Source organism: Bacteroides sp. ET225, assembly GCF_024733745.1.
Lineage (GTDB): Bacteria > Bacteroidota > Bacteroidia > Bacteroidales > Bacteroidaceae > Phocaeicola > Phocaeicola excrementipullorum.
Window position 1 is genome coordinate 1 of sequence record NZ_JANRHN010000027.1, and the last position, 44,503, is coordinate 44,503.

General features: G+C 51.8%; 38 protein-coding genes. 30 read left to right on the forward strand and 8 right to left on the reverse strand.

Translation table 11 applies throughout. The annotated features are described in order from the left end of the window. From NW212_RS11335 to NW212_RS11355, 5 genes are all read left to right on the forward strand, one after another. Positions 1 to 486 (forward strand): restriction endonuclease subunit S (locus NW212_RS11335; RefSeq protein ID WP_258338753.1); only part of this gene is annotated, 486 nt, incomplete at its 5' end. Between the two features lie 12 nt (positions 487 to 498). Then, positions 499 to 3,726 (forward strand): type I restriction endonuclease subunit R, encoded by a 3,228-nt coding sequence (locus NW212_RS11340; RefSeq protein WP_258338754.1) that lies wholly within the window; start codon positions 499 to 501, stop codon positions 3,724 to 3,726. Positions 3,727 to 3,762: 36 nt separating this feature from the next. Then, entirely contained in the window at positions 3,763 to 3,957 is a 195-nt protein-coding gene (locus tag NW212_RS11345; protein ID WP_258338755.1) for a metallophosphoesterase, read from the forward strand. A 270-nt stretch (positions 3,958 to 4,227) separates the two neighbouring features. Next, positions 4,228 to 4,809, forward strand: a complete 582-nt coding sequence (locus NW212_RS11350) for a DUF6621 family protein (RefSeq protein WP_258338756.1) — start codon at positions 4,228 to 4,230, stop codon at positions 4,807 to 4,809. Between the two features lie 11 nt (positions 4,810 to 4,820). Continuing rightward, positions 4,821 to 5,717: a LysR substrate-binding domain-containing protein gene (locus NW212_RS11355; RefSeq protein WP_258338757.1), complete on the forward strand. Its 897-nt coding sequence runs from the start codon at positions 4,821 to 4,823 to the stop codon at positions 5,715 to 5,717. A 6-nt stretch (positions 5,718 to 5,723) separates the two neighbouring features. Here the strand turns inward: NW212_RS11355 and NW212_RS11360 are convergent, their stop codons facing one another. Genes NW212_RS11360 through NW212_RS11370 form a run of 3 tightly spaced genes read right to left on the reverse strand, consistent with a single transcriptional unit; the run spans position 5,724 to position 10,756 of the window. Further along, positions 5,724 to 7,004, reverse strand: coding sequence for an MFS transporter (locus NW212_RS11360; RefSeq protein WP_258338758.1), 1,281 nt, complete (start codon positions 7,002 to 7,004; stop codon positions 5,724 to 5,726). A 4-nt stretch (positions 7,005 to 7,008) separates the two neighbouring features. Continuing rightward, the gene (locus NW212_RS11365) at positions 7,009 to 8,319 is read right to left on the reverse strand and encodes a SpoIID/LytB domain-containing protein (RefSeq protein WP_258338759.1); all 1,311 of its coding nucleotides are present in this window, start codon (positions 8,317 to 8,319) and stop codon (positions 7,009 to 7,011) included. A gap of 4 nt (positions 8,320 to 8,323) precedes the next feature. Beyond that, on the reverse strand, positions 8,324 to 10,756 hold the full coding sequence (locus NW212_RS11370; RefSeq protein WP_258338760.1) for a DUF4922 domain-containing protein: 2,433 nt from the start codon (positions 10,754 to 10,756) through the stop codon (positions 8,324 to 8,326). A 250-nt stretch (positions 10,757 to 11,006) separates the two neighbouring features. Between NW212_RS11370 and rlmN the strand changes: the two genes are divergently transcribed. The 8 genes from rlmN to NW212_RS11410 are packed head-to-tail and all read left to right on the forward strand — an operon-like array spanning position 11,007 to position 18,672. Beyond that, entirely contained in the window at positions 11,007 to 12,041 is a 1,035-nt protein-coding gene (gene rlmN, locus NW212_RS11375) for a 23S rRNA (adenine(2503)-C(2))-methyltransferase RlmN (protein ID WP_258338761.1), read from the forward strand. A 15-nt stretch (positions 12,042 to 12,056) separates the two neighbouring features. Beyond that, complete coding sequence (pdxA, locus tag NW212_RS11380) at positions 12,057 to 13,154, forward strand: 4-hydroxythreonine-4-phosphate dehydrogenase PdxA (RefSeq protein WP_258338762.1); 1,098 nt, start codon at positions 12,057 to 12,059, stop codon at positions 13,152 to 13,154. 1 nt (position 13,155) lies between these two features. After that, complete coding sequence (locus NW212_RS11385) at positions 13,156 to 13,860, forward strand: NDP-sugar synthase (protein WP_258338763.1); 705 nt, start codon at positions 13,156 to 13,158, stop codon at positions 13,858 to 13,860. Positions 13,861 to 13,910: 50 nt separating this feature from the next. Next, complete coding sequence (locus NW212_RS11390; protein ID WP_258338764.1) at positions 13,911 to 14,780, forward strand: hypothetical protein; 870 nt, start codon at positions 13,911 to 13,913, stop codon at positions 14,778 to 14,780. Between the two features lie 2 nt (positions 14,781 to 14,782). Continuing rightward, on the forward strand, positions 14,783 to 15,733 hold the full coding sequence (locus NW212_RS11395; protein ID WP_375337987.1) for a CDP-alcohol phosphatidyltransferase family protein: 951 nt from the start codon (positions 14,783 to 14,785) through the stop codon (positions 15,731 to 15,733). Further along, on the forward strand, positions 15,730 to 16,752 hold the full coding sequence (locus tag NW212_RS11400; protein ID WP_258338765.1) for a lysylphosphatidylglycerol synthase transmembrane domain-containing protein: 1,023 nt from the start codon (positions 15,730 to 15,732) through the stop codon (positions 16,750 to 16,752). The genes NW212_RS11395 and NW212_RS11400 overlap by 4 nt, the downstream gene beginning before the upstream one ends. Further along, a complete protein-coding gene (locus NW212_RS11405) occupies positions 16,733 to 17,461 on the forward strand; it encodes an HAD family hydrolase (RefSeq protein ID WP_258338766.1) in 729 nt (242 codons plus the stop codon). The genes NW212_RS11400 and NW212_RS11405 overlap by 20 nt, the downstream gene beginning before the upstream one ends. 11 nt (positions 17,462 to 17,472) lie before the next feature. Beyond that, on the forward strand, positions 17,473 to 18,672 hold the full coding sequence (locus tag NW212_RS11410) for a sugar MFS transporter (protein ID WP_258338767.1): 1,200 nt from the start codon (positions 17,473 to 17,475) through the stop codon (positions 18,670 to 18,672). A 221-nt stretch (positions 18,673 to 18,893) separates the two neighbouring features. Here the strand turns inward: NW212_RS11410 and NW212_RS11415 are convergent, their stop codons facing one another. Next, complete coding sequence (locus tag NW212_RS11415) at positions 18,894 to 19,463, reverse strand: Spy/CpxP family protein refolding chaperone (protein ID WP_258338768.1); 570 nt, start codon at positions 19,461 to 19,463, stop codon at positions 18,894 to 18,896. Positions 19,464 to 19,627: 164 nt separating this feature from the next. Between NW212_RS11415 and NW212_RS11420 the strand changes: the two genes are divergently transcribed. The 14 genes from NW212_RS11420 (at position 19,628) to NW212_RS11485 (ending at position 33,529) form a co-directional block, all read left to right on the forward strand. Continuing rightward, positions 19,628 to 20,470, forward strand: a complete 843-nt coding sequence (locus NW212_RS11420; RefSeq protein ID WP_258338769.1) for an AraC family transcriptional regulator — start codon at positions 19,628 to 19,630, stop codon at positions 20,468 to 20,470. A gap of 99 nt (positions 20,471 to 20,569) precedes the next feature. After that, entirely contained in the window at positions 20,570 to 21,241 is a 672-nt protein-coding gene (locus NW212_RS11425) for a dihydrofolate reductase family protein (RefSeq protein ID WP_258338770.1), read from the forward strand. 19 nt (positions 21,242 to 21,260) lie between these two features. After that, a complete protein-coding gene (locus NW212_RS11430; protein WP_258338771.1) occupies positions 21,261 to 22,334 on the forward strand; it encodes an alpha/beta hydrolase in 1,074 nt (357 codons plus the stop codon). An 88-nt stretch (positions 22,335 to 22,422) separates the two neighbouring features. Further along, the gene (gene bla, locus NW212_RS11435; protein ID WP_258338772.1) at positions 22,423 to 23,313 is read left to right on the forward strand and encodes a class A beta-lactamase, subclass A2; all 891 of its coding nucleotides are present in this window, start codon (positions 22,423 to 22,425) and stop codon (positions 23,311 to 23,313) included. Positions 23,314 to 23,466: 153 nt separating this feature from the next. Continuing rightward, positions 23,467 to 24,654 (forward strand): N-acetyltransferase, encoded by a 1,188-nt coding sequence (locus NW212_RS11440; RefSeq protein ID WP_258338773.1) that lies wholly within the window; start codon positions 23,467 to 23,469, stop codon positions 24,652 to 24,654. A gap of 85 nt (positions 24,655 to 24,739) precedes the next feature. Beyond that, the gene (locus NW212_RS11445) at positions 24,740 to 25,963 is read left to right on the forward strand and encodes a beta-ketoacyl synthase (protein ID WP_258338774.1); all 1,224 of its coding nucleotides are present in this window, start codon (positions 24,740 to 24,742) and stop codon (positions 25,961 to 25,963) included. 238 nt (positions 25,964 to 26,201) lie between these two features. Next, complete coding sequence (locus NW212_RS11450) at positions 26,202 to 26,447, forward strand: acyl carrier protein (RefSeq protein WP_258338775.1); 246 nt, start codon at positions 26,202 to 26,204, stop codon at positions 26,445 to 26,447. After that, positions 26,444 to 26,872, forward strand: coding sequence for a beta-hydroxyacyl-ACP dehydratase (locus tag NW212_RS11455; RefSeq protein WP_258338776.1), 429 nt, complete (start codon positions 26,444 to 26,446; stop codon positions 26,870 to 26,872). The genes NW212_RS11450 and NW212_RS11455 overlap by 4 nt, the downstream gene beginning before the upstream one ends. Further along, positions 26,869 to 27,240, forward strand: coding sequence for a beta-hydroxyacyl-ACP dehydratase (locus NW212_RS11460; RefSeq protein WP_258338777.1), 372 nt, complete (start codon positions 26,869 to 26,871; stop codon positions 27,238 to 27,240). Before NW212_RS11455 ends, NW212_RS11460 begins: the two co-directional genes overlap by 4 nt. A 25-nt stretch (positions 27,241 to 27,265) precedes the next feature. After that, positions 27,266 to 28,744: an NAD(P)/FAD-dependent oxidoreductase gene (locus tag NW212_RS11465; protein WP_258338778.1), complete on the forward strand. Its 1,479-nt coding sequence runs from the start codon at positions 27,266 to 27,268 to the stop codon at positions 28,742 to 28,744. Between the two features lie 22 nt (positions 28,745 to 28,766). Beyond that, positions 28,767 to 29,495, forward strand: coding sequence for a 3-oxoacyl-ACP reductase FabG (gene fabG, locus NW212_RS11470; protein ID WP_258338779.1), 729 nt, complete (start codon positions 28,767 to 28,769; stop codon positions 29,493 to 29,495). Continuing rightward, a complete protein-coding gene (locus NW212_RS11475; protein ID WP_258338780.1) occupies positions 29,492 to 29,926 on the forward strand; it encodes a thioesterase family protein in 435 nt (144 codons plus the stop codon). The genes fabG and NW212_RS11475 overlap by 4 nt, the downstream gene beginning before the upstream one ends. Before the next feature lie 17 nt (positions 29,927 to 29,943). Continuing rightward, complete coding sequence (locus tag NW212_RS11480) at positions 29,944 to 30,927, forward strand: CDP-alcohol phosphatidyltransferase family protein (protein ID WP_258338781.1); 984 nt, start codon at positions 29,944 to 29,946, stop codon at positions 30,925 to 30,927. Between the two features lie 46 nt (positions 30,928 to 30,973). After that, positions 30,974 to 33,529 carry a DUF5686 and carboxypeptidase-like regulatory domain-containing protein gene (locus NW212_RS11485; protein ID WP_258338782.1) on the forward strand — a complete coding sequence of 852 codons (2,556 nt, stop codon included), beginning with the start codon at positions 30,974 to 30,976 and terminating at the stop codon, positions 33,527 to 33,529. A gap of 105 nt (positions 33,530 to 33,634) precedes the next feature. Here NW212_RS11485 and NW212_RS11490 read toward each other — a convergent pair whose 3' ends face one another. From NW212_RS11490 to NW212_RS11505, 4 genes are all read right to left on the reverse strand, one after another. Next, positions 33,635 to 35,278 (reverse strand): RluA family pseudouridine synthase, encoded by a 1,644-nt coding sequence (locus NW212_RS11490; protein WP_258338783.1) that lies wholly within the window; start codon positions 35,276 to 35,278, stop codon positions 33,635 to 33,637. Between the two features lie 12 nt (positions 35,279 to 35,290). Next, positions 35,291 to 36,115, reverse strand: coding sequence for a 4-(cytidine 5'-diphospho)-2-C-methyl-D-erythritol kinase (gene ispE / locus NW212_RS11495; protein ID WP_258338784.1), 825 nt, complete (start codon positions 36,113 to 36,115; stop codon positions 35,291 to 35,293). Between the two features lie 345 nt (positions 36,116 to 36,460). Further along, on the reverse strand, positions 36,461 to 37,768 hold the full coding sequence (locus NW212_RS11500) for a PAS domain-containing sensor histidine kinase (protein WP_258338785.1): 1,308 nt from the start codon (positions 37,766 to 37,768) through the stop codon (positions 36,461 to 36,463). After that, positions 37,758 to 39,122 carry a sigma-54 dependent transcriptional regulator gene (locus NW212_RS11505; RefSeq protein WP_258338786.1) on the reverse strand — a complete coding sequence of 455 codons (1,365 nt, stop codon included), beginning with the start codon at positions 39,120 to 39,122 and terminating at the stop codon, positions 37,758 to 37,760. Before NW212_RS11505 ends, NW212_RS11500 begins: the two co-directional genes overlap by 11 nt. 241 nt (positions 39,123 to 39,363) lie before the next feature. On the opposite strand from NW212_RS11505, the gene NW212_RS11510 reads away from it, so the two are divergent. From NW212_RS11510 to NW212_RS11520, 3 genes are all read left to right on the forward strand, one after another. Then, positions 39,364 to 40,716: a TolC family protein gene (locus NW212_RS11510; RefSeq protein WP_258338787.1), complete on the forward strand. Its 1,353-nt coding sequence runs from the start codon at positions 39,364 to 39,366 to the stop codon at positions 40,714 to 40,716. A gap of 33 nt (positions 40,717 to 40,749) precedes the next feature. Next, entirely contained in the window at positions 40,750 to 42,000 is a 1,251-nt protein-coding gene (locus tag NW212_RS11515; protein ID WP_258338788.1) for an efflux RND transporter periplasmic adaptor subunit, read from the forward strand. Between the two features lie 128 nt (positions 42,001 to 42,128). Further along, positions 42,129 to 44,480, forward strand: a complete 2,352-nt coding sequence (locus tag NW212_RS11520; protein WP_258338789.1) for an FtsX-like permease family protein — start codon at positions 42,129 to 42,131, stop codon at positions 44,478 to 44,480. Positions 44,481 to 44,503: the final 23 nt, after the last annotated feature.

Here is a 44,503-nt window from a genome sequence, read left to right on the forward strand (position 1 = left end):
TATATTAAATTATCTCAAGGTATTGCGAATACTAAGGTTTTTCAAAGCCCCAAACAAGTTGCATTAAATTCAAAATCTGATAAGATAGTCAGAACAGGACAATTCGGTTACAATCGCGCAACGACAAGGAATGGAGAAAAAATATCCATAGCTTATAGATTAGGGGCAGACTGTACCGTTTCATCAGCATACTGTGTATTTAAAATAACACATGAAGAAATTTTAGACCCATATTTTTTATGGATGTGGGTAGCTCGTCCTGAATTTGATAGATATGCACGTTATATGTCTAAGGGCAGTGCGCATGAATTCTTTGAATTTGAGGAAATGTGTCGAGTTAAAATACCTCTTCCTCCCATTGAAGTTCAGCAGGCCATTGTCAATATCTACAAGTGTGCCAATGAGGCCAAGAGGATAGCCGAAGAAGCCGACCGGCTTTCGCGCGAAGTGTGTCCGGCTTTGCTTCAACACGTCATACATTCTTAAATCGCAGCGATTATGGCAGGCAAAGGGAAATATTATGAAAGCCAGTTTGAGGAAGCGACCATCGAACTCCTCCGCGAGTCGCATTGGCAATATACGTTTGGCGATGACATTCACCGGAAATATACCGACCCGCTTATTGAAGAAGACCTGCGGACATTTCTTGCCGCTCAGTACAAAGATAAAAAACTGACCGCTTCCGAGGTGGACGGCATTGTTGCCAATCTGCGGAACACTGGCGGCCAGAACGATTATTATGCCCTGCAAAACACCTTCCTGCTCTATCGGGATGGATACGATTTTACTTACAGCGACGGACGGGGCAATCCGTTCCGCTTGCAATACATCGACTTCGAGCATCCCGACCATAATATTTTCCGTTGCGTCAACCAATTTGTCATGGAACAAGGCCGTGAGAACCGCCGGCCCGACATCCTGCTTTTCGTCAACGGCATACCAGTCTGCATCATCGAGCTGAAAAATCCGACCAAGCAGAATGCCACCATACGCGATGCCCACACGCAGATTTGTACCCGCTATATGCGGGATATACCAGCCTTGCTGAAATATTGTGCACTGGCAGTTATCAGCGACGGAGCAAAGAACGAATTGGGAACGACCTACACGCCATTCGAGTTTTTCTATGAATGGAAGAAAATCGATAATGAGGACAAAGCGGGAAAAGGACTGGACACGCTGCGTACATTGATTCGCGGGGCACTCTCACCCGAACGCATCTTGGAGATTTTGAGGGACTATATCTATTTCCCTGACCCGTCAAAAGAAGACGACACGACTGAGATTGTATGCCGCTATCCGCAATTCTTTGCAACGCGCAAGTTGCGGGACCATATCCTCAGCCATTTGCGTTCTGTTGGTGGCGATGGTAAGGGCGGTACTTATTTCGGCGCTACTGGGTGTGGGAAGACTTATACGATGTTGTTCCTCGCCCGCCAGTTAGTACTTCGTTGCAGAAAGCAGTTGGGCAGTCCCACCATTCTCATCATTGTTGACCGGGAAGATTTGGAGACACAAAGTGGAAAACAGTTCTGCCGCTCGAAGCGCTTCCTTGAGGATGAGGCCGTCAAAGTGTTTGAAACCCGAAAAGAATTAGCTGAAGAGATGAGCACCCGGCAAACGGGAGGAGTCTATATCACTACGATACAGAAGTTCGCCGAGTCCACCGGACTGCTGACAGAACGTTCAAACGTCATCTGCATGAGCGACGAGGCACATCGCTCACAAAATAATCTCGGTTCAAAACTTTCCATTCAGGCCGATGGCGAAGCCGACAAAATAGGTGCACGGATTACATATGGATTCGCCAAATACCTCCGAGACGCATTACCCAACGCGACATACGTCGGCTTCACTGGGACACCTATCGATGAGACCATCCATGTGTTCGGGGATATCGTCGATCAATATACGATGAAGGAATCGGAGGATGACGGTATCACCGTCCCCATCAAATACGATCCCCGCCTGGCACGTGTTTTCCTGAACAAGGAGCAAGCCGACAAGGTAGAGGAATACTATCGACTCTGTGCGGACGAAGGGGCTACTCCTGAAGATATTGCCAAGAGTAAAGCCGCCATGTCGAGTATGGAAGTGATAATCGGCGATGAAGATGTGCTGCGCCGGGTGGCCAAGGATATTATCGACGACTACAAGCGCCGAACAGAGACAACCGACCGTCTGCAAAAGGCGATGATTACCTGCGCCGACCGCACAATTGCCTTCCGATTGTATAAAATCATGCGGGAGCTACAACCTGACTGGTTCGAGAAGAAAAAGGCTTTGAATGAACTTGTATTAACGGCAGATGAAAAGGACAAACTCAATGACATCGCTTTTATCAATATGGTCATGACCCGCGACAAGGACGATGAAAAGGAGTTATACAATTTGCTTGGAGACAAGGAATATCGCAAATTTCTTGATGCCGAGTTCAAATCAGAGAAATCCAATTTTCATATCTCCATCAATGTTGATATGTGGATTACAGGATTCGATGTGCCTTGCCTGACCATGCTTTACAACGACAAACCGCTGTCGAAACACACGTTGATACAGACCATATCGCGAGTGAACCGCCGATATGGAACCAAGGAATTTGGCTTTATCATCGACTATATCGGTATTCGTGAGGAGATGAAGAAGGCTATGAAAAAATACGGCGGAGATGTCGGGCCACAAGAAGATTTGGAAGCAGCTCATGAAGTGTTGAAAAACGAGTTGCAATTGCTGCAAGAGAGATTGTCGGGTCTGGTGTTTGACCGTTTTTTCGGAAATAACGACCTTGCACGTCTTCAGTTCATTCAAGAAGCAGCCGAATATATCCTTGCCAACAGCGTGGAACGGAAAGGAGAAGTGTCATTCCTCAAACTTTTCAAGGAACATGTCAAAAGACTCCGCTCGGCCTACAACATCTGCAATCCGGCTGGAATCCTGACTGATGAAGAGGTGACATGGAGCCAATGTTTTATGGGAATATGTTCATACGTCAACAAAATGACCGCCACCGAGCACGATACGGAAAGTATGAACCGACATGTGGAACAGATGGTTCAGGAGGCTATCCTCACCAGTGGTGTGGAGCGGGTTATGAACGAAGGTGTTGAAGAAAACATTTTCAGCGACTCGTTCACCAAAGAGGTGGAAGAGATAAAGATGCCGTTCACAAAGTTCCAGATTCTCTGCAAACTTGTAGCCAAAGCGATCAGAGCATACAGTCGGACAAACAAGATACAGGCCGAACATTTTCAGAAGATGCTCGAAGACACAATCGATGCTTATAATACGCGAGATAACCTGACATTCACCAATGATGTGACCCAGAATGTTGTAAATGATGTTTATGACATTGTTTCATACAAAATCAACGGACTTTCTAACAAACTGATGGGTATCCTGAAAGAACTTAAAACAGACAGTGAAAAGTTCAAGGTATTGGGCATCACATTCGAAGAAAAGGCATTCTTTGATGTACTTGTTGAAGTCCGTGACAAACATGGCTTTGAGTATGCAGATGACCGTTGCATCGAGTTGGCTAAGAAAATCAAAGCACTGATAGACGACACTGCCATTTATGCAGATTGGCTGAATAACGATAACCTCAAAAGCAAACTTGCCAGCCAACTTACTTACCTTCTTTACAAGGAGGGCTACCCACCCCAGTGGGACGAAGAAGTCTTCCAGAAAGTATTGGAGCAGGTGGAGAATTATAAGAAATATGAATAGGAACATTTTTATATCACTAAATAAGACAAGCATATTATGATGTTACGTATCTTACATTTGTCGGACTTGCATCTCGTAAAAGAGAACCCAGCAATGGATGCCTTATTAATGTATCTCAACCGAAGTATGGATGAAATACAAAAAGACGGTGGTATAGATCTTGTTATTTTTACCGGAGATCTCATTGACAAAGGTGGAGCTAGTTTCGGGGATATTAAGAAACTGTTTTGAATTTATCGTGTGCTGATTTGGGATGAGTTTTTGAGGCATTTCCGTTTGTGTGATGAGGAAGATAGCGGGCTATCTGACGAAGAACAGAAGCGGAAAAGACCAAAAAATAGCCCAAAGCACACACGAAAACGAACACATCAAGCCAAGAAAAACTTTTTGGAGAAATTCAAAACAGTTTCTAAGGAGCGGTGCGTGTTTGCGTGGGTTTGCAAAGCAGATTTGCCCATCTTCATAAATAATTGTATCTTTATCCGCTCAAAAATGCGATATATGGAAAAAATAACTTTTGCCCCGAATGTCCTTTTGATAGACGCTGCCTGCCTGAATCGTGTAGGAAATGATATGGCGCGCCATTTTGCGCCGTTGGTGAATCGTGAACTTCCGAAAGCGGATTTGTCACTGCTGCTTGAATGCCTGGCTTTGGATGCCGGAGTGCAGCCCGGAGAAAATGAGATACAGGTCATATTTATTTATGACGGAAGCACCAGGCGGATGAACTTCTGTGAACCGTCGGATTTAGGCAAGGAATTGCATGATGTGGCTTTCAAAAGCCGGTTGGGAGAGTTCTCCATCTATAGTTTCCAGCCTTCAGGCATGGCCTCGCGTGAAGATTTGTTCATCGAGTCGCTCCGGATTATCGGCGAGTCGAAAGAAGCGCAGTGTGTTGGGGTTGTTCCCGATGAACCAGCTTATGGAAGCAAGGCAGCCGATGAGGTCAGCAAGTGGGAGAAGAAAGATAAAGCAACGCTGTTCGGCATGAATCCGCCGTCGCAGCTTTCTGCCAGATGGCAGTTTGAGATGCTGGGATACGCTGTGCTTCAGTCGCTGGGCATCCGTGCTGATGAACTTTAAGCGGGAGAGTCATGTCTGATTTCCGATTGAAGGCATTCTATAGTGTGGCGAAGAATCTGAGCTTCACCAAGGCTTCGCAGGAACTGTTTGTCAGCCAGCCGGCCGTGACCAGGCATGTGCATGAACTGGAAAGCATGTATCAGGTGCGTCTGTTTGACCGGAAGGGAAATACAATCTCTTTGACCGAGGCTGGGCGTGTGCTCATGGAGCATTGCGAACGGATTCTTGCCGAGTACCGCAAGCTTGAGTACGATATGCATCAGCTTAACAACGAGTGTGCCGGGGAGTTGAGGCTGGGGGCAAGCACTACCATTTCGCGTTATGTGCTTCCGCCCGTGCTGGCAAGGTTTACAGAACGGTATCCGAAAATAAATGTGTCGCTTATCGACATGAATTCCCGCCATATAGAGAATGCCCTTCAGGAAAACAGCATTGATGTCGGGATGGTGGAAGGAGTGTTCCGCGTTCCTAATCTCCGTTACGAGCCGTTCCTGTGTGATGAGCTGGCTCCTGTGGCATGTTGTTCGGGCAAGTGGAATGTTCCTGAGGAACTGTCGCTGGAGGAATTTGTCCGTATGCCTTTGGTATTGCGTGAGCGCGGTTCGGGAACGCTTGACGCCATTGAAATGGCTTTGTCGGAAAAAGGACTGAAACTTTCGTCACTGAACGTGCGTATGTATTTGGGCAGCACGGAGAGCATCAAGTCGTTTCTGCGTTACAGTGACTGCATGGGGATCGTTTCGGTGTTTGCTGTCGACCGTGAGCTTCGTTCGGGAGAGTTCCGGGTTGTCGATGTGGACGGCCTCCGCTTCAAACGCCATTTCTGTTTCGTTTCCGCCCAAGGGCAAGAAGCGGATACCGCTCTCAACTTCATTCAGTTTGTAAAGGATATGGTGAAGAACGTTTGAATGTTTTCATTTCTTTCCGAATTCCGGGTCAATCTTCAGCAAGGCGGTTACACCGAAAGTGGCGAGCGTGCAGGCCATAATCCAGACAAAGAAAAGCCGGTATCCTAAAGTTTCTTGCATCCATCCGGCAATCATGCCCGGAAGCATCATGCCCAGTGCCATGAAGGCCGTGCAAATGGCATAGTGGGAAGTCTTGTGATTCCCGTCTTTTGAAAAATAAATCAAATAAAGCATGTAGGCGGTGAATCCGAATCCGTAGCCGAACTGTTCGATGAATATGCAGCTGTTGATGATCCACAGGCTGGAAGGAAGGGCATAGCTCATGTATACATAAACGATGTCGGGGAGGGAAATGGCCCATACCATCGGCCATAGCCAGCGTTTCAGTCCGTGTCGGGACACGGCTATTCCTCCAAGTATCCCGCCTAAAGTCAGTCCGATGACCCCGAGTGTTCCTTGCGAAAATCCTATCTGTGCGGTAGTCATTCCCAGTCCTCCTTTTTCGGGCGGATCAAGCAGGAAGGGGATTCCCATCTTGGCCAGCTGCGCTTCGGGCAGCCGGTAGAGCAGCATGAAAAGAATGGCTGCCAGAGCCTGTTTCTTGCGGAAAAAGGATGCGATTGTTTCGGCGAATCCGTACAGAATGTTCCGCGCCCGTATTCCGGCCTGTGCCGGGCAGTCGTCTGCCGGGCGGGGAAGAAGAAACGAGTGGTAGAGCCACAGAGCCAGAATCATGCCGGAAAGGATAAAGAATGTGATGCTCCATGCATAGTCGATTCTTCCGCTTGTCTTTTCAAGAAATCCAGCCAGCATGATCAGAAGCCCTTGGCCTGCTATCGTGGCAAAACGGTAGAACGTGCTGCGGATGCCCACGAACAATGCTTGCTGATGGCTGGTCAGACCGAGCATGTAGAATCCGTCGGCGGCGATGTCGTGTGTGGCGGAGCTGAAAGCGATAAGCCAGAATACGGCCAATGTGAGCTGGAAGAAACGGTCGGTCGGGATGGTGAAGGCGATTCCCGCCAGTCCGGCCCCTAGCAATAGCTGCATGCTGACAATCCACCAGCGTTTGGTTTTGAGCAAATCGACGAACGGGCTCCAAAGCGGCTTGACAACCCATGGCAGGTTGAGCCAGCTGGTATAGAGGGCTATGTCCGTATTGGAAATTCCCATGCGTTTGTACATCACCAGCGAGAGAATCATTGCGGCTACATACGGAAGTCCTTCGGCAAAATAGAGGGTAGGCACCCATGCCCAGGGAGAAATGCTCTTTATGCGTGCTTTCATGTTTTCAATACAGTTTTCTGATGTCCGCCCCCTTGTAGTAATGGAGCAGGATTTCGTTATAGTTGTAGCCTTTTTCGCCCATTACGGCAGCTCCTATCTGGCAGAGTCCGACTCCGTGGCCCCATCCGGCGCCGGTCAGTTCGAACCATTCGGGAACGCCTTCCTTTTCCGGTCCCTTGTCGACAACGAATGCCGAACTGAACAGATGCGTTTCAGAAAGGACACGCCGGATCTCCAATTCTTTTCCGATGACCAGCGTCTTGTTTGTCCCGACAATTTTCAGTTTGCTGATTCTTCCGGACTTTCCCCGCTCTGCCGGTATCAGGTCGATGATGCATCCGTAGTCGCATTTCGTGTTCCGGCGGATCAGAGAAGCCAGTTCTTCTTGCGTGTAGCGCACTTTCCACCGGTAGAAATTGTCGGTTTGCTGGTCGTAGTTGTTCAGTATCTGTGCGATGATCCTGCTGTCATGCGTGTTGCAGAACGCTTCGGGAGTGCTTCTGATCCAGTGTTCCGCTTCCTTTTCATCGGTAAGGTCGGGCAGGTGTGATTCTTTTTCCGTGTCGCGCACGGCCGTGAGATAAGGATACGACTTGTCTTCCCAGCAATAGTTGAATTCTTCGCTTGCTCCTCCGCAGCATTTTGAAAACCGGGAGTCGCAGATAGCGTGCTTGTACATGAGCACCTGTCCGCGGGTTGCTTTCACGGCTTCGGCCACACTGCGGTTTGAAGCGCGGGTAATTCCCTGGTACCGTTGGCAGTGGTCGTCCGCACATACGTCAAAGATCGTATGGTCTTCACGGTCGTACCACCGGATATATTCCGTATCGGTCTTGATGAACGAGAAAAAGCCGTCGTGCTTCTTGCTGAGCGATTTCCGCTTCTCTATCTGTGCCAGCAGCCAGCTCCGTGATATTACGGCGTGGGCTTTCAGAAACTCCAGGGCGGAAGCAGCGTTCATTTCCGACGAGATGACGCTGGTCAGATACTCTTCTGCCGGCACCTGGTTGATTGCAGTTATTTTGCCTTCGTCAACTGTCAGCCGGAGCGATCCGAGAAACGTTTGCGTTTCCTGCTGTTCCCAATGGAAGTTGATGCCGATGGTGACATCATACAAAGAGAATGAGGCATTCTCCTCCAATGGCGTGAATGTCAGTTCCTGATAAAGGTTTCCGTTCCACAGTATGCCTCCTTCGTCGAAACTTACCTTTTGTTGCCCTTCTACGGTTTCTCCTTTGGCTATGTATTTGGCGTTCAGCGTGAAGTTTATTTCGAGGGCATTGACGATGCCTACATTTATTTCCGGTTCTTTCATAAGCTTAAAGTGATACCTCCTGATAGATTTTCAGAAGGTCTTCTTCTGTAATTTTTTCATAATCTTCTTTTCTTGCGGCAACGACGATGCCTGCCATGTCCAGGGCCCCCGGGCTGATGAGAAGTTGGGCTTCTCCTTCGGCATAGTAGTATTGCGGGCGGTGGACGGAGCGTGGAAAATAAGCGGTGACAAACCCATGCTGTTCGTCTTTCCATGCAAACAGGTTGTAGCGGGGTTCTGTTTCGCCCTCGTGTACGGGGAGTGTCCGCAGATAGTCTGATATCAGTCTGCTGCTGGAATTTGTTCCCTTGTCTGTCACGAAAGCGCGAACCGGACATATATATCCGTTTATCGCGTAGGAAATGCACGAGCTGCCGTCTTCCAGACGCTCGTATCCGCATTGGGTGGCTCCGGAAAGCAGTCTGTTCCACTGGCGGATGAAAGGCACATCCTTTTGACGGACTGCCTGAAAGTGGAAGTGGTCGGGTGCCGAAGCGCCGCATCCGGCTCCATTATAGAATACGGTATATCCCTTTTCGAAATGTTTCTCCAGCCAGTCTGTCAGTCTTCCGGGAAGCTGGCGCGATTCTTTTCCTGCAAGTGTCTGCCATTCGTGGCACTCGCTTGAGAGCGTGAGGTGCCCCGGAAGGATGGGGTACGGATTGACCCGGAGGCTGAAGGCTTCGTCCAGTTCGATGCGGATGCTGTCCTGTAGCTCCGGCTTGTTGCTGATGCAGAGAAAGCACGGGCGCGCGTTGACCGATGCCCGGTCTGTTTTTGCGAAGGAGGACACGGCTCTTGCCGGGTTGAACTGTACCTGGATGTCGTTTCCGTTCAGGCTGAAATGGCGCACGTGTATGCGGCTGAGCGCTTCATGGTTGTTCCGCGCCAGTTCCCATTTGTCGAACTGGGAGGCGAAAAACGTTTCTCCCGACACATTGCTTGCAGGGTAGAGATATGACATCGGTCGTGACACCTTGTCTTTCCTGCGGCGGATTTCAAGCGTGCGCAGGCTGTCCTTGTAGCTGTTGTTCCGGTTGACCTTGTCGATGCTCAGGTTGGCGTCGGAGTTTCCTTCCCACCGCCTGCAGAGGTAAAGCACATCATAGATGCGTCCGATGCGGTAGTCGCGTGAAAAGGCCAGCCCCAATGCGTAGTCTTCTCCGTAGCTGGTGTTTGGCACCCGTATCTGTCGGAGCAGGGGAGTGTAGAAAGCGCGCGGCGCTCCCAGACCGTTGATGCGGAGCGCATTGTTGTGTCCGTTCGTGTCGGTCCATTCCTGATGGTCAATGATTCCCGGAGGCAGGGTTTCCAGATTGAAGTCTGTCATCCGGTAAGAGCCGATGACCATTGCGCAACGCTCTTTGTAGAACTTGTCGACAATGCGCTGCAAGGTGTCCGGTCCGCTGTACAGGTCGTCGCTGTCCAGTTGCACGGCAAAGCGTCCGCATTGCGGATGATTGGCGGCCATGTTCCAGCATCCGCCGATTCCGAGGTCGTGGCGTGAGGGGATCAGGTGAATCACCCTCGGGTCGCCGGCAAACTCGTCAATGCATCCGGAGGTCCCGTCGGTCGAATGATTGTCGACGATGATGACGTTGTAGCGGAAGGTTGTTTTCTGGCCGAGTGCCGAGCGTATGGCGTCTTTTATGGTTCTTTCCCTGTTTCGTACCGGAATGATGACTGACGCTTCGCATGCAAAGTCTTCTTCTTCCGGAGCTATCAGCTTTCCGGCTGGCGGCAGATAGGCCCTTATGTTTTTCAGATAATAGGTGAAAGCCGTTTCGCGTTCCAGTTGGACAGCCCTGTTTCTGGGATCTACATAGTCGAACTGTTTTTCGCCCGACTTTCTGGCGTCATCTTCTGCGCGGGTATAGAGATATTCGCTGATATGGGTAAGCTCGCCTTGTTCAGACAATGCCAGCCGCAAGGCATACAGGGCCGAGTACTGATATTCGGGCTGGGAGAGAATACGGTCTGATGCCTTTGCAAGCGCATCGGTTTTGAAGAGCATCAGCGGGCCGAAGTCGAAATCATCGCGAACGCTCCCCGGCTGGTAGTCGATGACGGGATGAGGCTGCCTCTCTCCGTTGAGAATCTGGTAATGGTCGGCATAGACCATCACGCTTTCCGGCGCGCTCAGGTAGTCGCACATCCGTTCGAGTGCCTGCTCGCCCAGTTCGAGCGGCTGCAGTGCCGTATATAATAAGGTATAGGGCGTTTTTGCATGGAGGGCTATCTGGCGTATGGTCCCGGTTTGTTCAAACGAATCCAGCGGGAGCGTCCGGCACTGAGGGCAGGCAGCTTCGGCCGCTTCCTTTTGCCCCGTAAGTAGGTATATCTGGTCTATATAGGGGTGCGACAATAAACTGTTCAGAAGTTTATTGAATTGGTTGTCAGTATGATAGAAAAGAAAACAAGTAATCGTTTTTTTCATGTTAAATACATTTTATACAGACAAAGATAGGGAATTATCTTATTTTTCTCTAACTTTGTACGCTAATTATATGAAATTGAATGTCTGCATTTGCAGGGCCTTCCCAAGGTGCTGAAAAGATAACGGCTCATTTTAATTAAGATAACGGCTCATTTTAATCAAGATGACGGCTTGTTTTGATGAAGATGACGGCTTGTTTTTTTGGCCGGAAATGCAGATGTTCATATACGTGAATTAAAACAGAACGACTATGGCAAAGACTCCTCTGTTAGGGAGAACGTTGGATGAATTGAAAGAGATTGTGCTCGGTTTGGGCATGCCCAAATTTACGGCCGGTCAGATAGCGTCGTGGATGTATGGAAAGAAGGTTTCTTCGATTGACGAAATGACCAATCTCTCGTTGAAGAACCGCGAACTGCTGAAAGCGTCTTATGAAATCGGATGCAGCGCTCCTGTTCACGAGATGCGTTCGGCCGACGGGACGGTGAAGTACTTGTTCTCTGTTTCGGAGGGGAATTTTGTGGAAACGGTTTACATACCCGAAGACGAAAGGGCCACCTTGTGCGTTTCTTCGCAGGTGGGATGCAAGATGAACTGCAAGTTCTGCATGACTGGAAAGCAGGGGTTTGCGCAAGATTTGACCGCCGCCCAGATTCTGAACCAGATTTATTCCGTGCCCGAGCGCGACACGCTGACAAACATCGTGTTTATGGGCATGGGCGAACCTTTTGACAATCTCGACGAGGTGCTCCGCGCCTTGGATGTGCTTACGTCGGACTATGGATACGGATGGAGTCCGAAACGGATTACGGTGTCGTCGGTCGGCCTGCGCAAGGGGCTTCGGCGTTTTCTTGATTTGAGCGACTGCCACCTGGCCATCAGCCTCCATTCGCCGTTCCCGGCGCAAAGAAAAGAACTGATGCCTGCGGAAAAGGCTTATCCGATTGCCGAGATTGTTGAAGAGCTGCGCCGCTACGACTTCAGCAAGCAGCGCCGCCTTTCGTTCGAATACATCATGTTCAAGGGAGTGAACGACAGCATGGTCTATGCGAAAGAGCTGGTGAAGCTTCTCCGCGGACTGGACTGCCGGATCAACCTGATCCGTTTCCACGCCATTCCGGGTGCAGACCTTGAAGGGAGCGAACCGGAAACGATGCTGGCTTTCCGCGACTATCTGACGGGGCACGGGATTTTTTCCACGATCCGGGCTTCCAGAGGGGAAGACATATTTGCCGCCTGCGGAATGCTTTCTACGGCAAAGCGGCAGAACATTGACTCAGAGTAATACAAGAATTTAAATATGGAAGGTAAAAGAATTAAAGTGGGTATTACCCACGGAGATATCAACGGAATCGGCTATGAAGTGATTCTCAAGACATTCTCTGATCCGGCGATGCTGGAGCTTTGTACGCCGGTTATTTACGGCTCTCCCAAGGTGGCTGCCTATCACCGGAAGGCGATGGACATTCCTGCAAACTTCAGCATCGTCAATACGGCTGCGGATGTGCAGGACGGACGGGTGAATGTGGTGAACTGCATCAATGAGGAGCTGAAGGTTGAACTTTCGAAACCGACGCCCGAAGCGGGCAAGGCTGCCGTTGCCGCTCTTGAGAAAGCGGTGGAGGAATACCAGGAAGGCTTGTTCGACGTGCTGGTTGCCGCGCCTGCAAACAAACAGTCCGTGCAGGCCGATTCGTCCGGCTTTTCGGGCCATGGCGCTTTTCTTCAGGAACGGGTCGGCGGCGGACGGAAAGCTCTGACCGTTCTGGTGAAGCGGGATTTCCGCATGGCGCTGGCCACGGAAGATATTCCGGTGCGTGAGATTCCAAAGACGCTGACCAAAGAACTGCTGGCCGAAAAGATCATGGCTTTTCACCGCTCGCTGAAAGTGGACTTTGGAATTGATTCGCCGCGGATTGCCGTTCTGGGCCTGAACCCTCATGCCGGTGACGATGGCTTGACCGGCACCGAAGAAAAGGAGGTGATAGCACCCGCCCTGTCCGAGATGGTGGCGAAGGGAATCCAGTGCTTCGGGCCTTATCCGGCCGATGGCCTTATCGGCTCGGGCAGCTTCTCCCGTTTCGACGGCATCCTTGCCATGTATCATGACCAGGGAATGATTCCGTTCAAGACGCTGGCTATGGAAGACGGAGTGAACTTCACGGCGGGCCTTCCGGTTGTCTGTTCCGCTCCGGTTCACGGCACGGCCTATGACATTGCAGGAAAGGGAATCGCATCGGAGAACTCTTTCCGTCAGGCTGTATATCTGGCTATTGACGTGTTCCGCAACCGGGTTCTGGAGAAAGAGATTTCTGCGCGTCCGTTGCGCAAGCAATATTACGAGAAGAAAGACGACAGCGACAAGCTGAAACAGCTTGATGTACCGGAAGAAGATTGATATGAAGTTTGCGATAATATCAGCCGGGGAAGGATCCCGGCTTTCACAGGAAGGAGTGAAGCTGCCCAAACCGCTGGTGCAGCTGAACGGAACGGCTATGATCGACCGCCTGATTCATGTCTTTGCCGAGAACGGGGCAGACGAGGTGGTCGTTATAATCAACAATGAAGTGCCGTTGACAAAAGCTCATCTGGCCGAGCTGGAACAAAAGTCGGAAGTCCCTTTGAGAGTGATCGTAAAGACGACACCCAGTTCCATGCACAGCTTTTATGAACTTAGCCCGTATCTCAGGGAAGACCGCTTTTGTCTGACTACGGTCGATACCATTTTCCGGGAAGACGAGTTCTCGGAATTTATCCGGGCTTTCAAGGCTTCCGGCAAAGACGGGATGATGGCCGTCACAGATTATATCGACGACGAGAAGCCTTTGTATATCGGGACAGACGAAAACCTGTCGATAACCGGATTCTATGATTCGGCGATGCCCGGCACAAAATATATTTCGGGAGGCATTTATTGTCTGACACCGAAGGCAATCGGTACATTGGAGTATTGTATCAGTCACGGGATGGCCCGGATGCGTAATTTCCAGCGCCAGCTGGTTGCAGACGGCCTGAAGCTGGAGGCTTATCCATTTTCAAAGATACTGGACGTGGATCATGCCGGCGACATCGTGAAGGCAGAGGCTTTTTTGAACGGCAAGTGACAGACTTGTAAACGAATAAGGAAAAAGAAGAAGATAAATAATCGATAACCATGCAGAAGAATGGGAAAAAGATTCGGGTTGTAGGCGTGAGCCGAGGAAACGAGTTTTCTCCGAATCATGTGGGGAATGATGCGGCTATTTTCAGAGAAACGGCAGAAGAGCTGGCGAAGAGAGGATGCGAAGTCACATTGTTCCCTGAAAAAGAATTTGTGGCTCAGCACATCCAGGCAGACTTCATTTTTGACATGGCCCGTGACAGGGCTACGATTTCCAGGCTGAAGGAGCTGGAAGAAAACGGAGCGCTGGTAGTCAATTCAGGATTTGGAATCGACAATTGTGTCCGTCGGGAAATGACGGAGCGGCTTATTGCCAGCGGCGTGCCCCATCCGGAAAGTTTCATCATTCCTACCGGCGGCGAGTTTACGCCGGACATTTATCCTTGCTGGATAAAGAGAGGCGATTCGCATGCCATGGTAAAGGAAGATGTGGTTTATGTGGAATGCCGTGAAGAGGCCGAAGTGGTGATGGCCGATTTCCGTGCGCGGCACATACCGGTTGCGGTGGTGAACGAGCACCTCGTAGGCGACCTGGTGAAGTTCTACGGTGTGCAGCATACCGACTTCTTTTATGCATTTTATCCGACCGAGCAGTCGCACAGCAAATTCGGGCTTGAAGCCATCAACGGAGAGGCGAGAGGTTTCCCGCTTGATCTTGACAAGTTGAAGGCGTATGCCAACCGTGCTGCGGAGGCACTCAATGTGCCCATTTACGGCGGAGATTGTGTCGTGTCGTCTGCCGGCGAGATAAGAATCATTGACTTTAATGACTGGCCCAGTTTCGCGCGTTGCCGCAGGGAGGCTGCGCCTAAGATAGCCGAATGCATTTATAATCGTATCATTTCCAAACTGAACAGCAAATAATGATGAGCGCAGAAAAGAAAGGACTTGAGGCTTCGTTCAAGTCGATGGATACAGAAGAGTTTCTTGACATTCATTTCAACCGCCCCATCGGTTATGCGTGGGCTTTGTTCTTCAACCGGTTCGGGGTGCACCCCAATGTAGTGACAGTGCTTTCGATCATCCTCGGCGTTTCGGCTGGAGTGATGTTTTACTTTCCCGACATGAAGCATACGGTCATAGGCATTATCCTGCTGATGTGGGCCAATCATTACGACAGCTGCGACGGGCAGCTGGCCCGAATGACAGGGAAAAAGACGCGCTGGGGGCGTATGCTCGACGGATTTGCCGGTGATTTGTGGTTCTTTGCCATTTATGCTGCTATCTGCCTGCGGCTCACCTTCCAGCCTTTGCCTTTTGGCATCGGAAGCGAAAGCGGAACGGTGTGGGGGGTGTATATCTGGCTTCTGGCTTATGTTTCGGGCATATTCTGCCATAGCCAGCAGTGTACGCTTGCCGACTATTACCGGAATATCCATCTTTTCTTCCTGAAAGGAAAGGCAGGGAGCGAGCTCGACAACTTCAAGCAGCAGAGGGAATTGTTCTACAGCCTGCCCTGGAAGCATAATTTCTGGTGGAAGCTGTTTCTGTATTCTTATGGAAACTATACGCGCAAGCAGGAGCGGATGACTCCGAACTTCCAGCGCTTCTATGCGTTGGTGCAGCAGAAATACGGTGACAATATTCCTCAGGAACTTCGTGACGAGTTCCGGAGCATGAGTCTTCCGCTGATGAAATATACGAATATCCTGACATTCAATACGCGCGCCATTGCGCTTTACGTTTCGTTGCTTATCGGCGAACCGTGGCTTTATTTCGTGTTTGAAATCATTGTGATGACCGCTCTGTTTACATACATGCGCCACCGTCACGAGGCGATGTGCGCCTTTCTCTATAACAAATACGCAGGATTATGAAAGAAAAATTCCGCAATATATTCTACATCTTCGGGATCTTTGCCATTGTAGTGATGCTTTTCACCTTCGACATGGATTACGGAGAGCTTTGGGCAAATATCCGCCGGGCGGGAGGATGGCTTCCCGCGGTGATTCTGCTCTGGGTGTTTATCTATTATCTCAATGCGTGGTCGTGGTATGCGATTATCTGCGACGGGAAGAGTGCAAGGGTTTCTTTCTGGAAGGTCTATAAGCTGACCATATCCGGATTTGCCCTCAACTATGCCACTCCGTCCGGACTGATGGGAGGGGAGCCTTACCGCATCATGGAGCTTAGCCCGTATGTGGGGGTAAGCAAGGCGACGTCTTCGGTGATACTTTATGTGATGATGCATATTTTTTCGCATTTCTGGTTCTGGCTCACGTCGTCTGTTCTGTATGTGTTTGTCGCTCCGCTGAATTGGGGGATAGGAATAATGCTTGCTGTTGTGGTCGGATTCTGTCTGCTTGCCATTTATTTCTTCATGAAAGGCTACCGGAACGGCATGGCAGTGCGCGCGTTGAGGATGCTTTCCCATGTGCCGTTCGTCGGGAAATGGGCGAAACGCTTCGGCGAGGAGCAGAAGGAAACCCTGGAGCGCATCGACTCGCAGATAGCCGAGCTTCACAAGCAGCGCAAGAGCACGTTTTATATTTCGTTGGGACTTGAGTATGCGGCGCGTGTCGTAGGCTGCCTGGAGGTGTATTTCATTCTGAATATTCTGACCACAGATGTCAGTTTTTTCGACTGCATTCTGATAATGGCATTTACCTCACTCTTCGCCAACCTGCTTTTCTTTTCGCCCATGCAGTTGGGAACACGTGAGGGGGGCTTTGCGCTTGCCACGGGAGGGCTGGCCATTCCGAGTGCGTTCGGCATTTATACGAGCCTGATAACCCGTGTGCGTGAATTGTTTTGGATTATAGTAGGGGTGATGCTGATGAAAATCGGCAACGGAACCGGTAAAATAAAGGAAAAAAATGAACAAGAAACTGAATGATATCCAAGGTGTGATTTTTGATTATGGCGGTACGATTGATACCAACAGCCGCCATTGGGCGGAAGTACTGTGGAGCAAATACGAGGAATTTCAGGTTCCCGTTGACAAGCAGAGTTTCCGGGAAGCCTACGTGCATGGTGAACGTACCCTGGCGCGTGTGCCGCTCGTAAGGCCTGAACACAATTTCCGCGATGTGCTCTGCATCAAGACCCGTATTCAGATCGACTTTCTGGTGGATGGAGGAAAGCTTTCCCGAGAGGATGCCGACGCTAAGAAATACGCTGCCTGCATAGCCGAAAGCTGCTATGATTATGTTCTGGAAGTCCTGAAGCGCACACGTCCCGTTGTGGAAACGCTGTCCAGGCGTTACAGGCTGGTGCTGGTGTCTAATTTCTACGGAAACATCCAGACCATCTTGAAGGATTTCGGCCTTTTCAGCTTCTTTTCGGACATTATCGAGTCATCCGTCGTGGGAGTGCGCAAGCCCGATCCTGCAATCTATCGTCTGGGAGTGGAGGCGATGGGCTTTCCTGCCGGAAATGTGCTGGTGGTGGGCGATTCGTTCTCGAAAGACGTTGTGCCTGCCAAGAAAGTCGGATGCAAGGTTGCATGGCTCAAAGGAGAGGGATGGGGCAATGAAGAAACGGACGAATCGTTGCCCGATGTAATTATTGGCGACTTGCCTGACTTATTGCCTTACTTATTATAATGCGTGCGGACATGAAAAACCAGCGGACAGCCTTTGTCGACAGGCAGTACCTGTTGCCGTTTATATTGCTGACTTCCTTGTTCTTTCTGTGGGGATTCGCTCATGCCATTCTTGACGTGCTGAACAAGCATTTTCAGGAACTGCTGGAAATCTCCAAAACTCATTCGGCGCTGATTCAGGCCACCATGTATATGGGCTATTTCATTATGGCCATTCCTGCCGGGCTTTTCATCAACCGGCTCGGCTACCGGAAAGGAGTCGTGTTCGGCCTGCTGCTCTATGGTGTCGGGTCACTGTTGTTCATACCCGGCCAGCATTGGATGTCGTTTAACTTTTTCCTTTTTTCCCTGTTCGTCATCGGATGCGGGCTGGTGTTTCTTGAAACGGCGGCCAATCCGTATGTCACGGAACTGGGGGCGAAGGAAACCGCGGCGAGCCGCCTTAACTTTGCCCAGTCGTTTAATGGAATGGGCTGCATCTTTGCGCCGATTCTTACCGGCCTGCTTCTCTTTTCGGACGACGGGACGATGAAGGCCGGAAACGTGGCTCTTCCGTATACGGTCATGGGGGTTGTCGTGCTGCTGGTTGCCGTTGTCTTTTCACGGATAAGGCTGCCGGAAATCAGGCATGAGGTGGAGGTGGATCATGCCGGCCGCAAAGTCAGCTTGTGGTCGCACAAGCTTTTCGTGTTCGGCCTGACCGCCCTGTTCTTTTATGAAGTGGCGGAGATTTCCATCAACAGCTTCTTCATCAATTATGTGACCGACAAGCAGTGGATGAGCTCGCGCGATGCCTCCATCATCCTCTCGTTCGGAGGTTTGGGACTGTTTATGGTGGGGCGTTTTGTCGGGAGCTGGATTATGAGCCATGTACGCGCCGAGAAGATGCTTTTCTGGTGCGCAACCGGAACTGTATGCACCACGCTGGTTGTCCTGCTTGATGCAGGCCATGTGTCATTGGCCGCTTTGCTTTGCGGATACGCATTTGAGGCCATTATGTTTCCGACCATCTTTGCTCTTTCGCTGAAAGGACTCGGAAGCCATACCAAACGCGCTTCTTCTTTTCTGATGATGTCGCCCGTGGGAGGAGCCGTAGGTCCGTTGTTTATGGGATGGATAGGCGACCACGCCGCCATGCATCTGGCCTTCTTTGTTCCTCTTGTCGGATATGCGGTTGTCTGGATGTTTGCGCGCTATGCGCTGAAGCGATAGATTGGAAACAGGCAGTTCGCGCGAATCTGATATGGAATTTCTGTTTTGTCCGTTGGAAACCCGGCAAGTCCGGGCGGACAGACAAAGTTGAAGCTTCCCGCAGAAAAGTTTGTCTTCAGTTTAGAGATACAGCCTTTTTTGCGGAAAGCTTCATTCTTTTTGAAGGCCGGCAGAAAAAGATGCCGGCATATCTTATGGAAACGATGAGATATCCTTGTGGACTACTTCTGGCAAGGAGGACAGACGGCATGGTGTCTGTTTATCTCATGGCAGGGAGGGCAGAGGGGGCAAGGCCTAGCGTCTGCTCTTTTTCCTGCTCTCGGTTTGCCCGGTGCTTTACGGAATCCCTCCGGGCGCGGAGCAAACACCTTTTCCAACTGGCGCGGGGTCAGAATCTTCTTGAACTCGTTGAAGTATTTCTTTTTCGTGTCAAGCATCTTCTGCTGTCTGTCCATGCGGTCTTCCAGAGCCTTCATGATGTCTTCGTCGGTGCGTTCTTTCTTTTTGGCTTCCTTGGCATCCTTTGCGTTCTTTGGGAGTGCGCGGGATTCCTTCATCGCCTCAAGGTATTCTTTGTAAAGCGGGGTGAACTTTGCCGCGGTCTTGTCGTCCAGCATCAGGCTCTGTTCCATCCGCTTTGTCTGGAATTCCATCATCTGTTCCGGAGTGGGACGTTTGCGCTGCTTGTCGGCAGGTTTGTTGTTCTCGCCATCCGTGTTTTGTGCAAACGCACTGCTTCCGCCCAATACTGCAACGAAGGCCAAAGCTAAAAATAAACGGTTTGTTTTCATTGTTCTTTCATTTAAAGGGTTGATAATCATGTTTGCTGGTTTAGCGCGCTTTTGTCCTTTTGACAGACGGCAGTTCCCAAGGTTTATCCGCATAGTATAATTTAACCTTGTGGAAGATTCGTTCAGGTTTTAAATTTTCTATTTTTGCAGAAAACATCGGAAATATGAAACAGACAGATGCGCAGGATGATCCCATGAAGGTAATCTTTAACTACAACAATGTGTTTTTCAGCTTTTTCTATGATAATGCGAGCGCGTGTATCCACCGTTCGCACGAATATGCCATGAACTATGTTTATTCGGGCGAGATGGTGCTTGACAACGGGAAAGAACAGATCCATGTGGGAAAAGGGGAATGCGTTTTCATTCCGCGCGACCATCATATCACCATGTATAAGAAGCCTTGCGGGGGTGAGCGTTACTGCGGAATCTTTCTGAGCTTTACCCGCAGCTTTCTCCGTGAAATGTATGCCAGGCTCAACCGGTATCAGGAGGCGGCGGATATGCCCAAGCCGGAGGTGCGGGCGGTAAAGCTCCCGAAAACGCCGGAGATTGCCAGTCTGTTTGCTTCGATGGCGCCTTATTTTGACGCCGATGAAAAGCCGCAGGACGATTTCATGCATCTGAAGCTGCAGGAAGGGCTGCTGGCTTTGCTGCATATCGACAGGCGTTTTGCGGCATTGCTGTTCGACTTCAACGAATCGTGGAAAATTGATATCCTCGACTTCATGAATAAGAATTATATGTATGAGTTTACGGTAGAAGATCTGGCTCACTATACGGGGCGCAGCCTTGCCACGTTTAAGCGCGATTTCAAGAAACTGAGCGACCTTACTCCGGAAAAGTGGCTCATACGAAAACGCCTGGAAGTGGCTTACGAACTCATGAAGCAGGGCGGCAGGCGGATTGTGGACGTTTATGCCGAAGTGGGCTTCAAGAATCCTTCTCATTTCTCAACCGCCTTCAAGAAGCAATACGGTGTTCCTCCCACCGCTGTTTCCGCGTGAAAGGTGAACTTTTCAGAAACTATATTTGAGCTTTACAGCAATGTGGCTTTGGATTCTTTGCGCTACTTTTGCCTTTGTAAATCTAAAAGTGTTAAGCGTATGAAACCATACATTGTTTGCCACATGATGGCATCGGTCGACGGACGCATTGACTGCGACATGACCGAGCGTATCGGCGGAGATGAGTATTACGATGCTCTTCGCGAACTGCATTGCGATTCAGACGTGTCAGGAAGGGTTACGATGCAGATGCACTATGCTCTGCCGGATTCCTTTATTCCTTCCGATGCCACACCGGCGGGCGGGGAGTCTGTCTGGAAAGCTGCCGAAGCCGACGGCTATACCATCGGTCTTGACTCGAAGGGAAGGCTGCAGTGGCCGGCCGCCGAAGCTGACGGACGCCCGTTCCTCGTCATAACCAGCGAGGATGTGCCGAGGGAGTATCTTGAAGTGCTGCGCCGGCAAGGGATATCGTGGATTGCAACAGGCAGGGGAGAAGCGGATCTTTCGAGAGCCGTCGAACTCTTGAACGTGCATTTCGGGGTGAAGAGGCTGGCCGTTGTGGGCGGGGGCCATATCAACGGGGCTTTTCTGAAGGCAGGTCTGCTGGACGAGGTAAGCGTGGTGATAGGTGCAGGCATCGACGGACGCAAAGGCATGACGGCTGTATTCGACGGCATTGAAGACGCTTCGTATCCAACCACTCTCCTCAAGCTGGACAGTGTGAAGCGTATCGGTGAAAATTCCGTGTGGGTGCGTTATTCTTTCTGATTATTTAAAAGATACCGGTATGAGAAATCCGTTTGGTACTTTATGTGCGGCTTTGCTGCTCTGTGCGTGCGGGACGGCAAGCCTTTCTGCGCAAGAAAAACAACTTAATGAAAATAAAATGATGGAGGAAAAATTGAATCTGGCTCAGGAATGGGACAAGGTGTTCCCGCAGAGCGACAAAGTGAATCACAGCAAGGTGGTTTTCCACAACCGTTATGGAATCACACTGGCGGCCGACCTGTATGTGCCGAAAAATGCGGAAGGAAAACTGGCGGCAATTGCCGTTTGCGGTCCGTTTGGAGCGGTGAAGGAGCAGGCGTCGGGACTGTATGCACAGGAACTTGCAGAACGCGGCTTCTTGACCATCGCTTTCGACCCTTCGTTTACGGGTGAGAGCGGGGGACAGCCCCGTTATGTGGCTTCGCCCGACATCAACACGGAAGATTTCTGTGCGGCGGTCGATTATCTCTCTACCCGTGAGGATGTGGATGCCGGACGCATCGGCATACTCGGCATCTGCGGATGGGGAGGCATGGCGCTCAATGCTGCCGGCATCGACACACGCATCAAGGCTACGGTGGCTTCTACGATGTATGATATGAGCCGCGTCACGGCAAACGGTTATTTTGATGCCATGGATGCCGGGGGACGCTATGAACTTCGCCAACAGCTCAATGCCCAGCGTACGGAAGATTACAGAAACGGCACGTATGCGCTTGCCGGAGGTGTGGCCGATACGCTGCCTGCCGACGCTCCTCAGTTCGTGAAGGACTATCATGCATACTACAAGACGCCGCGCGGCTATCACAAGCGTTCGCTCAACTCGAACGGGGGCTGGAACAAGACTTCTGCGCTGTCGTTCCTCAATATGCCTATCCTGGCCTACAGTGATGAAATCCGCAGCGCCGTGCTCGTGGTTCATGGCGAAAAGGCCCATTCGCGCTATTTCAGCGAAGACGCTTTCAAGAAGCTGAAAGGCAGCAACAAGGAACTGCTTATTGTTCCGGGAGCGAGCCATACGGACCTTTACGATAATTTTGAAAAGATTCCCTTCGACAAGATTGAAAGTTTTTACCGCACTTATTTGAAATAAGCGGCTGAAACCCTTATTTTTGCAGGCAGACCCGGATTTGTGATACGCATCGGGCCTGCCTTTGTTTTGTTTTCTGTAGCTTATGGATATGAAAAGAGTATTTTTCGGATTGCTGGTCTGCCTGGTTTCGTGTTGTGTGCAGTGTGTGGCAGAAGAAACGTTGCACGAGGATATCGCCCGTATAATTGAAAGGAAACGTGCCCGGGTGGGTGTGGCGGTCATCATTGACGGGAGGGATACGGTAACCGTCAACAATGAGGAACGCTATCCCATGATGAGCGTTTTCAAGTTTCATCAGGCACTTGCGGTGGCAGACTTTATGGACCGGAAGGGGTTGCCGCTCTCTGCGGAGATTCTGGTGAAGAAAGAGCAGTTGAAGCCCGACACGTACAGTCCGCTCAGGGACTCTCATCCGGAAGGGAACGTGTCTCTTCCCGTCAGCGAACTGCTGACTTATACCTTGCAGCTCAGTGACAACAATGCCTGCGACATCTTGTTCGATTATATAGGAGGAACGGAAATTGCCGATGCGTATATCCGTTCGCTGGGCATTGACGGATTCTCCATTTCCGCTACGGAGGATGACATGCACCGCGATCTGGATCTGTGTTACGCCAACTGGAGCACGCCGCTTTCTGCCGCACGCCTGCTGGAGGTGTTTCTTGTCCGCCGGCTTGCAGGAGATTCGTATCAGCAGTTCATAAAGAAAACGATGGTGACATGCCATACCGGAGAAAACAGGCTGAAGAAGCCGCTGAAAGGTACGGATGCGGTTGTCGGGCACAAAACGGGTACGGGCGACCGCAATTCGAGGGGCGAGCTGATTGGAACCAACGATATCGGATTCGTTTCTTTGCCCGACGGAAGACGGTATGTGATAGCCGTGTTTGTGAAAGACTCGGAGGAGTCAGCAGAAGATACGGAGCGGATCATAGCGGACATCTCGGCGGCCGTTTACCGCCATCTTTGTGTCCGGTAGTTTTCATTTTGTTTTGTCTTGGGCATAACCGGGAGGAAACGGGCCTTGCCTTCCTCTTCCTCCGGCCGGGCTTGTTCCGTAATTCTACAAAATTGTTTCAAAGGTTTTGCAAATTTGTAGATTATCTTGATGTTCGGTATTTTCGCTGGCATTATGAAAGATGTGAGAATAAAGAAAGTTCAGTCCAAGCATGAAATGGACGATTTCATCAAGTTTCCGGAAAGGCTTTATGAGGGATGTCCGTATTACGTGCCCGATATGGAATCGGATGTACGCGATACGTTTGATCCCAAAAAGAATGCGGGACTTGAATTCTCGGAGATGCAGCCGTTTGTGGCATATGATGGGGAGGGCAGAGTTGTGGGTCGCATCACCGGAATCATCAACCGCCATGCCAACGAGAAATGGAAGACACGGAATGTGCGCTTCGGCTTTATCGAGTTTGTTGACGACCGCGATGTCTCGGAGGCCTTGCTTGCTGCGGTGGAAGAGTGGGGAAGAGAGCGGGGCATGGAGTACATCCAGGGTCCGATGGGGATATTTGATTTCGATAAGGAGGGGATGCTGGTGGATGACTTCGACCAGACAGGTTCGATGATCACCATCTATAATTATCCTTATTATCCGGAGCATATGGAGGCTTTGGGGTATGAGAAGGAGGTCGACTGGGTTCAGATACGCATTGATATACCCGAAACAGTCCCTGCCAAATATGCGCGGGTGGCTCGCCTTTCGAAAGAGATGTTCGGACTTCATGTGCGCAAGCTGAACCAGAAAGATATTGACAACGGATATGGACGCAGGGTGTTCCAGTTGCTCAATGAGGCTTATTCGCCTTTGTTCGGATATACCGAGATGTCCGACCGCCAGATTGATCTGTATGTTGACCGTTATTTCCCGCTGATAAATCCGGAGATGCTGCCGGTGATAGAGAATGACAAGGGGGAATTGGTGGGTGTGGCCATTACGATGGGGAGCCTTTCGTCCGCTCTTCGCAAAAGCCGCGGACGACTCTTGCCTTTCGGATGGTATCATTTGCTCAAGGCTCTGAAATGGAAACACGATGAAAAAGCGGAACTCTTGCTTATCGCCGTGCGGCCCGACTATCAGGGCTTGGGGGTGAATGCGCTGTTCTTCGACGATCTTATTCCGATTTACAACAGGCTGCATTATAAATGGGCTGAAACCGGCCCGCAGTTGGAAAGCAACGTGAAGGAGCTTTCACAATGGAAACCTCTGAATCCCAAGCTTGTCAAACGGAGGAGGTGTTATCGGAAGAGGATCGGTTGCAGCGCTCCCGGCTCTTCACGTGAGGAGGCTTGCCAGACTTCGGCATCCTGAATCTGGAATTGTTTTATTGTTTTATATTGAAAGGTTCTTTAAGCCTCCCTTTCGGGGAGGTTTAAAGAGGTTCTGATTTTGACTTATGGAAAGAAAAGTAGTGATAACAGGAATGGGCATCTGGTCGTGCCTGGGGACGACTCTTGATGCGGTGCGCGACTCTTTATATGCAGGGCGCAGCGGTATCGTATTCAGCCGTGAACGGAAGGACGCGGGGTTTCGTTCGGCATTGTGCGCCGATATACCGCATCCGGACCTGAAGCCTTTTGTTCCGCGCAACCAAAGGCAGTTCATGCCGGAAGAAGCTCAGTATGCGTATATGGCTACGCGTGCGGCTCTGGAAAATGCCCGGCTTGATGCGGATTACATCGCTTCGCATGAGATCGGCATCATTTACGGAAATGATTCGGTGGCTGAGGCCACCATGCATGCGCTCGACAAGTTCCGCGAGTTCAAGGATACGGCGGCGTGCGGAAGCGGTGCCATATTCCAGTCGATGAACTCCACAGTCACCATGAATCTGGCATGCCTGTTCAAGCTGAGGGGAATTAATCTGACGGCTTCGGCGGCTTGCGCTTCCGGATCGCACTCCATCGGATTGGGTGCCTTGCTTATCCGCAACGGTCTGCAGGAGTGTGTGGTGTGTGGAGGTGCGCAGGAAGCCAACATGTATAGCGTGGCGGCTTTCGACGGAATCCAGTCGTTCTCCGTGCGTGAGGACGAGCCGGCAAGGGCGAGCCGTCCCTTCGACCGCGACCGTGACGGACTGGTTCCTGGGGGAGGGGCTGCGACTGTGATTCTGGAAAGCTATGAACATGCCGTGAAACGCGGTGCTCCTATTCTTGCCGAAGTGGTAAGCTGGGGCTTTTCGAGCAACGGCGATCATATCTCTACGCCAAATGTGGCAGGGCCGGCACGTTCGCTGGAACTATGCTTGCGGCACGGAGGGATAAGTCCTCAAGACATCGGCTACATCAATGCGCATGCCACTTCCACGCGTATCGGGGACAGCAGGGAGGCAGAGGCCATCGCGCAAGTGTTCGGCGACGTCAAGGTGCCGGTTACATCGACAAAGAGCCAGACCGGACACGAGATGTGGATGGCGGGTGCCAGCGAAATCATTTATTCGATGCTGATGATGAAGAGCGGGTTTATCGCCGGGAACATCAATTTTGAGAATCCGGACGAAGATTCGGCAAAGATCAATGTCCTGCCCGAAACGAAGGAGGCGCATTTCGACATGTTCCTTTCAAATTCGTTCGGATTCGGAGGGACAAACTCTACGCTGATAGTGAAAAATATGCTTTAATAGCGATGTGCAAAATAAGAAACTGTTTTGAATTTATCGTGTGCTGATTTGGGATGAGTTTTTGAGGCATTTCCGTTTGTGTGATGAGGAAGATAGCGGGCTATCTGACGAAGAACAGAAGCGGAAAAGATCAAAAAATAGTCCAAAGCACACACGAAAACGAACACATCAAGCCAAGAAAAACTTTTTGGAGAAATTCAAAACAGTTTCTAAATATCAACTGTAAAAATAGGAAATTATGACACGTGAAGAAATTGTATCAAAAGTAAATGCTTTGTTGTCGGAAGAATTTGAAGTTGAACAGGATGCTTTTGAGCCGGAAGCCAATGTGAAGGAAACGCTTTCGCTCGACAGCCTGAGTCTGGTCGATCTGGTGGCCATTATCCAGCAGACCTACAAGATAAAGATTCCGGTGGCCGACTTGCGCGAAATCAAGACTTTCAACAATTTGTACGACTATATAGAGTCGCATCTGCCGGCATGAAAAGAATTGCAGTAGAAAAGCTCATTCCGCAGCGTGCTCCTGTGATGATGGTGGACGAACTGCTGGAGGCCGAAGAAAACGGAGCCGAGGTCAGTCTGCTGGTTCGTCCGGACAATTACTTTATGGATGAGGACGGGCGGCTTGACGAAGTGGGATTGATTGAGCATATCGCTCAGTCCGCTTCGGCATTGGCTGGCTACAAGGCACTGGCAGAGGGCGTTGAGAATCCTCCGCTGGGCTATATCGGTGAGGTGAAGAGGTTCAAATGCCATTTCCGTCCATGCGCAGGTGATCTTTTGCATACGACGATATCGGTTGTGGCGGATGCCGGCGGAGTGACTCTCATTCAGGGTGTAACACGGGTGGGCGACCGCATGGCGGCCGAAACTCAAATGAAGATTTTTGTCAAACCTTGGCAGTCATGAAGCTCGAAGGTAATTATTTTCAGATTGACGCACTTCACATGGGAGCTGCTCACGGGGTGTTCTACCTCCGGCTCCTTCCCGGATGTGATGTGTATCGGGGGCATTTCCCCGGCAATCCGGTGTGTCCCGGTGTATGCCACATCGAAATGCTCAGAGAGTGTGTCATGAAACTTGTCGGTGTAAAGGTGTTTATTTCCTCTGTCAAGCAATGCAGGCTGACGGCTGTTTCCGATCCTTTAAGCTGTTCGGAACTGAAGCTGACGGTCAGTCTGGAGAAGACGGACGAAGGGTATGCCGTGTCTGCTTTGCTGGAGGATGAAGAAAAGACCTATATGGAATACCGGGGCAGCATGGCAGTGGACCTGTGAAAAAAGGATTGCGGAAGCATGAACTATGAAGTATGATGTGATAGTTGTCGGAAGCGGTCTGGGCGGACTGGAATGCGCCTCCATTCTCTCTCGGAGCGGGCTGAGTGTGCTTGTGCTCGAGAAAGGGGCGCAGGCAGGAGGCTGCATGCAGAGCTATTGCCGCAGGGGAATGTGGTACGACACAGGATTCCACTATGTGGGAGGGCTTGGCGAAGGTCAGTCGCTTTATGCTCCGTTTCGTTACCTCGGGTTGCTTGATCTGCCTTGGAAACGCCTTGACTTCTGTTTCGACCGGATATCTGTCGGGGGAAGGAACTTTGTGTTTGCGGAGGGATTCGATGAGTTTGCCCGGATGCTGGCTGAAGACTTTCCGGCAGAACGGAGTGCGCTTTGCGAGTATGCTTCTCTGTTGCGCCGCGCCGGAGAAGAGCGGTTCCTGTCCCCGGGCATGTCGGCCGGTGAGGCAGACCTGCTTTCTCCGATGTCTGGTGTGGGAGCTTATTCGTATCTGAGTGAAAAGTTCCGCAATCCTCTGCTGGTTGATGTGCTGAGCGGTGCCTCGCTGAAGATGGAATTGCGCAAGGAGTCCTTGCCTTTGTTCACTTTCGTACATGGCAACAGCAGCTTTATCGAGAGCAGTTGGAGGCTGAAGGGCGATTCTTCACTGATTGTCCGTTCGCTGGCCGACACTATTCGTTCGTACGGCGGAGAGATTATTTGCCGGTCGGAAGTGGTAGAGCTTGTGGAAAAGGGTGGAAAGCTGGTGCAGGCTGTCTGTTCCGACGGGCGGGTGTATGAAGGAAACGTTTTCGTGAGCGATGTGCATCCGGCAATCACGTGCGGCTGGGTGAAGCGGAGCGAAAGGATAAAGAAGGTGTTCCGCAGCCGGATAGGCCGTTTGAAGAACACGTTCGGGATGTGTACTGTTTCGCTCTGCATAAAGCCTCATGCGCTCCGTTATTTCAACTGGAACCATTATGTATACAGCAGACCGGGCGTGTGGACATTTTATCAGGAAGCAGAAGCTGTAGGCGGAGTGCTGGTGAGCTGCCGTGTTCCCGAAGACGGGAGCGGGTATGCACGTCAGGTGGATCTGCTCACTCCGATGAACTGGGGACAGTGTGAGCGGTGGACAGACACGGTTGTAGGTCATAGAGGCGAGGAGTATCTCCGTTTGAAAGAGCGGATGGCCGACGAGTGCATTGCGCTGGCCGATGAAGTGATACCCGGCTTGAGGGATATGGTGGAGGGGTGCTATGTGAGTACACCTCTTACTTACCGCGACTATACGTCCGTTCCTGAAGGTTCGGCTTACGGTGTGCGCAAGGATTTCAACGCTCCTCTCATGACGATGCTTTCTCCTCGTACGCCCGTTCCTAACCTGTTGCTCACGGGACAGAATCTGATGCTGCACGGACTGCATGGAGTGACAATGACTGCGCTTCTGACTTGTGCGGAGATTATCGGAAGAGAAGAACTGCGCAAGCTGGTTTTTAGGAGTTGAAGAATATAAAACAATGAAAATTATGAAATACGCATTGGTAACGGGAGGCAGCCGGGGAATAGGACGGGCTGTCTGCATCAAACTGGCCCGGATGGGCTATCAGGTTCTCGTCAATTATGCGAGCCGTACGGACGAGGCTGAAAAGACGCTCCAACTGGTACGCGAGGCGGGACAGGACGGAGAGCTGCTTAAATTTGACGTGAGCGACAGAAAGCAGGTGTGCGAAGCGCTTGAGGCATGGGAAGAACGTCATCCTGACGAATACATCGAGGTGCTGGTAAACAATGCCGGTATTCGCCGCGACAACATTCTGGCGCTCATGCCCGAGGAAGACTGGCACAGGGTGCTTGACATTACGCTCAACGGATTTTATAACGTAACGCAGGCTTTGCTTCAGCCGATGATGTTCCGTAAATACGGGCGCATCATCAACATGGCGAGCGTGAGCGGACTCAAGGGATTGTCGGGACAGACGAACTATTCGGCGGCAAAGGGCGGAATCATCGCGGCTACAAAGGCGTTGGCGCAGGAAGTGGCGCGGAAGAACGTGACGGTCAACGCTGTGGCTCCCGGGTTTATTCGGACAGATATGGTAGACGGGCTGGACGAGGCGGCACTGAAGAAGACCATTCCCGCCAACCGTTTCGGAACACCTGAAGAGGTGGCCGAACTTGTGGGATTCCTTGCCTCGCCCGAGGCTGGATACATCACAGGCAATGTGGTATCAATCAACGGAGGGCTCTACACGTGAAAACGCTTGAGGATATTTGCCGGGTGCAGGTGAAGTTCAGCGAAATCGATTCCATGCGTAGGGTGTGGCACGGTTCTTTTGTCACTTATTTTGAAGACGGACGCGAGTCGTTCGGAAGACGGTATCCCGGAATTGGTTATGCGGACATGCAGCGTGAGGGAATTTATGCGCCTGTTTACGACCTGCATGTGAAGTATCTGGCACCATTGGCTCTGAACGATAGGGCGGTTATTCATACGGCTTATGTGCATCATCCGGGTGCCCGGCTGGACTATCATTACCGGGTGTATCGCGAGAGCGACGGAGTGCTGTGTGCTGAGGGTGATACGGTGCAGCTCTTCATTGACGAGAGCGGAGAACTGATGTTGGAAGAGCCGGCATATTATCGGGAATGGAAGGAGAGATTCCTTCTTTCTTCGGGCGGGAAATAACTTAAATGTATTGTGATATGTCGAACGAAAATATAAAGTCAACTTATAAGTCGAACGATACGGAAGAGTGGCTCGACAAAGTATGGACGCGTCCCATAGGCTACCGCTGGGCGCTTCTGTTCGAGCGTCTGGGTGTCCATCCTAACGCGGTTACCGTACTTTCAATGATCATCGGGGCAGGCTCGTCGCTTTTTTTCGTCCACGGTTCCTACCGTACGGAAGGCTGGGAAGGGCTTTGGATGAATGTGGCAGCAGTCATGCTTCTGGCATGGGCCAATTTCTATGACAGCGCCGACGGGCAGCTGGCACGTATGACGGGGAAAAAGACCCGTCTGGGACGGATTCTCGACGGAGCGGCGAGCGAGGTATGGTTTATACCCATCTACCTGTCACTGGTTTGCCGGTTCTATAACCATCACACGCTTGAGTTCAGTTGGATGGGACTTGAAGACACTCCTCAGAACACATGGATCGCCACGCTTCTGCTGCTTGTCCTGGTGCTGTATTCCGGTTTCGGATGCCATAGCCGCCAGTGCGGGATAGCCGACTATTACCGTCAGGTCCATCTGTTTTTCCTGAAAGGAGAGGCGGGAAGCGAGCTTGATAATTCCGTGCAGCAGCAGAAGCTTTACGATGAAACCCCGTGGAAAGGGAACTTTCTCTGGAAAGCGTTTCTGAAGACATACGTCAACTATACCCGGACGCAGGAGAAACAGACTCCAAACTTCCAGCGGCTGATGAAATGCCTGCGCGAAAAGTATGGGGCGACCGAGAACATTCCGCAGGCTTTCCGTGACAGGTTTCGCGAGCTGTCGCTTCCGCTGATGAAATGGACGAATGTCCTTACGTTCAATACCCGGGCAATCGTGCTCTATACCGTATGTCTGATCGACCTGCCTTGGCTGTATTTCGTGTTCGAGGTGGTAGTCATGTCAGCTCTTGCCCGATACATGCGGGCCAGGCATGAACGTTTCTGCAAGAGATTGTGCGAAGAAATATAATGGTTTCACTCCGCTCTCACCGACCGGATTTTAAATGAAGAATAGAATGAAAATCAGAACAATATGTTTGTTGCTTTCTTTGCTCGCCGCGGTGTCCGCCTTCGGGCAGACTGCGCTTTTCAAAGGCATTGTAACCGATTCGGTGAGCGGAGAGCCTCTGCCGTATGCTTCCGTGCAGTTGGAATCGACGGGAAAAGGGGCAATGACGGATGCGGACGGAAGGTTTTCATTCACCGCTTCAAAGAAGAGGGCCGTGCTTGAAGTTTCTTATTTGGGATACGACACGAAAAAGGTGCGAGTAGAACCGGGCAAGTCGGGCAACCTGCATGTACGGCTGGTGCCTTCGGGCATCGCACTGGAGGAAGTGATCGTGAAGCCGAAGCGTGAACGCTATCGCAGGAGGGACAATCCTGCCGTGGCTTTTGTGCGCAAGGTGATTGACGCGCGCGACGGGAATGATCCGCGCAACCGCGACTATTTCAGCTACGACCGTTACGAGCGTATCGTGTTTGCCCTGAACGATTATGTTCCGAAAAAAAGAGCTGACGGGAAGACGGGCAAGTTTGATTTCGTGGCCGACTTTGTAGACACGCTTGAGGTGGGCACCACAATTCTGCCCGTTTCGGAAAAGGAAAAGCTGGAGCATGTCTACTGGCGCAAGTCACCGAAATCGGAAAAGCGTGTGGTGGTGGGAGCGAAGTCGTCGGGGGTAGACGAGGTGTTCTCGCGCGACGGTGTGCAGCAGTTCCTGGATGAAGCTTTCAAGGAGGTGGACATCTTCCAGAACAACATACCCCTGTTTCTCCAGCGTTTCGTGAGTCCTCTGTCCACTATCGGTCCGGCGTTTTACAAGTATTATCTTCTCGATACGCTGCAAGTGGAAGGCAAGCCGGTGGTCGATCTGGGCTTCGTGCCTTTCAACTCGGAGTCGTTCGGGTTCACGGGACATCTGTTTGTGCCTCTCGATTCAACTTATTTTGTTCGGCGGGCGATTCTGAACGTACCGAAGGACATCAATCTGAATTTTGTGTCGGGCATGACTATCGAACAAACCTTCGAGCGCGCGGCAGACGGCACCCGTATCATTACGAAAGACGACATCCGCATAAACTTCAAGATTATCGAGAAGTCGAACGGGTTTTACGCCCAGCGTCTGAATGCCTACAGTCACCATTCGTTCGATCCTCCTTCGGAGGAGCGGGCGCGCGTGTTCTCAGAAAACGCTCCCGTGATTGTGGCTGACGACGCTTACAAGAAGGGAAACGATTTCTGGGAAGCCAGCCGGCCTGACGAACTGAAGAAGAAAAACCCTAACTCCGTAGAAAAGCTGATGGCTAAGTTCCGTTCGGTTCCGGTGTTCTACTTCGTGGAGAAAGCGGTTTCCATACTGGTGTCGGGCTATATTCCTACCGACAAGAATCCGGAGAAGAACAAGTTTGATCTTGGACCGATGAACAGCACCATCAACGGGAATGCCATCGAAGGGGCGCGCTTCCGTGTGGGCGGAGGAACCACCCCTGTCTTCAACAAACACTGGTTTTTCGAGGGATACGCTGCCTATGGCACGAGGGACAAGAAGATGAAGTATGATGCGCTTGTAGAGTATTCGTTTAACCCGCGGAAGGATTTCCGTCTGGAATATCCGATGCATTCCCTCCGCTTCGAGTATATGTATGACATCAACAAGCTGGGGCAGAACTATATGTATACCAGCAAAGACAACGTGATGCTGGCCATCCGGCGCAAGAAGGACACGCGTGCCACTTACCTGCGCAGGGCGGAACTGACTTACACGCGCGAACATTACAACGGAATATCTTACGGTGCCGTGGTGCGCAACTTCAGGGAGTACGCCACTCCCTATGCGGAGTTCAACCGTATCGGGGCAGACGGAAGTCTCAGTCCGGTGGGCCGCTACGACATGACCGAACTGGAACTGAAATTCCGCTACGGGCGCAACGAGCGTTTCTACCAGACACGCACGCAGCGTGTGCCGATCACCTATGATGCGCTGATCTTCAACCTCAGCCATACCATGGCCCGGAAAGGGCTGCTGGGCTCGTCGTTCAACTATCACCGCACGGAGCTGGGCGTACAGAAGCGGTTCTGGTTCTCGGCGTTCGGCTATGCCGACCTGATAGCGAAGGCAGGAAAGGTGTGGAGCAAGGTGCCTTATCCGCTGCTCATCATTCCGAATGCCAACCTGACCTACACAATCCAGCCGGAAGCATATACCAATATGAATGCCATGGAGTTCATCAACGACGAATACATGTCGTGGGACCTTACTTATTATCTGAACGGAAACCTCTTCAACCGCATTCCGCTCATCAAGAAACTGAAGTGGAGGGAGGTGTTCTGCTTCCGCGGCCTGTGGGGACATCTGACCGACAAAAACAATCCGATGAAGAACGGGGAGGGGCTGTATGCCTTTCCCGCCGGATCGGGAACGATGGGCAGAGCACCCTACATGGAAGTGAGCGTGGGCATCGAGAACATTTTCAAGTTCCTTCGGCTAGACTATGTGTGGAGGCTCAACTACCTCGACAATCCGGACATCCAGCGCCGGGGAGTACGTGCAACCATGCGTCTGTCGTTCTGAGTTGGAAATGCATGGCCGGAAGTTGCCGGAGGGGAAGCGGAACCGCCACGGAGTTTGTCTTGTCAGACTGCCGGTTGTGTCTTTTGCCTGCCGGCTCCCGGTCTTTTATCCGAAATCCGCTTCCCGTTCCACCTGTATCTTCTTTCCTGTAACGGGATGTACGAATTCGAGGGAAGCCGCATGAAGATACATCCGCTCTGCCCTGTGTCCGTAGAGTTCGTCGCCCACAATGGGGTGTCCCAGTCCCAAAGGATGAGCCGCATGTACGCGGAGCTGGTGCGTGCGTCCGGTCAGCGGATAGAAGTCCACCCATGTCCTTCCGCCCTCTCTTTTCTTCACCCGATAGCGTGTTACGGCAGGCTTTCCGCGTTCGGTGCTTGCCATTTGCCGGGGTCGGTCGGTCGGATCGGGGCAGAGCGGCAGTTCGATGCACCCCTCATCCGTTTCCACAGTTCCTTCCAGTATGGCCTCATACTTTTTCCGCATGTTGCGCGTTTCGAAGAGTGCTTGAAGCTTCTGGTGTACCTCTTTGGTCTTGGCCGCCAGAAGCAGCCCCGAAGTGGCCATGTCGAGCCGATGGACGAGGAGAGGACCTGTGGCCTGCGGATAACGTTCGCGCAGTCGTTCGAGTACCGAGCCGATTTCGTCCTTTCCCGGCACGGAAAGCATTCCGGCCGGCTTCTCTACAATCACGATCCATTCGTCCTCATAAACGGTTTCGAGCGGTGTCGTGCGGTGGATATCTTCCTGAAGCGGATTCTTTTCCACCTCCAGCCCCTCAAGCATGTGGCGCAGGATTGGTCCGCACTTCCCCCTGCATGAGGGGTAGAAATGCCCGTGGATACGGATTTCTTCCTTGGGCGAGTCACCCCACCAGAACTCGCCCATTGCCAGCGGACGCAGACGATGCAGGTAGGCAAACTGGAGCATTTTGGGCAAGGCGCATTCTCCGGCTCCGGCGGGAGGTATTCCTTGCGGCGTGTCCCTGAAGATTTCGAGCAGATCTTTTTCTTCGCCCCGCGCATTGAGCATCCGGAAACGTGCGAAGAGCTTGAGCTGGAGAGCTGCCGAGCGCGATTTCCTTTCTCGCTTCAGCCGCAGTATTTCCGTTTCCTGTTCGTCGAGAGCAGTCTTCAGTGTTTCCTCTTCCGCTTTCAGCTTTTTTTCAAGCCGCTTGTATTCGGCTTTCTGAAACTGGCTCTCGCGTATCAGATCCTGCTCCGTTGTTTCGTCAGTTCCCAGTTTCCTCAGTCTGTCTCTCCGCTGCTTCTCCTCCTTCAACTGCCGGCGTGCGCCGGCCAGCCGCAGGGCTGCCTCGTTTTGCCATTCGGCATATTCCTTTTGTCGCGCAAGATATTCGGGCGAGCTTTCCATCTCTTCAATCCGCCGGTTGATGGCGGAGATGTTCGCCTCTTCGGTGCGGAAGAATCCCTCAGGCCGCAGCAGGTCGTAGACGGGAGGGACGAAATACGCGTGCAGGTTGCTTCCGGCCAGATTGCCCGAGAAGGCCGCCACGAATCCTGCTTCTCCCTTGGTGTCTTCCACTACGAGCACGCCGAACATCTTTCCCTTTGCCAGCTCCTCCGCCCAGTCCGTGCGTGCGGAGAGGTAAGCCTGCACCTCCCCGGCAGCCTGTACGACCAGCGGGTGCGGTGTGTAGAAAAACGGAAACGTGAAAGCCGGCGGCAGGGAAATGCCGTCGGCGCTGCGGTTGAACCGATGAATGCGGTCGGTATATGCGTGTTCCATGAATCGGGAGCGTCAGATCATTTCGCGCTGGCGGCAGAAGCATCCTGCGAACTGTTCGCTCACGTTTTCCACCCTGTTTCTGAACAGTCCGTATACGGCCGATCCCGATCCGGTCATCGAGGCATAGGTTGCTCCGATGTCGTAGAGCTTGTCTTTGATGGCGGCTATTTCGGGATGTCTGGCAAATACGCTTTCCTCAAAGTCGTTCTTCATGCAGTCCCTCCATTCCTCCACCGGCCTGCGGATAATCTCCTTGAGCGATGTTTCGGGACGGCGCGGACGGATTCCGCCATAGGCTTCGCGCGTTGAAACGCTGATGTCAGGCTTGACGAGCACCAGTGTATAGTCGGCCAGCGAGAGGCTGACACGCTCGAACACGTTCCCTGTTCCGGTGGCGAATACCGGCTGGTTCTGGATGAAGAAGGCACAGTCCGCCCCCAGCCGTGCGGCATGCTTTTCCATCTCTTCGATGCTCATTCCGAGTCGGAACTTCTCGTTCAGTGTCTTGATCATGAAAGCGCAGTCGGACGAGCCTCCTCCCAGTCCTGCCCCTGTAGGGATATGCTTGAACAGGTGGATGTCTACGGGAGGCAGGCTGTAGGCATCGCTGAGCAGTGTGTATGCCTTGACCACGAGGTTGTCTTCGGGCGATCCGTCGAGCGTGCTTCCGCTTACACGTAGTCTGTAAGGTTCGCCGGTATTTTCCAGACGGTTCACTTCGAGGGCATCCTGGAGGTTGATGGGATAGAATACGGTTTCCAGATTATGGTATCCGTCGGGACGCTTCTCCACCACGTTGAGTCCGAGGTTTATTTTGGCGTTAGGAAAAGTGATCATAATGCAGTGTCTTTTTTTGGTTTTTTCAAAGGTAGTGAATCTTTTGAAAACGCGCAAGTCCGGGAGCGTCCTTTTACTGAGAGAGAATGCCCGGGTGTTCTGGTGCGAAATCCATTGCGTCCGTCCGGATGTCCGGAACAAATCGGGAACTTCCCGCAAAAGAAGTTTGTTTTCAGCCTGAAGACGTGTATCTTTAGGCTGAAGACATATATCTTCACGCTGGAGATTTGCATCTCCAGGCTAGAGATACAGATTTTTCTGCGGAACGTCCGCTTTTTTATGCGGCGTGAGCAATGAAGTTGGACTTGTGAATCGTTGCATTCGGCTGAATCGCTTGGTTTCCCCTCATTCAAATTCCAGTACGAAAGTTGTGTTCCATCCGTTGGTTCCTGACTTCAGCAGCGTGATGGTTCCTCCCGAAAGCTTCATGATCTGCCGCGAGAGTGACAGCCCGATGCCGCTCCCTTCTTTCTTGGTGGTGAAGAAAGGCACGAAAATCTCCTCAGCCTCGTTTTCGGGTATGACGGGACCGTTGTTGCTTACGTAGATAAACACATGCTCGTCGGCCGTAGACGAATAGGCGCGGAGGTGGATGCGTCCCTTCCGCTCGCCGATAGCCTGCACCGCGTTCTTTATCAGGTTCAGCAGCACCTGCCGGATCAGGTTCGGGTCGGCGTAGAGCATCAGTTCCGAAGGCTCGATGAGTTTGGTGAACGTAATGTGTCCGGGGATGATGTGAAGCTCCTCAATCTGCGCCGCCAGCTCCGTGACGTAGAACGGCTCGGGCGAAGGCTTTTGCAGGGACGAGAATTTCCGGTAGCTGTCGACAAACGAAATCAGTCCCGCCGAAGTGTCGCGGATAGCCCGTATGCCCTCATAGAGAGAAGAGTGTATCACATCGTCGCGCTTCATGAAGGTTTCGCTGAGCGATGAGATCGGGGCGATGGAGTTCATGATTTCGTGTGTCAGGACGCGGGTCAGCCTGATCCATGAGTCCAGCTCCTTGCTGTCCATTTCGCTTCGTATGTCATTCAGCGTAAGGATGCGTACAGTCTGGTTTCCCAGCTCCATTTCCGAGGCGCGGACCGCCAGTTGGATTTCGCCCTTTGATGTGTTCAGATGGAGGTTGCACCGTTCGCCGGAGCTCAGGCGGCAGAGCGTTTCCGGGACATCTTTCCCGTAGCGTTCCAGTTGGCCGAGCGTGCCCAGCACAGGGAGTCCCAGCAGTTTGGCTGCCGCAGGGTTGCTCTGCATGATGGAATGGTCTTCTTTCAGCACGATGATGCCCGTGCTTACTCCCGACAGAATCTGTCCGTAGAAGTGCTCCTGCTGTTCCATGAGCTGCTTCTGCCCGGCCATCATCTCGCCGAACTGGTTGAGCGTGTCCTGAAGGATGCGCTCTCCTTCTGCCAGTCCCTGCATGGGGAGGCGGAACGAATAGTCGCGGTTGCGGATGGCTTCGAGCATGAGCCAGCTCCGTTCCTTCAGCCGGTGCCTCATCACCAGGAAGATGATGAAGGAGAGCAGGCACATGGCACTTCCTCCGGCCATATATGCCAGACTCCGGGTGCAGACGCCCAGTGTGAGTGCAGCCGTGCCCGCTGTCAGAAGCGCTATGCGCGTTCCCGCCGATAATAGATGTCTAGATGCCATACCGTTTCATTTTGTTGTAGAGGGTCTGTCTTGTTACTCCCAGCTGCGCGGCGGCCTGCGACAGGTTTCCGCTGCACTTGCCGATGGCTTTTATGATGAGGCTTCGCTCCATCTCGTCAAGGGTCTGCATGTCTTCTTCTGTCTGCGCTTTCCGGTCCGGTTCGGGGTGGTGCGCAGGGGCTAGCTGCAAGGCGTCGGTCTTCACTTCGTCCCCGTCCGAAAGGATAGCCGCCTTTTCTATCACATGCTGCAGTTCGCGGATATTCCCGTACCACGGGCACGAAAGCAGGAGTTTGCGGGCTTCCTCATCGAATCCTTGCAGGTTCCGTCCGTATTTCGCGGCATACCGTTTCAGGAAGAGTCCGGCCAGCGGAAGGATGTCTTCTTTCCGTTCGCGCAGGGCAGGGATATGCAGATGGATGGTATTGATTCGGAAGAGCAGGTCTTCGCGGAATTCTCCTTTGCGCACCATCTCGTCCAGATCGCGGTTTGTGGCGCATATCAGGCGGATGTCGGTAGACTGTGGACGGTTGCTTCCTACCCGCACGAAACTTCGTTTCTGGATGGCGGTCAGCAGTTTTGCCTGAAGGTGGTAGGGCAGGTTGGCAATTTCGTCGAGAAAGAGCGTTCCGCCGTTGGCTGCCTCGAATCGGCCGATGCGGTCGGCGTGTGCGTCGGTGAACGAACCTTTCACGTGGCCGAACAGTTCGCTCTCGAAGAGCGATTCGGTGATGGCTCCCATGTCGGCCGTCACCATCGGTCCGTTGCGCCGGTTCGAGAGGCGGTGGATTTCGCGCGCCAGCATGTCCTTGCCTGTTCCGTTTTCGCCGGTGATGAGGATGTTGGCATCGGTGGCGCTCACTTTGTCCACCAGCATACGGAGCGGCTTGACGGCTTCCGACTCTCCCCAGTACATTGCTCCCTCGTCCGGCATCTGTGGGGCGAGCTGTTTCTTCTTGTCTTTTCCGTTTCCTTTCCGGTATGCTTCGAGCAGGGTCTGCACCAGTCTGCCGTTTTCCCAGGGCTTCACCACAAAGTCCGACGCTCCGTCTTTCAGTCCTGTGACCGCCAGGTTTATGTCGGCGTATGCCGTAAACAGCACCACCTGTATCTGCGGCTTCATCCGTTTGATTTCGCGGAGCCAGTAAAGGCCCTCGTTTCCGTTGTTGATGCCCGACGAAAAGTTCATGTCGAGCAGAATGAGGTCGACGGGTTCTTGCCTGATCAGCGTGGGGAGTGTGGTCGGCGAGCTGAGGGTGAGTACCTGTGCGAAATGTTCTTCCAGCAGATAGCGGAGCGAGGTCAGTATGTTTTGGTTGTCGTCGACAATCAGAAGTGTGCCTTGTTTTGCCATGGTGTGTATTGTCTGTTTTTATGTGATGCAAATTTATGGAAAAAAGTCTGCGCCTCAAACGGAAGCAGTGACAAATTATTTTACACGCAGTGTATAAATTTTTGACACTTTTACGGAATTCCTCTTACTGCTATGTGCTGTTTTTCAGATGATTGCTGTTTTGGCACGGACTTTGATTCATGAATATCGGATGAATGACTTTTTTATATTTTTGATTTCAGACATGAATATGACAAGCAACGTGAAATTTATCTGTATGGCGGTGGCCGGATGCTTCGCGCTTCATGGTGAGGCGCAGGAAGTGTGGAGTGTGGACCGGTGCATGGCATACGCCGTCGGACATAACCATACGGTGAAGCAGCGCCTTCTGGAGGCGAAAAACTATGAACTCGACCGGCTGCAGGCCATCGGGAGCTTTCTGCCCGGAGTGAGCGGAAGCACGGGAGTGCAGTACAATTTCGGTCGTTCGGTAGACCCCGAAACCAATACCTATAATAATGTGTCCACTTTCAACAACTCATACACGCTGGAGGGGTCGCTGACCGTTTTTCGCGGAGGGAGCCTGGTCAATGAGCTGCGCCGATCGAAGGCCGCCGTCCTTTTGGGAAAGGCCGCCCTTCAGGAAGCGCGCGACAATACGGCGCTCGAAACCTTTCAGGCTTACATCGATGCGCTCTATTGCTACGGAACGGAGCGTCTGGCGCGGAAGAAGCTGGCGGAAAGCGATTCGCTGCTCTACAAGACCCGGCGCCAGGAAGAGCTGGGACTGAAGGGACTGGCGGATGTGGCGCAGATGGAAGCCCAGCAGGCTACTGATGCTTATAATCTGACGCGCCAGCGTAACCTGTTTGAAACGGCCATGCTGACGCTGAAGCAGAAGATGAATTATCCGGCATCAGAGCCTTTGGTGCTTGATACCTGCCTGCTTGATGCAAGCCCTCTTTCTTTCGTGAAGCTCTCGGCCGACTCTCCGGAGGATGTGGTGAGTGCGGCATTGAGCACCAATCCCACTTTGCATCAGGCGGAAATGAACAAGCGAATCGCTCTCATGCAGCGCAAAGGTTCGTGGGCGAACATCCTGCCTCAGATTACGCTTTTCGGAGGCGTTTCTTCTTCCTACTACAAAGAGCTGCACAAGGACGGGTACGACAGCTTCGGGAGGCAGTTCCGGAACAACCTGGGGCAATATTTCGGGGTGAGCATGAGCATTCCGCTTTTCAACCGCTTTTCGGGGGCGGTAAGCATGCGCCAGGCACGCAACAACTACCGCATAGCCAGCGAGCAGTACGAGGAGCAGAAAACCGAACTTCAGAAGCTGGTGCTTCAGGCGGTGCAGGACCGTGAAGGCTATCTGAAAGAAACGGTGCAGATGGAAAAGAAAGTGGCTTCCGACTCGCTGGCCTATCATGTGACGCGCCGCAAGTTCGAGGAGGGGCTGATGACTTCGCTCGATGTGCAGAACAGTGCCGCCACGCTTCTCGAAAGCGAAACGCTGTTCTTGCAGAGCAAGCTCACCTATGTGCTGAAATGCAGGCTGGTGGACTATTACAAGGGAGAGGAGATAATCAATTGTCGGTTAAACGTTGAGAACTGAAAACATAACCTTAAACTGTCAACTATTTACATTATGGATATTCAACTGGAAAAGAAAAAAGGTATCAGAAAGCAGCACATCCCTTATATCGCAGGGGGAGGGGCAGTGCTGGCGTTGCTGCTTTGGATTGTGTTCGGCAATCATGCTTCTACACTGAAGGTGGACGGACGCTCGCTGAACATTGCGGAAGTGACTTATGGAGAGTTTAACGACTATATCCGGGTGAACGGGCAGGTGCAGCCCATCTCGGTAGTGCAGCTCAGTCCCGAGGAGGGAGGAATCGTACGCGAGAAGGTGGTGGAGGAAGGTGCCCACGTAAAAAAGGGTGACGTGATTCTCCGCCTGAGCAACTCGAACCTCGATCTTCAGATTCTGAATGCCGAGTCGGAACTGGCCGAAAAGCAGAACCTGCTCCGAAACACGCAGGTCACCATGCAGCAGGACAAGCTGAACAACGAAACCGAAAAGGTGCAGCTCGACGTGGATGCGCGCCGCAAGCTCCGCACGTTCAACCAGTACGAGCGGCTCTATCGGGAGCGGCTCATCAGCCGGGAGGAATATTTGCAGGCAAAGGAAGACTATGAGGTTTCCGTAAAGAAGCACGGACTGGTGACGGAGCGTCTGGTGCAGGATTCCATTTATCGTACCATTCAGATGGATCAGATGGAAGACAATCTGCAGAACATGCGGAAGAACGTGCTTCTGATCCGCGAACGCAAGGACAAGCTGGAGGTGCGCGCACCGATTGACGGGGAGCTGGGACTGCTCGACGCGGAACTGGGACAGAACATCACCGCAGGACAGATGGTGGGACAGATCAATGACCTCTCGGACTTCAAGATCGAGGCGATGATTGACGAGCATTATATCGACCGGGTGACCAACGGGCTTCCCGCCACATTCGAGCGTCAGGGATCGCAGTTCAGCCTGAAGGTGCGCAAGGTGTATCCTGAAGTGCGTGAGGGACGGTTCCGCACCGATTTCGTGTTCCAGGGAAAGCGTCCGGAAAACATCCGGAGCGGGCAGACTTACTATATCGACCTTCAGTTGGGAGAGCCTACCCAAAGTGTGCTCATCCCGAAAGGAACTTTCTTCCAGATGACCGGAGGAAACTGGATATTCGTGGTCGATAAAGACGGGAAGAAGGCTTACCGGCGCAAGATACGCATCGGGCGGCAGAACCCTCAGTATTACGAAGTGACCGAAGGACTGGAAAAAGGTGAAAAGGTTATCGTTTCCGGCTACGAAGGCTATAAGGACAACGAGGTGCTTGTTCTGAAATGAATGGAGCCTGAAGATAAAAAACTGACCGCTCATCTTGACGGACTTCACGGCTCGTTTCCGGCGAGATGTGCGGACAGGTGTGAAAGGAAAAAACGACAGAATATACGATGAGATAACTGTAAGAAAACATGAAGACTTATTTTACATTCTTGGAGCGCAACAGGCTCTTTACGTTTGTCAATGTGGCGGGGCTGAGCATTTCGCTGATGTTTGTGTTCCTCATCGCCGACATGGTGATGCGCCAGCTTACCGTGGACAAGGATTTGAAGGATGTGGACCATACTTACCTGTTCGCTTCCGAGGAATACTTCGGTGCGCATTATGTGCTGGGCGAGCGTTTAGCAAACCGCTATCCAGAAATAGAGGATTGGTGCGTGAGCACGAATTGCGCGGGAATAGGTGATGAGTATGCAGATGTGGATGGGAGGAAATACGATGTGAAAGTACTGGTGGCAAAGGATAACTTTTTTACATTTTTCGGTTTCCCGCTACTGGAAGGGAACCCTGCCCAAGTGTTGTGCGATGATTACAGCGTAGTGCTCTCGCGCTCGGCGGCCAATCGCATTTTCGGAAAGGAAAACGCGTTGGGGAAGTCCATCCGTATGAACTTCACTGACGGACATGTCTATACTGTGACGGGAATCATGGAGGATATAGGCAATTCCATCTTCCCTTCGGAAACAGAGATGGTGTTTCCTTTTGAGACAATGAAATACATTAATACTGCCGCCGCCATCGAGAACACTGGCATGCAGAACTTCGGAGGGGCGAATCTTTTCATACATGTGCCCGAAGGGGTGGATCCGAACGCCAAAAATGCTGACATGCTGGCATGGCTCAAGACGTTTGCCTGGCCTTATCTCTACGGAACGTACTCAAAGGCTTGTTGGGTGCCGATGCGTGATGTGTATTTCTCCGAAATGGAGTGTACGAACATGAATCAGTATAGCCGGAGGGTGATGACGGTGATGGCTGTGGCAGGTTTGCTGGTTCTTCTAATGGCTGTATGTAACTATGTGAGCATGAGTGTGGCGCAGACTTCGTACCGCGCCAAGGAAATGGCTACGCGCAGGTTGCTCGGTTCGACTCCGAACTGCATTTTTTGGCGGATGATGTTAGAGTCGTTGGTAATGATTGTTGTAGCCTTTGTGGCTGCCTTTCTTCTGGCTGTGCTTGCAGAGCCGTATGTGATGGAGCAACTGAAGACGAGGCTGGACATCGTGGGTGACCTGACTCCGGAAACCGCGTTCTGGTATGTGGTGGGAATCGTGCTGATTTCAGCGGTGTCGGGACTCGTCCCGGCCACAATACTCTCAAGATACAACCCGATGGATGTAGTGAAGGGCACGTTCAGGCGGAAGACTAAGACGGTGTACCTGCGTTTGCTTTATGTCGTGCAGTGCGGACTCACGACGGCTCTCCTTTCTTGCGCGCTCTATCTTGGGGTTCAGTTCTTCCGAATCCTTGATGAGCCGTTGGGATATAGCTACGGGCATGTGCTTTGCTTTCCCAATATGAGCGAAACAAAGAATCTCGCCCGTTTCCGTGATGAGGCACGCCGGCTTCCGTTTGTAAAGAACGTCTGCTTCACGCGTGGCTTTCCAGTGGACGGGGGTAATAGCTCGCTTTCCGAGTTCAACGTGAAGGGTAGGTCAGCTCCTATAGGTTTCCGACTTTTTGTGGCCGATTCGTCTTTCCTTTCCATTTTTCATATACCATTGGAAAAAGACTACGGCCTGTCTCCTTCACCTTCAAGTTATTATTTGAGCCGCCGTGCCTACAAGGAACTTGCCTTGGATGACAGTGCTTCTTCTGTAATGAACGCCGAGGGATCTTGGAAATTGAACATCGCCGGGCGCATCCCCGACTTCCAACTCCGTTCGGCTTTAGAGAAGCCCTGTCCGATATTGCTCCAGATTTTCCCGTCCGATAGTATCGCCTATCCGTGGGACGTACTGATAGAAACATATGACGGAGATTTGGAGGCCCACAAGAAGCGGCTTGATGCACTTTATTCGGAAATGATCGATGGGGTTCCGTTTGAGTCAAGGTGGTACGATGATTTGTTGTTGGATTCCTATTCCGATATTATTCGTGTGGGTAAGGTAATCGGAGTGTTCACGTTTGCCGCCTTGCTTATCTCCCTATTGGGACTTACGGCCATGAGCGTTTACTTCATAGCCCAGCGCAAGCGCGATATGGCGATACGTAAGGTATTCGGTTCCAGTCCGCTCAGCGAGCAGAGCCGGCTGATGCGCTTTTCGTTCAGTTCGGCCCTTGTCAGTCTGATAATCGCCATTCCCCTGATGTGGTTCGGAATCATGCAGATAGACAAGATCGTTACTTTTAAAAGCTGTTTCCCATGGTGGGTTCCGGTGGCCGCCTTTCTGACCATATCCTTCATTTCGCTGGTGGCGGTATGGCTCATTGGCCGGAGTGCTACGCGCGAGAACCCGGTGAACAATCTGAAGACGGAGTGACTTTACCATTTACAGACTTTTTT

Bases quoted from the DNA above. Each gene is read 5' to 3' on its own strand.
- NW212_RS11345 (WP_258338755.1), top strand. From the start codon at position 3,763: ATGATGTTACGTATCTTACATTTGTCGGACTTGCATCTCGTAAAAGAG.
- NW212_RS11355 (WP_258338757.1), top strand. From the start codon at position 4,821: ATGTCTGATTTCCGATTGAAGGCATTCTATAGTGTGGCGAAGAATCTG.
- NW212_RS11450 (WP_258338775.1), top strand. From the start codon at position 26,202: ATGACACGTGAAGAAATTGTATCAAAAGTAAATGCTTTGTTGTCGGAA.
- NW212_RS11490 (WP_258338783.1), bottom strand. From the start codon at position 35,278: ATGGAACACGCATATACCGACCGCATTCATCGGTTCAACCGCAGCGCC.
- NW212_RS11415 (WP_258338768.1), bottom strand. From the start codon at position 19,463: ATGAAAACAAACCGTTTATTTTTAGCTTTGGCCTTCGTTGCAGTATTG.
- NW212_RS11350 (WP_258338756.1), top strand. From the start codon at position 4,228: ATGGAAAAAATAACTTTTGCCCCGAATGTCCTTTTGATAGACGCTGCC.
- pdxA (WP_258338762.1), top strand. From the start codon at position 12,057: ATGGAAGGTAAAAGAATTAAAGTGGGTATTACCCACGGAGATATCAAC.
- NW212_RS11370 (WP_258338760.1), bottom strand. From the start codon at position 10,756: ATGAAAAAAACGATTACTTGTTTTCTTTTCTATCATACTGACAACCAA.
- NW212_RS11410 (WP_258338767.1), top strand. From the start codon at position 17,473: ATGAAAAACCAGCGGACAGCCTTTGTCGACAGGCAGTACCTGTTGCCG.
- NW212_RS11485 (WP_258338782.1), top strand. From the start codon at position 30,974: ATGAAAATCAGAACAATATGTTTGTTGCTTTCTTTGCTCGCCGCGGTG.
- NW212_RS11480 (WP_258338781.1), top strand. From the start codon at position 29,944: ATGTCGAACGAAAATATAAAGTCAACTTATAAGTCGAACGATACGGAA.
- NW212_RS11400 (WP_258338765.1), top strand. From the start codon at position 15,730: ATGAAAGAAAAATTCCGCAATATATTCTACATCTTCGGGATCTTTGCC.
- NW212_RS11460 (WP_258338777.1), top strand. From the start codon at position 26,869: ATGAAGCTCGAAGGTAATTATTTTCAGATTGACGCACTTCACATGGGA.
- NW212_RS11500 (WP_258338785.1), bottom strand. From the start codon at position 37,768: ATGGCATCTAGACATCTATTATCGGCGGGAACGCGCATAGCGCTTCTG.
- NW212_RS11360 (WP_258338758.1), bottom strand. From the start codon at position 7,004: ATGAAAGCACGCATAAAGAGCATTTCTCCCTGGGCATGGGTGCCTACC.
- NW212_RS11430 (WP_258338771.1), top strand. From the start codon at position 21,261: ATGAGAAATCCGTTTGGTACTTTATGTGCGGCTTTGCTGCTCTGTGCG.
- NW212_RS11340 (WP_258338754.1), top strand. From the start codon at position 499: ATGGCAGGCAAAGGGAAATATTATGAAAGCCAGTTTGAGGAAGCGACC.
- NW212_RS11385 (WP_258338763.1), top strand. From the start codon at position 13,156: ATGAAGTTTGCGATAATATCAGCCGGGGAAGGATCCCGGCTTTCACAG.
- NW212_RS11405 (WP_258338766.1), top strand. From the start codon at position 16,733: ATGAACAAGAAACTGAATGATATCCAAGGTGTGATTTTTGATTATGGC.
- NW212_RS11445 (WP_258338774.1), top strand. From the start codon at position 24,740: ATGGAAAGAAAAGTAGTGATAACAGGAATGGGCATCTGGTCGTGCCTG.
- NW212_RS11440 (WP_258338773.1), top strand. From the start codon at position 23,467: ATGAAAGATGTGAGAATAAAGAAAGTTCAGTCCAAGCATGAAATGGAC.
- NW212_RS11505 (WP_258338786.1), bottom strand. From the start codon at position 39,122: ATGGCAAAACAAGGCACACTTCTGATTGTCGACGACAACCAAAACATA.
- NW212_RS11420 (WP_258338769.1), top strand. From the start codon at position 19,628: ATGAAACAGACAGATGCGCAGGATGATCCCATGAAGGTAATCTTTAAC.
- NW212_RS11395 (WP_375337987.1), top strand. From the start codon at position 14,783: ATGAGCGCAGAAAAGAAAGGACTTGAGGCTTCGTTCAAGTCGATGGAT.
- NW212_RS11465 (WP_258338778.1), top strand. From the start codon at position 27,266: ATGAAGTATGATGTGATAGTTGTCGGAAGCGGTCTGGGCGGACTGGAA.
- ispE (WP_258338784.1), bottom strand. From the start codon at position 36,115: ATGATCACTTTTCCTAACGCCAAAATAAACCTCGGACTCAACGTGGTG.
- bla (WP_258338772.1), top strand. From the start codon at position 22,423: ATGAAAAGAGTATTTTTCGGATTGCTGGTCTGCCTGGTTTCGTGTTGT.
- fabG (WP_258338779.1), top strand. From the start codon at position 28,767: ATGAAATACGCATTGGTAACGGGAGGCAGCCGGGGAATAGGACGGGCT.
- rlmN (WP_258338761.1), top strand. From the start codon at position 11,007: ATGGCAAAGACTCCTCTGTTAGGGAGAACGTTGGATGAATTGAAAGAG.
- NW212_RS11455 (WP_258338776.1), top strand. From the start codon at position 26,444: ATGAAAAGAATTGCAGTAGAAAAGCTCATTCCGCAGCGTGCTCCTGTG.
- NW212_RS11515 (WP_258338788.1), top strand. From the start codon at position 40,750: ATGGATATTCAACTGGAAAAGAAAAAAGGTATCAGAAAGCAGCACATC.
- NW212_RS11365 (WP_258338759.1), bottom strand. From the start codon at position 8,319: ATGAAAGAACCGGAAATAAATGTAGGCATCGTCAATGCCCTCGAAATA.
- NW212_RS11390 (WP_258338764.1), top strand. From the start codon at position 13,911: ATGCAGAAGAATGGGAAAAAGATTCGGGTTGTAGGCGTGAGCCGAGGA.
- NW212_RS11520 (WP_258338789.1), top strand. From the start codon at position 42,129: ATGAAGACTTATTTTACATTCTTGGAGCGCAACAGGCTCTTTACGTTT.
- NW212_RS11425 (WP_258338770.1), top strand. From the start codon at position 20,570: ATGAAACCATACATTGTTTGCCACATGATGGCATCGGTCGACGGACGC.